Source organism: Aliiglaciecola sp. NS0011-25 (assembly GCF_040370605.1).
Taxonomy (GTDB): domain Bacteria; phylum Pseudomonadota; class Gammaproteobacteria; order Enterobacterales; family Alteromonadaceae; genus Aliiglaciecola; species Aliiglaciecola lipolytica_A.
Genome location: NZ_BAABWR010000024.1, coordinates 1 through 57,671 on the forward strand (window position 1 = coordinate 1; position 57,671 = coordinate 57,671).

A 57,671-nucleotide genomic window follows, 5' to 3' on the forward strand; every position below is an offset into this window, starting at 1 on the left:
TCGGACGCACCAATTTATTCGAATCATCTATTTTATATTGATCCTTTTATATGGCTGCAATTTGCGTATTCGTGCTCAGCACTACCGCTTTCTATGGCCCGGTCCACAGGTAGGTAGTTCGAGTCTACTCGGACGCACCAATTTATTCGAATCATCTTTTTATATTGATCCTTTTATATGGCACCAATTTATTCGAATCATCTACTTTATATTGATCCTTTTATATGGCTCCAATTTGCGTATTCGTGCTCAGCGCTATCACTTTTTTGACTCGGTGTATAAGTTGCTCACAATTTAAAACTGCAATATTAAAATTCTCATCGAAATAAAAAATCACATATTTTCAGTGTATTAGAATCTGTGAGTAAAATTACACTAATTAATTTACGTTTTAGCGTTGACCTTATATGTCTTATCACTTAACCTAAATGATAATGATTATCAATAAGGTTTGTGGGTATGTATTGTTTTACTTTTTCGTGTTTAGAAATGGCAGTGACAAAACCTTCTGAAGACGCAGAGTTTGAAATTATAAATCGATATGTTCATGCAGGATTGGAAAGGGCGAAAACAATGTCTGATAGCAAGGAGACTAAAGCTGCGCATTTACGCATTGTTGATACTTTATTAAATGTGGTTTGTGACAGTTTGCTAAGCATAGCATGGCGTAAATATTGTTTTCGTATGATCCAACGTCTCAAACCTTTGTTATTCGAGATATTAGAAAAGCAGCAATATCAGCGGAAAATGGCGGATATTTCTACGCTTTATCATTATTTTATTGAGTATACGCACAACACTGACCCAAGCATTTCGAAAGCCAGTGGTTATCAAATCTTTTCTTTTAATCCATCACGAAAATAAGCAAAATCCAGAGGGGTTTTAGTATGTCAAATTTCCAATTTGTTTGTCCGAGTCACCAAATATGGGTGGAAGATCATCCTAAAGAAGCGTTTCAAAAGGTGAATGAATTAACCGATTACGCGGAGAGTCTATTTCACCGAGGACAATATCAGAACGTGATTCCATTTTTAGGCACAGCCCTAGAAACAACGGAAATTATTTTTGATAGCCGATTAGAGTCTCCACAATTGACTACAAAAATGACCGCTATTGCCATTATGTTAGCTTCTTCATATTCCGCTTTAGGGGAAACCGATAAGGCTTGTGTATTTTTACGTAAAATTCGACAAAAGCTCAATCGAGCAATTGCTTGTGCAGAAGGTTACGGGGCAAAAGTGGCCTTTTTCAAACATTGTGAAACGGCATTATTAGAGGCCAACTCGAACTTAGTCGAGAATCATAGTTATTTTTCAAGTATGTCAGCTTCTCAATTACATTAATTTAATAACCTTTTAGGTTTCAACGTGTTGAAGATAAATAATGTGCTTTCAATGAATTTTGCAGGCACTTTTATTCACTAAAACGCAATTCTTCGATTCTACATAACACTTTGCTTTGTTTAAATTTTATCTAGATTTTCAACGCTAAAGGATATCCTTTTGTCATTGATAGTGACTGCTGCATTATGCTCTGTGGGATTGCTATTCTTAGTCATGCGGGTTCTAATACTCGGCTATCGATATTGTACTAAAATTGAATATTCAGTTTAGGTTGAAGTTATATCTAGGACACTTTTTTGAAAACATTTACATGCCAATGTGGTAATACTTTGCATTTCGCGAACGTTCAGTGCGTATCGTGCGGGTTAATGCTAGGTTTTATTCCACAAGACAACAGACTTAGCGCTTTTACAACTAACCAGTATGGTAATTTGCAGGCCTCCAGTAATGGTTTGTTATTTAAAAAGTGTAAAAATTATTCAGAGCACAATGTTTGCAACTGGATGGTTCCCCTTGAAGATTCGCATGATTATTGTGTTTCATGCCGACTTAATGAAGTGATTCCAGATCTGGATGATGTAGAAAATAGAGTGCTATGGGCAAAAATGGAGCTCGCAAAAAGGCGTTTGTTATATACCTTGCTGAAACTTAATTTACCCCTCGTTGATCGTACAAAAGACCCAATAAATGGATTGGGGTTTGCGTTTTTGCGTGATAAAACTCAAGATTCATTTGGCAATGAATTAACCGTGAAGAGTTTTGTTACTACAGGTCATGCCAATGGTTTGATTACGATTAATCTTAATGAAGCCGATGATAGTGCGCGTGTAGATATGCGTGAAAAAATGAACGAACGCTATCGCACTTTGCTTGGTCACTTCCGACATGAATCAGGCCACTATTATTGGGATAGATTGATATCAGGCAGCGATAAAATAGATGAATTTCGAAGATTATTTGGTGATGAACGTCTAGATTATGTGAAGTCGATGGAAACCTATTATGCAAAGGGGCCTAACGAAAACTGGCAAAATGTTTGGATAAGTGCTTATGCAAGTATGCATCCTTGGGAAGATTGGGCTGAAACATGGGCGCACTATTTACATATGTTAGATACGTTGGAAACCGCTAACGATTATGACTTCTCAATTTCTGGCAACAAAATTGCCAGTCCAATTCCAAACATGGATAGCGTGATTGATCAAATTTATACTTCTACCTCATTCACCCATCTTTTCAACGATTGGTGCCAATTGACCAAGGTATTAAACGCCTTGAATAGAAGCATGGGTCTTGATGATGCTTATCCTTTTGTGATTTCCATTTCAGCATTGGATAAATTACGCTTCATCCATGAAGTCGTATTAGATTCTGAGATGACCAGTTTGAGCAAGGGTGCTGCGTAATCAATCGTGGTCTGTCTCTTAGTTGGTTAAAAGCCTAGTTAAACGCAGTTAACCTTCGCTTGAAAGATTAATTGAGCCTTTTGATGGTTATTTTTCCCAGTCGAAGCGAGGAAGATTTTCGAACGCTCTTTTTAAACCTTCATTCCACTGCTTTTGTACGGATCTGTACATGTTACTATTTGTCGTCAATACGTTGTGATAAGGCTCTTCTATCTGGTCTGTTCGATGAATCGCTAATTCAATTGGTGGTCCAACGGATATGTTACTGCGAATCGTTGAATCTAGTGAAACGATAGCGCATCTAGCGGCATCTTCTAATGATGTTGAGGGCGTAATAATACGATCTAATATTGGCTTCCCATATTTATTCTCGCCAATTTGTAAAAAGGGGGTTTCGTCAGATGCCGAAATATAATTGCCTTGGGGATATATCAAAAATATTTCACTCTTTTTACCTTTGATTTGACCACCGAGTAAAAAGCTTGATTCATTACTGGTTTTTGACTTTTCCATGGCATCAGCATGTCGTTTTTGTTCTTGTTGACTTAAATCTCCAATGTACTGAGCTACTTCATGGAGGTAGTTCCCTTGACTGATATCAAAATCAGCGTTGGGATCTGATAAGTCACGTTTTATGGCATTTATTACCGCTTGAGAGGTGGCTAAGCTACCTGAAGTTAATAGTACGATTGTTCGATTGTCAGGAAATACGAAGCTGGACATCTTACTGTAAGTGGCAACATAATCGACGCCAGCATTGGTACGGGAGTCCGAGGCGAATACTAAACCTTTATTCAGGGCAATAGCTAAACAGTAAGTCAATTGGCTTCTCTTTGATTTATTTAACGTTAAAACATCTTGTTATTGAGAAAAAACTTGCTCATATAATGCAGCGCAGTTATTTTGAACTGTGGCGAATTTAAAAACAATAAAATTTTAAATTTACACCTGAGAAAAGCTTAATTATGTGAGTAAACTAAGATTAAACAACAATAATAAGTAAGTCTGGAGGATCTATGGCGATTAGATGGGGAAACTATGCAATAGGTCAATTTTATGACGAGCTGATTCAGGGGCGATCTAAACCGAGAGAGTATGCGAAAGATTTGTGTGACTACCTCAAGGGGTTGTCTGATAACGAACTAAAAGAATATAAAGCCGCATCCGATTCTGCCATTCAGGTTATGGGCATAACGTTTAGAATCTATAACGATGAAGAGGGTTCCATAGACCGCGCATGGCCTTTCGACATTATACCTCGCCTAATTGAACTCAAAGAATGGCAGCAAATTGAACTAGGCCTTAAACAGCGTGTAAAAGCACTAAATATGTTTATTGATGACTTATACAATGATCAAAACATTATCAAAGACGGTGTTTTTCCGGCGAACTTATTAAAAAAATCTAAAAACTTTTTGAAAGATTGTATTGGTGTGAAGCCACCGCAGGGCATTTGGGCGCATATTTGTGGCTCAGACCTGGTGCGAGATCACAACGGAACCGTATATGTGTTAGAAGACAACCTTCGTGTTCCCTCTGGTGTTTCCTATATGTTGGAAAATCGACAAGTTATGAAGCGCGTTTTTCCAGAAATGTTCGAAAAATACAATATTCTTCCCATTGATAATTACCCTTCAGATTTATATGACATGTTGGCCAGTCTGTCACCACGAGATGTGAAAGAGCCAGAAATAGTGGTGTTAACTCCCGGTATATATAATTCAGCCTATTTTGAACATGCTTATTTGGCGCAACAAATGGGTGCTGAATTGGTAACAGGTGATGATTTAGTTGTGAAAGAAGATGATTGCGTCTATATGCGAACCATCAATGGATTAAATCGTGTGGACGTAATATATCGCCGAATTGACGACTGGTATATTGACCCAGAAGTATTCCATCCTGACTCAACGTTAGGTATTCCTGGGATCATGCGAGCTTGGAAAAAAGGCAATGTTGGTTTGGCCAACGCACCGGGTTCAGGGGTCGCTGATGATAAAGTTGTCTACAGTTATGTACCTGAAATTATTAAATATTATCTTAATGAAGACGCTCTGCTACCGAATGTGCCAACCTATCGCTGCGTTAATCCAGAAGAACGTGAATATGTGTTAGAAAATATTGAAAAAATGGTTGTAAAACCGGCCAATGAATCTGGTGGATATGGCATGTTGATTGGTCCACATGCATCTAAACGAGAACATCAAAAATTCCGACAATTAATCAAAAAAGATCCGCGTAATTATGTAGCTCAGCCAATGCTGTTGTTATCCACTGCGCCTACTTTGATAGATAACAAAGCAGAAGGACGTCATTTAGATTTAAGACCCTTTATATTAAGTGGGCAAGATATCAAAGTAACCATGGGGGGCTTGACCAGAGTCGCCATGATTAAAGGCTCTACTGTGGTGAACTCATCACAAGGTGGTGGTAGTAAAGATACATGGATTGTTGATATGGAGGGCAATTAATATGTTGTCACGTGTCGCGAGTAATTTATGCTGGATGGGGCGTTATCTGGAGCGAGCAGAAAACACCGCACGATTAATTAATGTTAATTTTAACCTACTTTTAGATCTTCCCAAAAGCATTGTTTTAGGCTGGGAACCGCTTGTTGATATTGTCTCGAACCGAGAAGAGTTTTACGCAAAGTACCAAGAAGCGAACGAACGAAACGTTTTGAACTTTATGGTAGGTGATAGCAAAAATTTGGGCTCAATTGTAAACTCGTTAAGTGCCGCCAGAGAGAATGCAAGAACGATTCGTGAAATTATTCCTAGAGAGGCTTGGGAGCAGATTAACGAACTTTACTTGTTCGCCTATGCTAATCGTCAAAAAGCCATAGCTCGACGCTCTCGATATGAGTATTTAACGGAAATAATTGAATCCAATCAAAAGATCACGGGGATTCTTGTTAGTACGATGACACGAGATGAGGCATATCAATTTTTACGTATTGGACGTAATTTGGAGCGAGCTGATATGACCACTCGAATTATTGATGTTCGTTCTGCGTCTTTAGTTCAGGATATGGAAACTGAGCAATCAGCACTGGAGAATTTACAGTGGATGAGTGTATTAAAGTCGCTTACTGCTTATCAAATGTATCGTCGAGAGGTTCGACTCAAAATTCGACGACCTGATGTGCTGAAATTCCTGATGTTGGAAAATCGTTTCCCCAGAGCCTTGATTCATACCTTAAATCAAGTCGAATATTGTTTGCGAGAATTACCTAATTACGAGCAATGTGTGGAGATGATATCCAAGGTTGAAAAGCAATTATTGGAAGCTAATCCGCAATTGTTAATTCAGGATAAATTACATGAATTTATTGATGAAATGCAATTAGGCTTGATTAATGTGTATAACAAAATTGATGAAACTTATTTTTAAGCATTGAAGTTAAAGCACTACTGCATTAGTGATGTTGCAAGGTTATATTTAAAAACGGCTCAACATTGATAAAATGTTGAGCCGTTTGTATCGGTAATTTTAATTGGCGGCCTCTTGTATGGCATCACCCGCACTTTCTATATCTTTGCCTGCACCTTCAACAGTTGCACAACCTGTTAGCATCACTAGCATTAACGTCAAGGTAAGAATAATTTTAATTTTTGATTGTAAAGTCATAATGTTGCCTCACTGTGTTTTGATAACAAGTCTATAAATGGGATTTAAAGCACTACGTTATACTGAACTAAGCGAGTTTAATGCCAATTTGTAAGTTTTTGAATTTAATGTTATTTACTCAATTTTATTTAGGTTGGGAGAGTTGCTTTTAGCCAAATATTCTTATTCTATGGAATAATTTACACAGGCTTATTATGAAAAATGAGATCGAAATTCAGTCTAAAACGATGATCTGCCAGTAGTTGATTGGGGTAAATTCTTAAAATCGTAATTGGTTGTAGCAGTGATAAATTTTACCCCACCGCCAAGACAGTTCTAAGCTACACAGTTTGGCATGAATATCAGATGGTCGATCATCACTATTCACTGGTAAATCTGCCGATAAATAAGTCACTCTCCAAATCCCGATTTTTGCATCTCGCTGAAATTGAATTTTACCAAGCAACTGATTCTGTTTATAAATAAAGCAAGTGCGTTTTGAGTATCGAATATTATGAGTCATCATAACTGTGATTATATACAGTTGTTTGTGTTGGGCTAGACTTTTTGATTGGTACTATTGCATTTGATCAATAAATTTTGCCAGACTTTCTCGTGTTTATGCTGTGCATTGAGATAATTTTCTGATTCTAATTTTCTTTGTATTAAAAATTTTTTGAAAGGCTCCAATAATACTGGGTTATTACGTAAAGTCTTGAAGTTAGGTTCTAACATGTGGTGAACCTCCGCTAAACGACCTATAACGGGGAGGATATCTGCGATGAAGTTTTGCTCGTAGATTAGCTTCAGATTTGCTATCTGTTCAGCAGAGGAAGCGGATTGACAAGATATCTTAGCAAACTCACTTTGTAATCTATCAGCCAGATTGTTAAGCCAAAAGCTCAGTTGATTTTGTGTATACCAAATTTGTGCAGGCAGTGGTTGTTGTCGTAGCGTATTTAATGCTGCTTCTAATCCATCAATGTCTGTCATCGTAGGGGAGTATAAGTTAACGATTAAACTTAGCGAAGCTTGATATGATCGCAGTTGCTCGTTACTTATTTGTGTAAATAGCGTTGAATTGGTACTCAACGAGCGTCTGATTTCAGCACTGCTAAGGACCATTTGCGCCCACACTTTTGGTAGTGTTTGATATTTGTCCTCAAGCCACTGGGTTAACTGCTGCTGTTGTTGTTCGTCATCAGTTTGCTGAAGACATTCATTAAGCCCTTGAATTAATTTAACTTCGTAAGCGAAGCGTTGGGATGGCAATTGAACCTTACCTAGTGCTGTGTTTCGTTGTGCAATTAAGGTGGATACAGGACAATGCTTCAAAGCATAAAAGTCTCGTAAATTCATTGTCGTCTCAGGAATATCTAATTTCATCTGTTGCGATGATGGATAATGAAGACTAGGGTTTTCAGTGTTTAATAGAATTGAAATGTTCAGCTCTTCGCCAACTTGGTTTTGATATTCAGTAAAACTCGATTGAATCGATGACTGGCCGCATGCATTTACCAAAATGAGGCTACAAAATAGCGGCAGCAAGGGTATTGATGACAAATAAACCACCTTTTGCTGTTTGTTTGTATATTTAAGCCCAGCAAATTTGATGGGCCTCTAAAAAATTAAAACCTCAACCTAATTTAATAATTGAGGTCAATACAACTGCTCATCATCTGAATTGATATTGATTTGAAGTTTGCGATTAAGCTCATCAATATGGAGCTTAACGTGAAACTCGTGACAGCAGTTGGGGCACTCTTCAAAGAAGTCCTGATCACCATTGCTGTAATCTACACTTATATGCAAGTGATGACCGCACTCTGGACAAGCAATAGTTTGTTCAGTTTCAAACACTTCAGTAGTCATTCATTCTCCTATGCGACACTAGGGTTCGCGATACTTCGACCTCCGTCAACTGCCAATATCTGGCCTGTAATATAAGGAGCCGAAATTAGAAATGCGATTGCTTCAGAAATGTCTTTTTCACAACCTAAACGGCATAATGGGATCTGAGACAGTATCGCATTTTTTTCGTTTTCTGGGAGGGCCGTGTCCGGCCACAAAATTGCCCCAGGGGCTACACCGTTAATACGAACATCAGGTGCTAATTCTTGTGCAAGTGATTGGGTTAGCGTCACCAAAGCCGCTTTCGCCATGCAGTATATAGTATGGCCTGACAATGGACGTTGTGCATGAATATCCACCATATTGATCACAACACCTTGATTTTGTGCAAGTTGTTTTTGTAATTTTTGAATTAGGAATAGCGGGGCTTGAGCGTTACTGCCCATTAGAGCTTGCCAATCTTGTGCTACAAAGTCTCCTAGGGGAGTAGGGTAGAAGGCGGATGCGTTGTTAATCAACACATCAATGCGACCAAAAGCGTCGACAGCTGACTGGGCAATTTTGTTTAACGCTTCCAGTTCACACAAATTACCTTGTACCCATTTTACTGAATCTGCTCGTTTGCCATTCAATTGCTTAGACAATGCTTCAACTTGTTCCACAGAATGATGGCAGTGCAGCACAATTCGATAGCCTAAATTATGCAGAAATTTAGCCGTGTAAGCCCCAAGACGTTTGGCACTGCCAGTGATAAATACTACTTTGTTTTCCATGATACCTAGTTTAATCGTTTATGAAGATAACAAAGACTAGCTGGGATAGATTTTTGACACAAGTCCGGTTTTAGTTCTGAGTTTAAGCAAGTACTTCATCCTTGCATATTCCTAAGCAGTGATTTTGCGGTTTGCAAATAATTTCCCCCAAACAACAATGCATGGTTGAGAATATGATACAACTGGTAAACCTGCTTTCTGTAAGCATAATGCTCCGTAAGCGGCCAAATCGAGTTATAGCCTTGATAAAAGGTAACTGGAAATTTATTAAATAATTCTGTCATCGCAATATCTGTCTCCCTATCGCCAAAATAGAACGCTGGGTCAAATACCACCGGTGAATCATGCTGGAAGCCTGTGTTACCAATCCACAGGTCGCCGTGCAGCATAGAGGCTGGAGGATTATGTCCGTGTAACAATTTTTCGACAGATTCAACCACATCATCGATGGCTGCAATGTGATGACCGTTTTCTGCTAAAAGTTGAAGCATATAACCGATACGTTGTTCGGCAAAAAATTGCGCCCACTTTTTCGACCAACGATTCGGTTGAGGAGTTAAACCTATAAAGTTATCTTCCTGCCAACCATACATTTTTTGTGTTTGAGTTTGATGCATGGTGGCTAATTTTGAACCTAAATCGAACCAGTTTTTTTCATTGCCTGCGACTAACCGAAGATACTCTAAAACCAGATAACTTTTATTTTCACAAACACCAAAACAGATGACTTTCGGCACCTTAATAATATTGGCTTGTGCAAGGTGCTCTAGCCCTTCAGCTTCGGCACTGAAATTCGATATTTTGTCCTCATCATTGAGCTTAACAAAAAAACGTTTGTGTCCATCTGTAATGCGGTAAGCGCTATGAGAGTCTCCTTCAGTGATCTCTCGGATATCGTCACAAATAAATTCTTGATTTAATATTTGACTAATTTGATCGCTAACAAAATGCCACATAAGTTTGACTTAATTTAGCTATAAAACCTGAGTATGGATCACTTGCAAATAATTGAAGGTATTTTTCATTATTAAAAAGTACACGTTATAACTTTTTGTAATGTTAAAACCTTGTAGGCGCACCGAATATTTCCCCCAGATTATGAAAAGTTTTAAACATCGAAGATACAACTAACTTATTTGCTCGCCAGATAGGGAGATTTCCAGAGGGTTCACCATATCCGATGTATTCAATTTGCATAGTATTTTTTGATGTTGCGGTTATTCGCCAATTACCGCGCACATTTTGTATCCGAACAAGTGTGTTGTTGGGCGGATAATATTCAGAGTAGTCTTGTACTTGAATCCTTATTGTGTGAGTTGCTGAATCAATTTCGGTAAATGACTTGGTTATCATTTCACGGTCTTTGGCTGGCCAAGGTGCGTTGAAAGTCGTTTTGACGATTTTCTCTACAGGCGAGGGGGAGGCAAGAAGTTCGACTTTTTCGCAATTATCAATCCAGCTAGCGGCGATTGCGGTATTATCCAGAAGTGTTAAAAAATCTTCGGGCACGCCCTTGACTGTAATCGTTGCTTTGAGCCAAACGTAACCGCTGACATCTTCAACAGTGTGAATCTTGATATGCTCTGTTTGTTTTGCTAACAACCAATTTTCCCTTGATGGCTTGGCAAAGGTTTGAACATGCAGCAACAATGATAAACACAGTAATGCGTATTTTATACATGCATTATATGTCCGTACTGATTGCATCGGCAGTAACATTTTAGGTATCATGTGTTCCTTCTCCCTGATCGTAGCAGGGTTGATTTTTTATTAACTTATTCATTTTTCGGTTTAAGTTGTTTAAACACCCTCCGCTGGGTGTTTTTTATTGTTTATACACTTAGAACCGAAAAATAACTTTATAATTCACACGTGGCGCTTGGTAGGTGTCACCACTGTGTAAAGGATTATTCAATGCTAACAATTACTCTTCCTGATGGCAGTCAACGCCAGTTCGAAAATTCCGTTTCTGTATTAGATGTAGCCAATGATATTGGACCAGGGCTAGCGAAAGCTACTATTGCTGGAAAAATAAATGGCGAGCTGGTGGACGCCGTCGACATGATCACTGAAGATGCCAGTCTACAGATTATTACTGCCAGAGACGAAGAGGGATTAGAAATCATCCGTCACTCTTGTGCACATTTGATTGGTCACGCCATCAAACAGCTCTATCCTGACGTCAAAATGGCCATAGGTCCAACAATCGATAACGGTTTTTATTACGATATCGACATGGAACATTCATTAAATGATGACGATCTAGTCAAGCTGGAAAAGCGTATGTTAGAGCTGGCGAAAACCAGTTATGACGTGGTTAAGAAGAAAGTAAGTTGGCAGCAAGCAAGAGATACCTTTGAAGCTCGTGGTGAGACTTATAAAATAGAAATCTTGGATGAAAACATCAGCAAAGATGACAGTCCAGGACTATACCATCACGAAGAATATGTCGATATGTGTCGCGGTCCTCATGTACCTAACATGCGTTTTTGTCAACATTTCAAGTTAATGAAAGTGGCTGGAGCTTATTGGCGTGGCAATAGTGACAATAAAATGTTGCAGCGCATTTATGGCACAGCTTGGGCTGATAAAAAACAACTGAAAGCTTACCTCAATCGTTTAGAAGAAGCTGAAAAGCGTGATCACCGTAAAATTGGTAAAGCATTAGATTTGTTCCATTGGCAAGAAGAAGCGCCTGGAATGGTGTTCTGGCACAACGATGGTTGGAGTATTTACACTGAGCTAGAAAAATATATTCGCATAAAACAACGTGAATATGGTTTTGGTGAAGTAAAAGGCCCACTGATGATGGACCGCGTTTTGTGGGAAAAATCTGGTCATTGGGAAAAATACTCTGAGCATATGTTTACCACAGAGTCTGAGAAGCGTGAATATGCTATCAAGCCGATGAACTGCCCCGGACACGTACAAATATTTAATCAAGGTTTGAAATCATACCGTGACCTACCTTTGCGTATGGCTGAATTTGGTTGTTGTCACCGTAACGAACCATCTGGTGCTTTACACGGCCTGATGCGCGTACGTGGATTCACCCAAGATGACGCACATATTTTCTGTACCGAAGATCAGATACAGGCCGAAGTGGCAAGTTGTATTGATATGATTTACGAAGTTTACAAAGTTTTTGGCTTTGAGAAAATTGTAGTGAAATTATCCACACGTCCTGAAAAACGCGTGGGCTCAGACGAAGTTTGGGATAAAGCCGAACAAAAGCTTGCCGATGCATTGACCTCAAAGAATATCGATTTTCAGTATTTACCAGGTGAAGGTGCTTTTTACGGCCCCAAAATTGAATTTACCTTACATGATTGCTTAGACCGTGCTTGGCAATGTGGTACCGTGCAACTTGATTTCTCAATGCCTGGTCGTTTAGGTGCTACTTATGTTGCCGAAGATGGGGAACGTAAAGTGCCTGTCATGATTCACCGTGCAACATTAGGTTCACTTGAACGTTTTATCGGTATTTTGACTGAAGAGTATGCTGGCTTGTATCCGACTTGGTTAGCTCCAACTCAGGTTGTGGTGATGAATATCACCGATAAACAGGGTGAATATGCTGCAAATGTAGCGAAAAAATTACAACAAAATGGAATTAGATCGAAGTCGGACTTGAGAAATGAGAAGATAGGCTTTAAAATCCGCGAGCACACTCTTAGACGTGTTCCATTTTTATTAGTCGTAGGCGACAAAGAAATGGAAGCAAACGAAGTAGCGGTGCGCTCTCGCAAGGGTGATGACCTCGGTAAATTCTCAATAGAAGGGTTTATGGAGTTGATTAATCAACAGGTCACATCTAAGCAATTAGATTAATTTCGTGGAGGAACGACATATTAAAGGCGCTAATAATAAGGCTCAAGGCGATAAAGCCAACATCAATGAAGAAATCACAGCGACAGAAGTTCGCTTAATTGGTAAAGAAGGTGAACAGCTAGGGATAGTATCTCTAGGAGAAGCTCAAACTCTCGCCGACCAAGCTAGTTTGGATCTAGTAGAGATAAGTCCGAACGCTGAGCCGCCTGTATGTAAGGTAATGGATTACGGAAAGTTCCTTTTCGAGAAGAGTAAAGCTCAAAAAGAGCAGAAGAAAAAACAAAAGCAAATTCAGGTCAAGGAGATTAAATTTCGCCCTGGCACTGATGAAGGCGACTACCAGGTAAAACTGCGCAACCTGCGTCGCTTTCTAGAAGGAGGTGATAAGGCCAAGGTAACGATTCGTTTTCGCGGACGTGAAATGGCCCACCAAGAGATCGGCATTGAACAACTAAAACGCGTGCGCGCGGATTTAGAAGACATTGCTAATTGCGAATCTTTCCCTCATAGAGTGGAAGGTCGTCAAATGATCATGGTGCTCGCCCCAATTAAGAAGTAGTAAAGGTTTACAAGTAACTAAGGACCGTAAAATCGGATCTGCACCTTAAGTTCACCTTGCTGCTATGTTGAAACAACGACCCCAGAGTAGTCATGCAATGCATGTCCTCAAGTGTGGTCTTAACAATGCGGAGTTTTAGCAATGCCTAAAATGAAATCCAATAGTGGAGCAGCCAAGCGTTTTAAAAAAACCGCTTCAGGTCGTTTCAAAAGTAAGCAGTCTCACTTGCGTCACATTTTGACCAAGAAGAGCTCTAAGCGTAAACGTCACTTGCGTGGCAAGAAATTAGCCCATTCAGCTGACACTGCGTTGATTCAACGCATGTTACCTTACGTTTAAAGCACAGGAGACTAAAAAATGGCAAGAGTAAAACGTGGTGTAGTTGCCCGTGCCCGTCATAAGAAGGTACTAAAGCAAGCCAAAGGTTATTACGGAGCTCGTAGTCGAGTTTATCGCGTTGCTGTCCAGGCAGTAACAAAAGCAGGTCAATATGCATACCGTGACCGTCGTCAGCGTAAGCGTCAATTCCGTCAATTATGGATTGCACGTATTAATGCTGCGGCACGTCAAAATGGCATGTCTTACAGCCGTTTCATTAACGGTCTGAAGAAAGCGTCTGTCGAAATCGATCGTAAGATCCTTGCTGACATCGCTGTGCATGATAAAGGCGCATTTACTGCATTGGTTGATGCAGCAAAAGGCGCATTGGCTTAATTTTTAACAATTAAGTTTAAGTTCTTTCGGGAAAAGGCGAACCAGGATGGTTCGCCTTTTTTCGTTTTGGCTGAATATAAATTGTACTGATTATTCGGGTTAATAATTAGATATGCACTTTATCGCTTAAAAAATCTCAAAGCAGGCTATTCAAACCTTGCCTTTTACTAGTACTTTATAAGATAATAAATGAAAATAATTCTCATTTGTGGTCAGTAAGTCATGTTGCAAAATACAGTGTGGGAACTTCCTACTAAAAAAACCGCCGAAATCGTTGGATTACAAAGTGGTCTTTCGGTTGCTATGAGTAATAGGCTTAAAGAAATGGGCTTTTGTGACGGTGAGATAATCGTATGTTTAAAGCAATGTCCATTTAACGGTCCAAAAGTTGTGGAATTGGGTGGTGCAATCTTGTCAATTGATAAAGAAATAGCGCAAAATATTAAAATTAAAATATAGCTCAATTTCGTCTAACTCGTTAGCTCGTTATTTTCTACTTTACTAAATTCTCACTAAACAGGTACCCGTAGTGTCTTCAACTGTTTCAGATAATATTAATAATGCTCAACAGAAAGTTGTTTTAATTGGACGACCAAATAGCGGTAAAAGCTTACTGTTCAACCAATTAACGGGATTGCAGCAAAAAGTGGCTAACTTTCCTGGCGTCACAGTAGAGCTGAAATCAGGTAAGATGAAAGATCTAACGATTGTAGATTTCCCTGGAACTTATTCACTGCATAGTTTCTCTCAAGACGAGCAAGTGGCAGTAGACGCTATTTATAAAGCTCTCGATAGCGATGAAACCGGTTTAATTGTGTGTGTTTTGGATGCCTCTAGACTTGAGCGCAGCTTGGTATTTGGACTGCAAATTCAAGCTTTAGCAAAAAAGCACAACAAAGGTTTTGTGTTTGTCATCAACATGATCGACGACGCATTGCGTTTTGGACATGAAATCGATGTGCAAGGTCTATCAACAGAGCTAGGCTCACCGGTTTTTGCATTATCTGCGAAAACGCTGATTGGACTGTCAGAGTTTCAGCAAGCGTTACCAGAACTAGTTGAAAAACAACAAAGCACGATACCAAAAATAGTAAATGATAATCATGATGACGTTATCAAGCAAAGCCGTCAGCTAGCTTATAAGTTCGGAATGAATGCAAATGTAGTGCTGAAACAACAGAACCGGATAGATCAATTTTTATTACATAATTGGTTAGGCGGTGTTGCTTTCATGGCTATTATGTTTTTGTTATTCCAAAGTATCTTTACTTGGGCAACACCACTTATGGACGCGGTTGAAAGTGGTATAGGAATCCTTGCCAGTTTTGTCAGTAAGATGCTGCCTGAAGGTATTTTTAATGACTTCTTAAATGACGCTATATTTGGTGGGGTAGGCTCTTTCTTAGTTTTTGTTCCACAAATTATGGTGTTAACCTTTATTATTGGGTTGTTAGAAGACAGTGGATATTTAGCCCGTGCGGCATTGATTTGTCATAAACCCTTAAGCTTCTTTGGTTTATCAGGTCGAAGTTTTATTCCTTACTTATCGGGACATGCCTGTGCCATCCCTGCAATAATGGCCGCTCGAACAATTGAGTCACCACGTAAGCGTCTAATTACGATGATGACCATTCCTTTAATGTCCTGTTCAGCTCGTTTGCCCGTGTATGCTTTATTAATCGCAGTATTTATCCCGCAAGTCCAATATCTTGGCGGATTGGTAAATACTCAAGGGATGGTGTTCTTTGGTCTTTACATGACTGGCATAGTGACGGCATTAATCGTAAGTTTTGTGATGGATAAAATGCATTTCGCCGACAGTGATAAAAGCGAAATGCCTTTTATCTTGGAGTTACCAAGTTATCGTTTGCCGCACTGGAAACCACTGATGTATCGCGTGCTAAATAGCGCTAAGTATTTTATTCGACGCGCAGCACCCGTGATTTTCATGGTTTCGGTGGGGATTTGGATTTTGGGGTATTTCCCTATTCATGAGGGCGGTTTAGAAAATTCATACTTAGGCCATATAGGTCATTTTATTGAGCCTTTATTTGAACCTCTTGGTATCGATTGGCGATATGGCGTGGCTATTTTGATGTCATTTCTTGCCCGTGAAGTATTTGTTGGTACCTTAGGAACATTGTTTGGTATTGAAGGGGCAGATGAGAATATTGCTGGCTTAGCTGCCAACATCCAAAACGATGGGCTAACCTTTGCCGCAGGCATGGGGCTGTTAATGTTTTACGTTATTGCACTGCAATGTGTTGCCACTGTTGCAACGATTAAAGCCGAAACTGGCAGTCAAAAGATCGCTTGGGGTTTAGTTGTGGGTTATGGCGCCCTCGCATATTTGATGGCGTTTATCGTATATAACATTTTCTAAAACTGTAAATTTACATTACCTCACAAAGTGACGCTTATTTAGTGAATCTTTGTGGGGTTTAGAAGGTAAAAGAGTCTGACTACTAGTCACTTATTAGCAACATTTTCCCATTCAAAACTCTTTCATTGCCCCAACGGGCTTCTCTGATGCATATTTACTTAGCATTTTTCAAAATTAATAAAAATTTGTTGATCAATCACAGCCAGACTCTAGCTATAAGGGGCTGATTTCGTGTAGAATTGCCGGTTCTTTTTTTGAAGTACCATTAGCAGGTTTGTGAAGATAGGCCTTTAATTTATTAAGTAAAATTCCAATTCGAGGAAGCTATGGATCTCGACGCCATAATTGAACAGGCACAAATTAAAATTAACGATGCACAAGATGCGGCAACATTAGACGCGGTGCGAGTAGAGTTTATGGGTAAAAAAGGTCATATGACCGATTTGCTTAAAGGACTTGGTAAGTTATCAGCTGAAGAGCGTCCAATTGCCGGACAAAAAATAAACTTAGCTAAGCAAAAGATTCAAGGGCTTATTTCAGTTCGCGGCGAATACTTGCGAGATGCTGAGCTGAACGCTAAATTAGCCGGTGAAACAATTGATGTCACTCTACCAGGCAGAACTGAAAATCTCGGCGGGCTGCACCCAGTAAGCAGAACTATACGCCGAATTGAAAGTTTCTTTGGAGAACTAGGTTTCACCGTGAAATCAGGGCCCGAAGTGGAAGACGGTTTCCATAATTTTGATGCTTTGAATATACCCGCTAATCATCCAGCTCGTGCTGATCATGATACCTTCTATTTTAATCCTGATGTAATGCTGCGTACGCAAACATCAGGTGTGCAAATTCGTACCATGGAAGTAGAAAAGCCACCGCTACGTATTATCTCTCCAGGTCGTGTATATCGTAATGATTACGATCAAACTCATACGCCTATGTTTCATCAGGTGGAAGGGTTAATGGTGGATAAAAATGTCAGTTTTGCGGAACTTAAAGGTGTACTTCATGACTTTTTAAATAATTTCTTTGAAGCCGATTTACAGGTGCGTTTCCGTCCTTCTTATTTTCCTTTTACAGAGCCTTCAGCGGAAGTTGATGTGATGGGACAAAACGGCAAATGGTTAGAAGTACTGGGTTGCGGCATGGTCCATCCAAATGTACTTAGAGCGGTTAACATAGACCCAGAAGAATACACTGGATTTGCTTTTGGCATGGGAGTCGAACGTCTTACCATGTTGCGTTACGGTGTGAACGATCTTCGTGCCTTTTTTGAGAACGATCTTCGTTTCCTCAAGCAGTTTAATTAAGGGGACTCGATAAAATGAAATTCAGTGAAAAGTGGTTGAGAGAGTGGGTTAATCCAGCAATATCAACACAACAATTATCAGAACAACTTAGTATGGCCGGTTTAGAAGTTGATGCAGTTGATCCGGTTGCAGGCGAGTTTTCAGGTGTATTAGTGGGCGAAGTTGTTGAGTGTGGACAACACCCTAATGCAGACAAGTTACGAGTGACAAAAATTAACATCGGAGAAGACGAGTTAATTGATATCGTTTGTGGTGCACCGAATTGTCGACAGGGCATCAAAGTTGCTGTAGCAACTGTTGGCGCTGTACTACCAGGTAACTTTAAAATTAAAAAGGCGAAATTACGAGGTGAGCCTTCGTTTGGTATGCTTTGTAGTTTTTCTGAGTTAGGTATTAGCGATGATCATGACGGTATTGTAGAGCTTCCTAGTGATGCGCCAATTGGTCAGGATATTCGTGACTATCTACAATTGGACGATGTCACTATTGAAGTCGATTTAACACCTAACCGAGCGGATTGCCTTGGTATCAGAGGGGTAGCGCGGGAAGTAGGTGTGTTGAATCAGGTTGAAGTGAACGCACCAAAAATAGAAAGCGTTGATAGTAAAATTGAGGATACTCGAGAAATCCAACTTGTCGCACCTGAAGCGTGCCCAAGATATTTAGGCCGGGTATTAAAAAACATAAACCTTGCAGCAAAGTCACCTTTGTGGATGCAAGAGAAACTTAGACGTAGCGGTATTCGTAGTATTGATCCCGTGGTAGACGTAACAAATTACGTTTTACTTGAACTGGGTCACCCAATGCACGCGTTTGATTTGGATAAATTGGATGGTGATATTGTTGTCCGTTTTGCCAGTGAAAATGAAAAATTAACGCTTCTGGATGGCAACGAAACTAAGCTAAAAACCAATACACTGGTGATTGCTGATCAACGTAAAGCATTAGCAATGGCTGGGATTTTCGGTGGTTTAGAATCCGGTGTCACAAATGAGTCTAAGAATATATTTTTAGAAAGTGCATTTTTTGCGCCTGACGCGATTATGGGCAAAGCCCGTCAATACGGTTTGCATACTGATGCATCACACCGCTACGAGCGTGGCGTAGATCCACAGCTACAAAGAGTGGCAATGGAGCGAGCGACCCAACTTCTTTTGGATATTGTTGGTGGTGAAGCTGGACCAATAACTGAGTCTGTTAGCCAAGAGCATCTTCCAACAGAAAAGACTATTCAACTGCGAGCATCGCGTCTGACGCGTATTCTTGGAATCCATGTAGAAGACGCGAAGGTGACCGATATCCTAACTCGTTTAGGTTTAGACGTTAGCTTCTCCGATAATAAGTGGACGGTTGTTGTACCTGCTTATCGATTTGATATCAGCATCGAAGAAGATCTGATTGAAGAGATTGCCAGAGTCTATGGATACAATAGTATTCCAACAATAGCGCCTACTGCTAAGTTAAAAATGTCGGTCCATAAGGAACAAAACCTTACTTTAGACAGACTAAAACAAACGTTGGTAGAGCGAGATTACCAAGAAGCGATAACCTATTCATTCGTGGATCCTAAAGTGCAAAGTGCTTTATTCCCTGACGCCTTAGGTATGCAGTTGCCTCATCCTATTTCTGCTGATATGTCTGCAATGCGTGTTAGTTTGTGGACAGGACTATTGCAGTCTGTGTCTTACAATCAAAAACGTCAACAAAGTCGTGTCAGATTATTTGAAACAGGTTTGAGATTCGTACCTGATGAGAATGAGAAAACCGGTGTAAGACAAGAAGTTGTTGTTGGTGGTGTGATATGTGGTAATCGCAACAATGAACATTGGAATATGGAAGACCGTGCTGTTGACTTCTACGATGTTAAAGCGGATGTAGAAGCTTTGTTGCAAACTACAGCTAATCTTTCTGAGTTTAGTTTTAAAGCGGCTCAGCATTCAGCTCTTCACCCAGGCCAATGTGCACAAATTTATCGTGATCAAGAGTTGGTCGGATATGTCGGTGCTGTGCATCCTAAATTTACCAAAATATTGGGGTTAAACGGCAAAACGTTCGTTTTCGAGCTTGATTTCAATGCAATTGGAGGCAAAAAACTGCCATTAGCTGAAGAAATTTCAAAATTTCCTGCTAATAGGCGTGACATTGCTATCGTTGTAGAGGAAGATAAAGTTGTAGGTGAAATAATTTCTTACATCGAAAAATTTGGCGGAAATCAACTAGTTGGCCTAAACTTATTCGATGTGTACAGAGGCAAGGGAATAGAGGCCGGTTATAAAAGCTTGGCAATCTCTCTTACTCTACAGGACCAAACAAGAACGCTTGAAGAAAATGATATTCAAGCGGTAGTTGAAGACATTCTGTCCCAGTTAGCAGAAAAGTTCGGGGCATCATTGAGGGATTGACTTTATGGCGTTAACCAAAGCTGAAATGGCTGAGCATTTGTTCGAAAAATTGGGAATTAATAAGCGGGATGCTAAAGATCTTGTTGAATCATTTTTTGAGGAAGTAAGAGAAGCACTTGAAGACGGAGAGCAAGTAAAATTGTCCGGCTTCGGTAACTTTGATTTACGTGAAAAAAATGAACGTCCTGGTAGAAACCCTAAAACCGGGGAAGATATTCCCATTAAAGCACGCAGAGTAGTGACCTTCAGACCGGGTCAAAAACTCAAAAGTCGTGTGGAAAATACGGAACCTTCAAACTCTTAAATCGAGTATTTCACACCCTTATTTTTATAAGGGTGTGAGACAGTTTCATTACCGGATAAACCTCCTAAAAAGCTGGTTAAAATCTGGACTTTACTGAATCCGCTCACTTAATCTAAATAGTAATTTAAATGGCCAAAAAACTCTTACTGGTTGCAACGTTAATTGTTGCGGCAGTTATCGCCTTAACGCAGTTAAATCAACCTGAAACTGTTTTAAGCGCTGATTTACCTAATCATCCATCCCAGAATCAGTCGGATGATATTAAACAATACTCATACAAAGATATTTTAAACAATGATGAGTTTAAACTGGGGATGCAACAAGCTGTTGAAAATAATGACATTGAGCTTGCTAAAACGCTACAGGAAAAAGCCATTGAAATCGCAGTAGCCGCTAATTTGCCTGCCACTGAAGTATCCTTAATCTCTGGTGATAATGGATTGCGATTTATGCAGTTTTTAGCCAGTAGACAAATTTTTGTGAAAAAATTCCAACAACATTATCTTTCATTTCAAGATATCCAACAGTTGAAACTCGATTACCCAGAAGCGCAAGACTTGTTTGAGCGTTCAGATAATCTGATTGAAACTCGAGATAGTCAAATTCATGCATTAGCTGAACAGTTAGCAGGCGAGAGAGGGGATGTTGAATTGTATTTACAATTGGCTAAAGAACAGTGGATTGCCCGGCAATAAGCGCAGAAAACCATTGCTTAATTAGCGTGATGGAAGAATGCTAGTTAACTTTAAGATGCCAAGCGTTTTCTGATTGCCATTTTGAAATCCAATCCGGTATCTTTTCAGCTACCATGGGTTTAGCTATACCGTAACCTTGAGCTAGTTCGCAACCCAGTTTTACAAGGGCCTTTCCATGCTCAATGCTTTCTACACCTTCGGCGATCACTTTTCGTTGGAAAGCATTCGCTAAACCTACCACGCCTTGAACAATCGCTAAGTCATCAGTATCCTCCAACATATCTCGTACAAAACTTTGATCTATTTTGATTAAATATGCTGGTAATCGTTTGAGATAGGTAAGTGAAGAGTATCCAGTGCCAAAGTCGTCAATCGCAAATCGGACGCCTAGTTCTTGGCATGTATTCATTGTTGTGGACACGAGGCTAGTATCGTGTAAAGCGCTGGTTTCAAGTATCTCCAGTTCTAATCGATTTGGATTGACTTCTGGGTGAGCGCTCAACAATGCAGCTAAACGAGTTGTGAAATTATTTTGTTGTAATTGATAAGCACTAATGTTTACACTTATCGGAATATCTAAGCCTATTTTTTGCCATTGGTGTATTTGCGACAAAGCGCTGTCGATAACCCATTCCCCCAATTTTAAACTAATTACATGACCTTCTATTAAAGGTAAGAATGCTAAAGGCGGTATCAAACCATTCACTCGGTGTTGCCAACGTATTAATGCTTCAGCTCCAATAACCTCACCGGTTCGCATGTTTACCTTTGGTTGATAATGCAGTACAAATTCGTCTTTTTGCAAAGCGATATTTACATTTTCAATACTTTCACGTTGTGTATTGAGTGCAATATCTTCTGCGGTATCAAACAAATGAAATCGATTTTTACCTGCTTGTTTGGCGATATACATAGCTTGGTCAGCATGACGAATGAGTTGATCGGAATCTACGTTATCGTGGGGATAAAGAGTGACGCCAATACTGGCTGAAACTTGCATCAACGCATCGCCAACATTTACTGGATCTGATGCCGCTTTCAATAATCTTTTTAATACTTGTTTAGTATCTTCAAATTTTTGTAAATCAACCATCACTGCAATAAATTCATCTCCTCCGATTCGAGCCAGAGTATCTCCCTCGCGCAAGGCTTCTTTCATTCGCTGGGAAACGGCGATAAGCAGTTCATCTCCAACATTGTGTCCATAGGTGTCATTGATGGCTTTGAAACCATCTAAGTCCATAAATGCTACGGCTAACGATTGGTTGCGTCGTTCGCACTGCATGGTCGCTTGGCTCAATCTATCTGCAAGTAATACGCGATTTGGAAGTTTCGTCAAAGCATCATAGTGGGCAATACGTTCTAGTTGACCTTGATATGCTTTCATTGGCGTAATATCGGTGGATAAAGATACGTAATGCTTAACATTGCCTGTGGTGTTTTTTACCGCATTAATGGTCACTAATTCTGGATATATGTCACCATTTTTACGTTGATTCCAAATTTCGCCACGCCAATGACCTTGAGTTTCAATGGTTTCCCAGATTTCATCGTAAAACTCCGTAGAGTGGCGATTAGATCGCAAAATACTGGGCTCCTTTCCTTGCACATCCTGAAGTGTATATCCGGTTATGTGCGTAAATGCTTCGTTAATTTCAATAATTTTAACATTGGCATCGGTGATCATTATGCCTTCTTGGGCATGGGTAAATACGCTGGCTGCTCGTTCCAGCTTTTCTTCGGCTTGTTTTTTCTCAATGGCGATACTTGCCAAACTCGCGGTTTGCTCAATGAGTAAAAGATCTGCGTCAGTCGGTTGGTGTGGAGCATGATGATAAATGGCAAATGTACCTAGCACTGTTCCAGTAGTTGAACGTATGGGCTCTGACCAACATGCGCCTAATCCAGCTTCTTTTGCGAGTTCTTTATAGGGAGCCCAATATGGATGGCAATTAATATCATCTACTACCACTCGTTTGTTGGTAAACGCTGCGGTTCCACAAGAACCCACTCCAATACCTATCTCTATGCCGTTAATAGCGTCATTGTAAAATTGAGGTAGGCCACCTGCAGTGCCAATAATTAAATGTTTTTGTGATTCATCTAGTAACAATACGCTACACAGCATATCGGGGTTTTCTTGTTCAACGACTTTTACAATAGCGTGGAGAATTTCGCTTAAAGGCTTGCCTCGAGAAATTAGCTCTAACACATGACGACTTGACTTGACCCGCAGCTCAGCCTGTTTTCGTTGACTAATATCGTGAATGATACCGACTAAAAAATGTTTCCCCTGAGAGTCGGTAAATCGGTTTTTTTTAGTAAGTACGGTTTTTTCTTCGGCCCCCAATATTGTTAACGTTTCTTCGCATAGAATTTCATCCCCAGTTAGTAATACTTTTTTGTCGACGGCTAAAAAGTGTTGGCGTTCTTTTACTGTTACTTTTTCTGCAAGGGTTTTACCCAAAGCTTCTTTTCTTGTTACCCCGAATATTTTACAAAATGCATCATTCACAAGTAACAATCTGCACTCTTCATCTTTAACGAAAATGGGATCTCCAGTGATATTGAAAGCAGCATTAAAATACTTTTCAATCTCACTGGGTTTTTCAAAAAATTTACTTAAAGGAGGTGCATTTTTACTATTTTTCGATGTCATGTTACAAACTCCTAGTCAGACAATTTTAACAAGAGATGCCTGTTTAGTTCTGCTGACCTGTATAACGATTTAACAATAGTTTTGGCTTCGATTGCTCAATTTGAATTTGATTTGAGTCTTTCTCAATAATTTCGAAGTGATATTGTCCGTGAGCATATTTATAAAGTTAAAAATAAGTCGACAGGGTTTACGAATAATTGATTCTCTTTACAATTATAACTGCCATCGAAATTTTAGTAATTATACATTGGTTCTATAAAAATTAGCATAAGCGATAGGAAATAGATATTCTCGAACTCTACTTGATAGAAAAATCACGTTCGCGAGGTCGAGATTCAGGCGATTGAGGATACCTCTCTCAAGAGCAAGGGCATTAGTTCCATTAAGGTTTTTTAATTTACTTTATCTTTAAATCTTGGGGTAAATCGTCCTTAATAAATAGCCAAGCTAAAGCGGAAATTAGAAGACAAACACCGCAAATCACAAATAGTGAGTCTTTGTTGTCCACTTGATTTATATATTTTCCTATTCCTAAACTGGAAACTAATTGAGGGAGAACCACTGATAGATTAAATAAACCCATGAACAAGCCCATTTTTGCAGCATGTACTTTTTGCGACATTATTGCGAAAGGCAGGCTGATAGTTGCGGCCCATCCGATCCCTAAAAACGCCATCATTATATAAATGCTTAATTTGCTTTCGCCAACTTGAGACAGCACAAAATATGCTAAAGACATCGATGCAATGCAGTAAGTATGTATTTTCACTCGGCCTAATTTTTTAGCCAATGGCTCTAACAATAACGCCGGTAAAATTGCTGAAACCACACTTAAAATAAGAAAGCCTGCGCTGATAACCTGACCTGTTTGGTTATCTGTTAATTCCGGTAGGTTCTGTTTAATAAAGCCAATAATATAGATAAACATCGACTGTACCCCCAGCCATGTGAACGCATGAGCGGCCAACACTTTTTTAAATCCCTGTTCACTGGTGCCATCGGGATTCTGGACTTCTTTACTGATGAGGGTTTTTAAAATTAATGCCAAGGTTATCACTAAGCAGATTGCTTCTATCCAATAGTGATGAATATCTATATTAGCGATTTTTACTGTAAACGCGTACACCGAGTAAAAAATAAACCCCCATAGCGGCTCAATCACTTTACAGCCATTCCAAAAGCCTAATTTTGGGTGAGGAGTGGCTGATTCAGTTTGCTGTAAAGAACGGGATTCGGTAACAAACAGCGGTGGCAAAATAGACATCACTAATACTAAGCCAACGCCCACATAAATTAGCGCGTAATTATTCCAAAATGTACCTATCACATAGGCCAAAACACCGAATGAACCGGATACGGTTTGCATCCATGTATAGCCTTTAGTGCGCTCATGTCCTTTAGGAGTTACGTCCGCGATTATAGAGCGAGTAGGGTTGAAGCTTATGTTGATTGATAAATCTAGTGTCAACGCTATAAGAACGGCAATACCTAAAATGGCTTCAATATTGAGTGCAGCAGAAATAATACCGATATTGGGTAAAGCTAATAAACTTAAAGAGGCAAGTACACCACCAATGATGATAAATGGCCGTCTTCGGCCTCCCCAGAACCATATGTTATCGCTAATTGCGCCAACGACTACTTGCCCTAGGATCCCTGCAATTGGCCCTGCTGCCCAGACAAATCCAACATCGTGTAAATCTAAACCATACTGGGTTGTTAATATCCAACTTAACGCGGCTATTTGCACTGATAGTGCAAACCCCATAGCACTTGCTGGTAAACTAAGGAGGGTGTAAAAACCATTACTAAGATTTTTTTGTGCCGCTAGCATACTATTCTCTTATTTTTATTATTTGAGATAAAACTCTGCTGTTAACATTATTGTAACCTAAGCGTTTGCTTTTGATAGAAACATACGTATGCAAAACTCAAAATAGCGGCATAATACAAGAAAAGTGATTTTCACTTTAGTTATGTCATTCATTCTTATATAGTTTTGTTCATCCAATTGAATTATTAATGAGAGCCCAATGGGACCAATAATGCTGGATGTCAGTGGGTATGAAATATCACCCGAAGAAAAAGACATCTTAGATCATCCGCTGGTAGGCGGAATCATACTATTTTCACGAAATTACCATGATCAGAAACAACTTAAAGAGTTGGTTAGTGAGCTACGAAAAAATGCGCGTAACGACCTGTTAATTGCTGTTGATCATGAAGGGGGCAGGGTACAACGCTTTCGTGAAGGTTTCAGTGCGATACCGGCAATGGGGAGCTTTTGTGCGGCTGACGCCAAGATCTCTGAGTTGATGCTGACACAAGCAAATACCTTTGGTTGGCTAATGGCTGCTGAGTTACTTGCATTTGATATCGATATTAGTTTTGCACCAGTTTTAGATATTCATGGCGTATCTGATGTCATCGGAAATCGCAGTTTTCATCAAGATCCAACACATATTGTCTCACTTGCCAGCGCCTTTATTCATGGCATGCACAGTGCTGGTATGAAGTGCACTGGAAAACATTTTCCAGGCCATGGCAATGTTAAGGAAGATTCACATATTGCAATGCCGGTAGATAAACGCAGTAAAGAACAGATATTTCAGCTTGATATGACTGTTTTTGATAAGTTACATCAACAAGGTTTGCTAGATGCGGTGATGCCAGCCCACGTTATCTATCCTGCGGTAGATGCTTTACCTGCTGGCTTTTCTCCTATTTGGGTTGGGCAAATTTTACGTCAACAACTTGGCTTTAACGGCGTAGTGTTCACTGATGATTTATCGATGCAAGGTGCGGTGCAATTGGGCTCAATCGTAGAGCGTGCGCAAGCCGGTTTAAATGCAGGCTGTGATATGACATTGGTGTGTAACAGTCCCAATGACGCAGCCCAAGTCATCGATGGTTTACCCAGTGATTACCAATCAACAGGGCGAGTGAAAAGTATGCGCAAGGGGCCTTTTCCAGGTTTTTCTGAGTTACAAAAAACGGCGAAATACCAAATGGCATTAAAAACCTTAGGTCAATTTAATGAAAGTTAATTATCCGGTTATTGGTGCTGCATTTGTTGTATCTATTGCAGTCTATGCGGGTTTATATTTTTCATTACAACAAAGCCACATTATTGCCATTACTGCATCTATAACCTTATTCATTGCTACTTTGTGGGTATCAGAGGCACTGCCAATTCCGGCAACATCACTTATTCCTTTTTTTGCTTTCCCTATGGCGGGGGTGATTACCCATAAAGACGCTGCATCTGCTCTGGGCAGCCATGTCATTTTATTATTGATGGGAGCATTCATGTTGTCTAAATCGTTAGAGCGATCTAACGTTCATAGCCGACTTGCACTGTATATGTTGAGGATGACGGGCAGTCAAAGTCCGCGACGTTTAGTTCTTGGTTTTATGCTAACGGCAGCTATTCTAAGTATGTGGATTTCAAACACGGCCACAACCTTAATGTTGTTACCCATTGTATTAGCCATCGTTCCCCATATTAAACAACAAAAGATTGTTGTCGCCTTGTTGTTGGGAATTGCCTATTCCGCAAGTTTGGGAGGGGTAGGCACGCCGATTGGTACACCCCCTAATATTATTTTCATGAGTGTCTATTCAGAAGTACAAGGACATGAAATTGATTTCCTTCAATGGATGAAGACTGGGGTGCCTGTTGTAATAATCGCTATACCCTTGATGGCTTTATGGTTAACTCGAGGCCTTAAGACCATGGATGATTGCCATTTACCTAAAGTAGGAAGCTGGCAGGTAGCCGAAAAACGCGTGTTAATTGTATTTTCGATTGTTGCTCTGGCTTGGGTCTTAAGACCTTATTGGACAGATTGGTTTAATATGCCTTATGTTGGCGATAGCAGTATTGCCCTTTTTGGCGTTGTATTAATGTTCCTCGTTCCTAATGGCAACTTGGATAAACAAGGTAAAAAAGAAACACTTTTGGATTGGCCCACAGCGAATGATATTCCATGGGGAATGTTACTGTTGTTTGCTGGCGGGATTTGTATTGCTAAAGCATTTTCCGCATCAGGATTGAGTGAGGTTATGGGCGGCTGGTTGAATGGTTTGTCACAATTGCCAGTTCCATTGTTGGTTCTGTCGGTGTGTCTTTTTGTGACATTTTTAACCGAGATAACCTCGAATACAGCTACGGCAACACTATTGATGCCTATTTTAGCTACCGCAGGAGTAGCTGCAGGCATAGATCCAGCATTATTGATGATGCCAGCTGCAATGAGTGCAAGTTGCGCATTTATGCTTCCGGTGGCCACAGCTCCCAATGCTATTGTTTATGGTACCGGAAAGTTCAGTATTAAAACCATGGCCAGAGAAGGAGTGATGCTAAATATTATTGCTGCTTTGGTCATCACGGGTGTAACTGTTTTTACTTTCTAAGTTAACCTGACTAAACCTTTATTTCGTCTATTACATAGTGGTGGTTGACGGCCCTGGCCAGGACAAATAAATAGTCAGATAAGCGATTCAGATATTGCAAGCACGCTTCAGGTACGGGGTAATTTGAAAGTAACCCAACCATGCGTCTTTCTGCTCTTCTGGTCACCGTTCGACATATTTGAGCTTGTGCAGCGACTGGATGACCACCTGGCAAAATAAAGTGGGTTTGAGGGGGGAGTTCAGCTTGCAAACTGTCAATATTGGTTTCTATTGCCTGCACATCTTTATCTGTTAAAGTTGCATTGGCTGAAATAGCGAAACCGATTTGAAACAGGTTTTTCTGAATATCCGTTAACAGCTCAGTTTGCGCAGTGATGACAGGGCACATAGTGTTGCTTATCAACATCCCTATATGCGCATTCAGCTCATCTAAAGTGCCGTAACATTCTAATACCTCATCACTCTTATCTAAACGAACCACTTTGTCTGCATAAATTTGGGTTTTACCGGTGTCACCTGTTTTAGTATATATTTTCAAGTTTATTGCTCTGTAGTTTTTTGCTTATCAAAAGAAGCGGGTAAATCATAACGTCTTATTTGAATAATCATTCCGAACATTGGATGGTCAAAATAGTGCACTTGATTACTAATCACACGACGTAATTGGTTAAACGGATAACTTTGTAAACGATCCGGTTTTGGTGACGATTCTTGTACCTGTTTTGCGGCCGCTTGTTCTCTAAGGTAAGCAGGAGAATCAAAGACGGGAGCACGAAAATCTATATTGCTATCGATATGCAGATACGGAGTACGCTGAATATAGCGTAAAAACACTTTTACCGTGCCATCTAGTTCCCAGATATCGTTCACATTAGTTGGCGTATTTATATCTTCAACTGAAGGCTCGTCGAGGATGTCAATAGTCGGCTCGTTAAATTCAAAATTTTCATTATTTAACGCTAGTTTTATTTGTTCAATTAAGTCTGCTTGCTGACTCGTTTGTGCAAGATCAATGGAGGTTAAATCAGCAGTGCTTAGATTGCTGTCTTGCTCTGTTAGTGATGATGTCAGCATATTGATTGAAGATGCGTCTAAATTTTCATCCGGAAGTCGATTTCCCGTTGAAGGATCATATTCTTTGCCGTAATTTTTGCCAGCAAATAGGTGAAGTGCAAGTCCATTATCTTGGCCAAAAAGCGTTTGTTGCCGCCATCCCATATGCAACAAAGTGGTTAATCCTCTCTGTCGGTTTATGTCTCTTGCCAGCTCATTTAATTGAAAACTGTCCGCAGACAATAATTGGGTATGGCGTAAACTGGGATCTTCAATATTACTGATTAGGGTAGGTACTTTTTCAATAAAAGGTTTAAGCGGTTTTTCATCAGGCAATCGACACAATAGTTTTTCTGGTAAATGTATCGGCTCTAACTGGAAATCTAATTGCCAAACATCCAAATAAGCTAAAGAGCCAGTGACATTTGAGCCGTCTAACCCTGGGTTTGCAACCTCTTGGTTTGCATAAACCACAGTATCATTTGCAGTCTCGTCGCTGGAAAGTGTGAACTGAGTTTTATCAAATGCTTCGAATTGTCCAAAACTATCATCCATTATGATTTTTGAACTAATTTCTTGCTGTTGCTGCGAATCAGAGAAGCATAAGGGAAGACCAGTAAAAATTCCTTCTAAATCAGGATATAAATAGTCATACAAGTTTTCAAACCCGTGATTAGATGTTCCTTTTAGCAACTTGCCTGGAAATTTTTCAACAATGGATGCTGGGTCTATATTGCGTTTATAGATGATGACTTCAACGTCGAACCACCATTCTTTTTCTTGGCTATTGGCGACAAAACTCATCGACATAAAAAGCCAAGTTAAGATTACTAGACGCCCAGAAGATTTGCCTAGATTAAAACGCTTTTGTACAGAGAACAGATTTAGTTTACCTTTCATGCGGCTTTTACCTGACGGCTAAAATCATTCAGTAGGTTTTCGATAACGTCTATTCGGCTTTTGGCCGAATCATTGTTAATTATCACTTTCAATTTATCCGGACCTTCTAATTTAAACTTATTGGGTTTGGTTTGGATCATTCGGATAATGTATCCAGGTTCGATTTTGGTGGAGTCTGAAAATTCAATTACTGCGCCTTTTATTGTCGCATCAATTTTGTTAATACCAACAGATTTAGCTTGTAATTTTAATTCTGCGACTCGGACTAAATTTTTAGCCGCGTCAGGTAATAAGCCAAACCGATCAATTAATTCAATTTGAAATTCTTTTATTTCAGTTAGATTTGTACATCCTGCCAGCTTTTTGTACAAGGATAAACGGGTATTTACGTCACCGATATAATCCTCAGGTAACAATGCGGGGATGCGTAAATCTATTTCAGTGTGAGCTGATAGAGCATCATCTAAGGATGGTTCTTTGCCAGCCTTCAGCGCTTCTACCGCTTGTTCTAACATATCCATATATAACGAGAATCCAACAGTGGCGATTTGTCCAGACTGATCGTCGCCTAATAACTCGCCTGCGCCGCGAATTTCTAGATCGTGGGTGGCTAACGCAAATCCAGCCCCCAGATCTTCTAAATTCGCAATGGCGTCTAAGCGCTTTTGAGCGTCCTTTGTCATACGTTTAGGTGGTGGAGTAAGCAAATATGCATAGGCTTGGTGATGGGAGCGTCCCACACGTCCACGTAATTGGTGCAATTGGGCTAATCCTAGATGATCGGCCCTATCCATTATAATCGTATTTGCTGATGGCACATCTATACCGGTTTCAATAATGGTGGTGCACACCAACACATTGAAGCGTTGATGATAAAATTCACTCATTACTCGCTCAAGTTCACGTTCTCGCATCTGGCCATGACCAATTGCAATACGAGCTTCTGGTACTATTTCTGCAATTTCAGCTGCTGTTTTTTCAATCGTATCCACTTCGTTATGAAGGAAGTAGACCTGACCACCGCGTAAAATTTCGCGCATTATTGCTTCTCGTAATAATTCTTTACTACGCTGATGTACAAAGGTTTTGATAGCCAAACGTTTAGCAGGGGGAGTGGCAATAATGGATAAATCGCGCATACCACTCAATGCCATATTTAATGTTCTGGGTATTGGTGTCGCTGTGAGAGTTAAAATATCCACGTCAGATCTTAAGGCTTTAAATTTCTCTTTCTGACGTACTCCAAACCTGTGCTCTTCATCGATGATAACTAACCCTAAATCACTAAACTTCAAATCATCTTGCAATAACTTATGAGTGCCTACAACAATATCTACTTTGCCATTACCGATGCCTTCAATCACTTGTTTTTGGTCTTTACCGGTTACAAAACGCGAAAGCACCTCTATTCTGAAAGGACAGTTAGCAAATCGATCTTTAAAATTCTCAAAATGCTGTTGCGCTAACAAGGTTGTGGGTACAAGAATGGCGACTTGTTTGCCTTGATTCGCAGCTAAAAAAGCGGCTCGCATCGCTACTTCAGTTTTACCAAAGCCGACATCACCACAAACAAGCCGATCCATTGCGTTAGGACTGCCCATATCTTGAATAACAGCATTAATGGCTTGCAATTGGTCATCTGTTTCTTCAAAAGGGAAACTGTCAGCAAAAGATTGGTATTCTGGCCAGTCAATTTTATAGGCGAAGCCTGGTTTAGCGGCCCTTCGTGCATACACATCCAATAACTGCGCTGCCACATCTCGTACTTTTTCTGCTGCTTTTTTGCGTGCTTTACTCCACGCATCGGAACCTAAGTTATGCAATGGTGCATGGTCTAAATCACCACCACTATAGCGACTGATTAGATGCAATGAAGCCACAGGCACATAAAGTTTGGCTTCTTTAGCGTATTGAATGGTCAAATATTCTGTGGTCAATCCGCCAGCATCAAGGGTTTGTAAGCCTAAGAAGCGTCCTACACCGTGTTCTAAATGAACCACAGGTTGGCCTTGCGTCAATTCAGCAAGGTTACGAATAATCGCACTTTCATCGGTAGCTTGACGTTTTTCACGTAAGCGGCGTTGACTAACTTTATGCCCTAACAATTGAGTTTCGGTGATAAAGGCTAGTTCGCCGTCAGCTTCCAATAACTGAAAACTGTGTTCTGCCAAACCTATCGCGATGCCAATAGGTTCATGACTGGCCAAAAAAGCATGAATATTTTCAAACGCTTTTACGGGAATTTGTGCTTTATGTAAAAGATCTAAAAGGCTTTCTCTTCGCCCTTGAGATTCTGCACAAAAAAGCACTTTTTGTCCTTTTTCTTGCCAGTTTTTAACGGATTCTTTTATGCTCGTCCAGGGCACTTTATTTTGATGCTTAATGGCTATCTCGCCAATATCATCGGTGGCTAAATTAATCCTTCCTGCTTTTTCTTCTAACTTTTGTCTTGAAAGATTTATTCGTGGCCATTGTTTGAAGCCTGCAAAAAGCTCTTCGTAGCGTTGGAATATCTGTTGCGGCGGCAATAAGGGGCGCGCCGGATTGTAACGGTGCTGTTCATAGCGTTCGTTAAGGTCGGCCCAGTAGAAATCGCAAGCAGATGACAAATCACCGTAAGTCATGATTAAGGTGTTTGGGTGCAGGTAATCGAATAACGTGGCTGTATCATCAAAAAATAACGGTAAATAGTATTCAATACCACCAGGCATAATGCCTTTGCCTACTTGATAGTAGATTGAATCTTTGCTGTTATTTGCTTCAAAGGTATCTAAATAATTTTCACGAAAGCGTTTTAACGCATCTTTATCTGTCGGGAACTCTCTAGCAGGCAATAAATTAATGCCCTCTACCTTATCGCCAGAGCGTTGATTGTCCGGATCGAAGTGACGAATCGAATCTACCTCATCATCGAACATGTCTATTCTAAAGGGTTCATTGCTGCCCATGGGAAACAAGTCAATAATGCTGCCGCGAATACTAAATTCACCATGCCCCATTACTTGATTAACGTGTTGATAACCTGATTTATTTAGATTGAGTCTAAACTCGTCAATATCTAAGGTCTGACCGGTTTTTAATATCAATAGATAACGCCCGAGAAAATCCACAGGCGGCATTCTGAGCAACAAGGTGTTCACCGGCACAATAAAAATGCAGCGTTTATTTTGAGTCAGTTCAAACAATGTTTCTAAACGCTGAGAAATAATATCTTGGTGTGGAGAAAAATTATCGTACGGTAAGGTTTCCCAATAGGGTAGTAATTTAACGTCTAATTCATCATCGCCAGCACCGGCAAGAAAAAAATGTAGCTCTTTTTCTAGTTTTAAAGCCGTAGGAGTGTCTGCTGTCACCAATAGGGTAGAACCGGGGTTTCGTTTCGCTCCGTTAGCAATTGCTAGGGATAAACTACTGCCATGCATATTGCCCCATTGGATAATATTGCCGGCTTTTTGAGGTAACTCAGGGGTAAAAATACTTGTTATCATTAATTTGAATCATTGTTTTGTTGTTTCGAGCGGGCGCGAAGCTGTAATGTCTGCATATGTAAACTAGCTCTAACCAGTAATTCTTGGTCTTCTTCGCGGATACGACTAAAAAGTAGATAAATATGGTAATCATCACCAACAGGCTCTGCTTTGATTACTTCTGAATAACAGTAAACAGCGGCGGATTCTTCGGTTAAAAATATTTTAAGTTCAACTAAAGTCCCTTCTGCTAAAGGCGCATTGCGTTTTAATATAATACCTCCGCCACCAAATTCTACTGACACATAGCGGTGTTGCGGATCATCTTGTTGCTGCAGAATATAGGACATCATCAAATCTAATTTTTTGTTTTGATGATTTAGAAAGTCAGTTAAATCTTTCGCGTGTTCGCTGAGGTTGCGCAGCGGTCTAAGCGCTTGGGTGTCAATATTTGACATCTCTGCTGCAATTTTAAACGCATAGGGCATTTGACTCACTAATTCATCTAAACTTGGAAGTTGAAATCCGTCATTTACTGGGGTCATATTCACACTGAGCTGATGCTTTATGGTAAAAAACTCATGAAATTGAGCCATTTTTTGTTCCAAACTAATTGGATCCATGGTTTCCCCGTTTGATTAGGTTTCAACGCCATTATGGCAATTATTAAATTCTTTCAATTAAACCACAAAGACTCAGTAAGTCTTTGATTGTAGTTTAACAAAGTGATGCTATTTTGTTTCTTGTTTAGCTGATCTCAAACACGTATTATGCCAGTTTATCGTCCACAATGAATAGCCAAAGGGTAATTATTGTGTTCAATAGATATTGGTTTAATTAATTCCCCAAAAGGCTTAATACTCATATATGTCTTATCCAGTTTCCACTTTTATCGGCCTTAGATACGCAAGAGCCAGTAAAAGTAGTCATTTTATTGCCTTCATTAACTTATTTTCAGTGGTAGGAATCGCACTAGGGTTAATTGCGCTAATCACCGTGTCTTCGGTAATGAACGGTTTTGAATTGCAGTTGAAAAATCGCATGTTAGGAATTACCCCTCACATAGTGGCAGATACCCGTGCGTCAACTCCTACTGAAATACAACAGTTGGCTGAAATTGAAGGTGTTGAGTCCATAACATCTATTATTGAAAGTGAAGGTATAGTGCAATCACGCCGAGGGATACAAGGAGTGCTGCTGCATGGAGTAGACGCTGAATTTATGCAACAGCATTCTATTGTCGCTGAAAATATGATTTTTGGGCAGTTTAGTCAATTAAAGACGGGCCAATACAATATTATCATGGGCAGAGCTTTAGCCAGCAAATTGAGTATTCGCCCTGGTGATCAGATACGTTTGATATCGGCAGGAGCAAGTTCATATTCTCCAATGGGAAGAATGCCTAGTCAGCGGTTGTTTAGTGTCGTTGGACTGTTTGATTTGGCCTCACAATTGGACGATAAAGTGGTGTATATCGATATTCAAGATAATGCCAAACTATTGCGCAAATCAGTGGATAAATTGCAACAAACTCGTTTATTTCTAGATGATGCTTTTCAATATCAAAAAGTTGAGCAACAAATTGATCTGCCAACGGTTGATTGGAGGGTTCGACAAGGGCCCTTATTTGACGCCGTAAAAATGGAAAAAAACATGATGTCATTGATGTTGTTGCTAATTATTGCAGTGGCTGCATTTAACATAGTTTCAGCACTTGTGATGGTGGTCACAGAGAAAAGGGGGGATATCGCTATTTTGCGTACCCAAGGAATGCGCGGAACTAGCATCATTACTATCTTTTTGATCAATGGGTTGTACAACGGAGTTAAAGGTACGGTCATCGGTTTGATTTGTGGGATCCTGTTGGTGACACAATTAAATACTATTTTAAATGTTTTAGGGATGCCGATAGCTGTGGGGGATGGGCAAGGTTTGCCAGTTGATATTCGATGGCAGCAAATCGTTTCTCTGGTATTGCTATCCATTGGTTTATGTTTTGTTGCTACCCTTTATCCGGCATATAAAGCGTTAAGGGTGCAACCCGCTGAGGCACTGAAATACGAGTAAGGTATAAATTGAAATGGATTTCTCAACACTTTATCGAATGCTTTCGCTATAATTGGCAAAACATAGAAAAATCATATTCAAAAACACATAGGTTTTAACAGAAGTGCTTTTTGAGTATTTGTAAATTAAGGTTAATTAATGCAAAAAACGTATATTACTGCACAGAAATTGTTGGAAGACTCTTTTCGTTTGGCTGCAAAGGTGTATCAAGACGGATTTCGTCCGCAATTTATTGTAGGTATTTGGCGTGGGGGAGCTCCCATAGGTATCGCCGTTCAAGAATATTTTGATTATAAAAAAGTTGAAACAGACCATATTGCGGTGCGCACATCGTCATATTATGGAATCGATAAACAATCTAAAGAAATCAAGGTACATGGTCTGCATTACTTGATTGAAAATGCTAATGCCAGCGATGGCTTACTGATTGTGGATGACGTTTTTGATTCTGGGCGCAGTGTAAATGCGCTAATAGAACAAATTAAAAAGCTTTCTAGGCTGAATATGCCAGAAGATATTCGTGTTGCTTGTCCGTATTACAAACCGGAAAATAACAAAACTCAAATGGTACCTGATTACTTTATTCACGAAAGTGATGAATGGTTGGTTTTCCCGCATGAAATCTCAGGACTGACTCCTGATGAGATCATTGAAGGCAAAACTGATTTGAAGAATGTTCACGACATATTGTTCGACAAATAAGTCTGAAATTATATTTAAAAGGGCGGATAAATGTATCCGCCCTTTTTTAATCCTACTGAATTATTTACCTAGTAAGTAATGTTTATCATAAAAAGTATACACCCAGGTTGGTTTATAAATAACCAATATGGTCATTGTCCAACCATTGAGCATACCTTCAGACATTAGTAATAAAGGAATTAACAGTAAGTAAGAGTCATAAAGTGTGTCTGCGTCATAAATGCCATCCACATAATAATAGCCAGATAGTAGCAACATTTTTACAGCGATCATCGCCGCACCAGCAATAAATGAACAGACAAACACATAGACAAAAAAGTGCCTAGGTAATTTGTGAAACGAAAAGTTATAAATCAAATAACTGGTGACAATGGGAATACTGATCCCCAATACACCATTGATTCCAAACATCTGCCAACTATCGTATCCGGCTACGGTAGACACTAGCAGGGTACAAAACCCTGCTAATAAAGCCCAACGCAAGCCTAACAGCAAGGTCATTGCTGTGAGCCACAAAAAATGTACATCCAATCCTGGCTCTACGCCTACACGGAAAAGCCATAAACCGAATACTGAAACGGACGAGCCCAGCACTAAATGTTGGAGCTTTTTATTATGCTTAAATTGCACAAAAGATACTCGTGTTAGAACAAACACTATACCGAGTAAATAGATCAGCCATGCTGAGATTTGAAGGAAAGTTAATTCAAACATTTAAAACTCGTAAGTTGCCCAAATAGGTGCATGATCAGAAGGCTTTTCAATTCCTCTAAGTTCATAGTCGATTCCCGCTTCTTTTAGGTTTTCGTGTAACTTAGATGTGGATAAAATTAAATCTATGCGTAAACCACGATTATCATTGAATCCCTTAGAACGATAGTCAAACCAGCTATATTGCTCGCCGCCGTCAGGGTTTAATGTTCTGAAGCCATCCTCGAAACCCCAGTCAAACAGTGTATTTAACCATTCACGCTCCTCAGGTAAGAAGCTACATTTTTTCGTTCTTAACCAACGTTTACGGTTTTCTTCACCAATTCCTATATCCAAATCTGTATGCGAAATATTCACATCGCCCATGACAATGACATTTTCATCAGGTGAGTGATTATCATTTAAGTAACCCATTAAATCTTGGTAAAATTTACGTTTTGCTGGGTATTTGGTCTCGTGGGTTTGATTTTCACCTTGCGGGAAGTATCCATTCAGTACGCGCACACTTTCGCCGTTGGGTAATGGGTATGTCACCATAATCATTCGTCGTTGCGCTTCTTCATCATCTGTAGGGAATCCGTACTGCACGTCGCTAGGCTGTTCTTTACACAACATTGCCACACCGTAATGACCTTTTTGTCCGTGAAAATAAACGTGATACCCCATAGCGGCAACATCCTCTAAAGGAAATTGATCGTTATGCACCTTTATTTCCTGTAGTCCAATAACATCTGGTTGATGTTTTTCGATAAGCGCTTGCAATTGATGCAGCCTCGCTCGAATACCGTTTATATTAAATGATATAAATTTCATGTTTTTCTCATCGACTAAATTTTGCCGGTGATTCTAACAAACAAAGCTACTTAGTTGAAAATAAAGATAATCAGTAGTTTCGATAAAGCTGATATTTGTGTTTGCTGGAACTGGATTAAACGCGCTACCATGATCCTAATAAACATGAAAAAGTAAGGAAGAGGGTGTTGAGTGCTGCATTTAATTCAGTCAAATAAAATGGAAGTGTTACAGGCTGATTTGTTAGACAAGTTATCACCAAAGCCTTCTCAAAATTCACCTCAAGCACAAGGCAATTTGTCGGCGTTACTCGTCCCAGAAACTATTATTGTGCAAAGCCCAGGAATGGCGCAATGGATTAAAATTGCCATTGCCGAAACCTTAGGGGTAGCAGCCAACATCGAATTTCCACTGCCATCAAGCTATATTTGGCAGCAATATAAATACTTTTTTAATGATTTACCTGAAACTTCTGCATTCACTAAGCCTAATATGGTTTGGAAGTTAATGAGTATTCTCGAGGGCTTTTTAGACACGCCTGAATTTACTGAGATAAAGCTATATCTCAACGGGGACCGCGAGTTAAAGTTCTATCAGCTATGTCAAAAAATTGCAGATGTGTTCGATCAATATCAAGTCTATCGTCCTGAGTGGATTAATCTTTGGGAAACGGGTGAAAATAGCGTTGATGGTAGACTCATCACGTCACATCTTTGGCAACCAATATTATGGCGAGCGCTGGTGGCGCAAACTCGTAAGCTGGGCGAATCTGTCTATCATCGAGCGAACTTGCATGCCCAGTTACTGCAAAAAATAGCAGAAAGTGAGCCAGCTAAGGAGCAAAAACCGCTATACGTGTTTGGCATTTCTACTTTGCCACAGCAGCAATTAGACGTATTTGAAGCATTGGCTGCGCATCGCGATGTATTTTTATTCTGGTGTAATCCGAGTCAACACTTCTGGGGTGACATTGTGGATGAAAATACCTTGAGCCGGCATAAATTGAAAGAAGGCGATACCCAATCTGAGCGCAGTGCATTGTTCGACGTTGGCAATCCTTTATTGGCGAGTTGGGGGAAACCAGGGCGTGATTACTTGGAAATGCTGTTGGCTAGCAGTGCAGAATCGAGTGATATATTTGTCGAGGTGCAACCTGATACGCTATTAAGTTGGTTACAACATGAAATGTATGAGTTAACAATGCGCGATACTCAACCGCCGTTGTCAGCCGATGAACTGTTAACCAATGGTGTGGAATTTCCAAAAATAGAGATATCAGAAGATGACAAATCGGTGCAAATTCATAGTTGTCACTCGAAAGTCAGAGAATTGGAAGTGTTACATGATCATTTGCTGAGCCATTTCTCGCAAGATGCACAACTAAAGCCGTCAGATATAGTGGTGATGATGCCCGATGTCGCAGCCTATGCACCCTATATCGATGGGGTGTTTGGTAGTGCGGAGTCGGATCTCTTTATTCCTTATGGAATTTCAGACCGTAATGCAGCGCAAGAATCACATATTATTGAAAGCTTTATTAATCTACTCAATTTACATCAGAGTCGAATAAGCCTATCTGAAATATTAGTATTTTTAGAAATCCCCGCAATTCAAAAATGCTTTGATATTTCTGCCAGCGAATACAAAGATATTCGAGATTGGTTAATTGAAGTTGGTTTTCGTTGGGGATTAAGCGGCGATGATAAAACTCGTTGGGCAGTACCTGAAGAATCTCAAAATACGCTAATTTTTGCGCTCGAACGATTGTTATCTGGCTACGCCATGAGCGGTGAATTTTTGTTCACAGGTAGAGTGTCTGAAGATCTTCCAATTGCCCCCTATAAAGATATCGAAGGGCAAAGAGCTATTGCGTTAGGTAAGTTGTACCAATTTGCTTTGCTTCTGCAAAAGGTGCTGAAATTTTGCTTACAAAGCGACACCTTAGATAACAAGGTACAACAAAGTTTGTCGTTCATAGAATTAATTTATTCAGTTGATGAAAACGAACAAGTCTATTTAAACCAATTGCGTCAAGCATTGGAAAGTATGCAAGATCATATAAACCAGTTTAATCAAAACGTTTGTCAGGATGTATTTGTTGCGGAATTGACACAGCGCTTGCAAGACAAAGGAGTAGGGCAGCGGTTTTTAGCCGGTAAAGTTAATTTTTGTACTTTAATGCCGATGCGCAGTATTCCCTTCAAAATAGTTTGTTTGTTGGGGATGAATGACCAGGACTACCCGCGGCAGACTGTGCCAATTGGCTTCGATTTAATGCGTGAAACCCAGAATCGCAGAGGCGATCGATCCCGCAGAATGGATGATCGTTATCTATTTTTAGAAGCCATTTTATCAGCACGTAAAGAGTTATATGTCAGCTTTCTTGGTAATAGTAGTCGTGATAATTCAGAGCGTAATCCGTCTATTTTAGTAACCGAATTATTGGATTACTGCCAACAGGTATTTTGTGTAGCCGACACATTAAGCCTGCCGGTTGAACAGACCCAGCAACAACTAAGCAAGCATTTAATGCAACCCCATGGACTGCAGCCATTTTCAAAACAGTATTTTGATAAATCCAACAATTTACAGAGTTATCAACCAATTTGGTTAAAAGTACTGAATGCACAAATGTCTGAAAATCTAGATGCCCATTTTTTTACTGAAACCTTGCCAAGTCAACTGGAAGATAATGAACTCATTGTAGAATTGAACGATTTAATCGCCTTTTTCCAGAATCCGCCCAAATTTTTCTTTCGCCAACGTTGGCGCACCAGTTTGTCACTTTACTTTAATGAGTTAGTCGATGAAGAACCTTTTGATATAGATTCATTAACTCGGTTTCAATTAAACGACACTATTTTAGATAGTATGTTAAAACTTCAAATGGACGAAGAAGCCTTCCAACAACAGTTCTATCAGGATTATTTGGCACAAGGCAAGTTGCCCACCGGTGCTGCTGGCCCATTAAGTTTCAATCAAATTTGGCGCTCATCTGAGAGTCTACGTAATCAATTGATAGAGAATATTAAAGCCAAAAAAGCAAGCTTGGTAGAGGTTGACCAAGCCCTAGAAAACGGCTCTATACAAGGTTGGCTAAAACAGATCTACGGTACAGATTTAGTGTTATATCGAGCCGGTAAAATACGTGGTAAAGATATGATTGAATTATGGTTGAAATGGCTATGTTATTGCGCATCATCGGAGCGAAAAAGTGGTGTCGCTCGATATCTTAATATTGAGAAACCATTAGAATTGACTGTTGTACCTCAAGCCCAAGCAATAGAATATTTAAATATTCTATTCGATGTATTTGCCTCTGGTCTTAATAAACCCCCTTTGTTTTTCGCCAATAGCGCAAAAAAATGGCTGGAAACTCAAGATATAGATAAAACCTTAGCTGAGTTTAATGGCACTATTTTTAGCTCAGGAGAAGGTCAAGAGACCAATATTCATCGGGTGTGCCCTGATTTGTCAGCTAACTTTGCCGAATTTAAACAATTGAGCGAAATGATTTTTGCGCCAATATTCGATTATAAGGTATCTAAATGAAGCAACTTGATACCTACAGCTACCCACTTTTAGGCGCTTCGCTAATCGAAGCTAGCGCCGGCACAGGTAAGACTTATACCATTGTTAATTTGTATTTACGCTTGTTGCTTGGGCATCAAAGTGAGGGCTTGAATTTAACTAAATCCGACCAGCGTCAAGGGTTGGGAGTAGAACAGATTTTAGTTGTGACCTTTACAAATGCAGCCACGGCAGAGCTAAAACAACGAATTCAACGACGTTTGCACAGTGCTTATTTGGACTTTTATCAAGGCCACAGTAGCGATGGTTTTATTCAAAAGTTAATCGATGATACGGCTGATATGGCTCTGGCTTGCGAAACCTTGTTGTTGGCCTCACGACAAATGGACGAAGCAGCAATTTTTACTATTCACGGCTTTAGTCAACGGATGTTGTCTGAACACGCATTTGCCAGTGGCAGTGTTTTTGACGAACAGCTAGAGTTAGACCAATCTACTTGGATACAACAAGCAGTTGAAGATTTTTGGCGCAGTGAAATCGTGCCTTTATCGGAAACTATGGTTCAGTATGTGCGTAGTATTTGGTCAGGCCCCGAACCTTTAATAAAGTCGTTGAGGGGGATTTTAGAGCGGGAATTCATTCCCAGTAAACAGCTTACGTTGAGCCATGCGAATCAATTATTAGAACAACTAATCGACAGTACAAACAGCCTAAAAAGCTGGTGGCTGCAGCATAATGTGTCGGCCCAATTGCAACAAGCTAAGCTCAAGGGCAATACTAAACTGGGTAAGCCAGATATCTACCGGGTAATGGATGATTTCTGTCAAAGTGATTCAGTTATCTGCCCGTTTGATAAAGGTTGGATCGACTTTTTTCCTGAAAAAGTGGAAAAAGCACGTTCTAAAACCAGTCCAGATTTAAGCGATTTAAATTTTAAGCGTTTTGAATTAACAGAGATGTTACGACATTCATTTGTGACAGCACTGCGTAATGCAGTTCAAAACACGGCACTTTTGCAAGTACGGAAAAATCTAGAAGCGTTTAAAGCGCGCACCAGCAAATTGTCACCCAATGATTTGCTAACTCGTTTAAATGATGGCTTGATGGGAGAAAATGGCAAAACCTTAGCCGATCTGATCCGCAAACAATATCCAGCCGCAATGATTGATGAGTTTCAAGATACCGATCATTGCCAATTGAATGTGTTTAGCCAAGTTTATCCACTGCAAGAAAATCCTGATTTATCCTATTCGTTAATCATGATTGGTGATCCTAAACAGGCTATTTATGGGTTTCGTGGTGCTGACATATACACCTATATTCAAGCTAAGCAGCAAATCGGCAGTGAAAAGCAGTTTACGTTAGCGACAAACTGGCGCTCACAGCAATCTTTGGTCGAAGCGGTAAACCAATTGTTTGCAAAAAGCGATAAGGGCTTTTTGTTTGAGCAAGCGATTCCATTTTTTCCCGTAGAGGCTGCATCTAAGTCCACTTTTTTGGAAGCGAATGAAAATCGGTATGCCAGTTTAAATTTCTATCATCTACATGGTGCTAAAGATGTTATTGGGAATAAAGATGCAAAGACTGATTTGGCCGGCCATACGGCAAATATTATTGTTGACCTATTGCAGCACGGTCAATTAAATGTACAAACAGAATTAGAGCAACTAAAACGCGACGTTGTAGCCAAAGATTGCTGTGTACTCGTTAGAGATCGTAATGAAGCAAACTTAATCAAGCAGGCATTGGCATCTCGAGGTGTAGACAGTGTGTTTTTGGTTCGCCATAGCGTGTACGCCACAGAAACAGCCATGGACTTGTATCGTGTACTAGATGCATTGGTCAACCCTTCTGACGAAAGGCGGATTAAAGCAGCATTGACCAGTGAACTAATGTGCTTCAATAGCGTAGAGTTGGATCAGTTATTTACCAGTGAATCAGCTTGGCAGCAAATAGTCGAGCTGTTTGTTACTTGGCAGCAACACTGGCAACGCTTTGGTATTATGATGGCGCTCAATCGAGTTATGCAGCATTTTCACGTGTTTACTGGATTAATGACGCATTTTAGCGATGGCATGCGACGTTTAACTGATCTAAGGCATTTAGTTGAAATGTTGCAGCAACAAAGTGTTATCACTCCAGGTGATAATCAATTGTTGTATTGGTTGGGGCAACAAATACAGCAGCCAGATCATAATAATGAAGCCCATCAACTACGTTTAGAAACCGACGGCAATTTAGTTCAAATTATTACCATTCATGCATCCAAGGGGCTAGAGTTTCCCTATGTCTTTGTGCCTTTCGGGTGTTCTTATAAAGCCGCATCGGAAGCGCTATTTCATGATCAAGATTTTCACTTGACCATGGATTTTGAAAACACTCCTGAAAATTTAGAAAAAGCAGATTTTGAACGTTTAGCCGAAGATACAAGGTTGTTATATGTGGCACTTACTCGCGCTGTTTACAACTGTTTTGTTGGGATTTGGAATCCTGCTTTGGGAAAAAGCCAATCTGTTTCTGGATTATTTCACACTGCTTTAGGGAAATTGCTTTCGCTAGAAAATATTGAACCAACCAATAGTTTTATCGGCCAGCGAATTCAGAGCTTGGCAGAGTATGGGGATATCGGATACACCGCAGTGCATATTGAACCGGAGATATTACCGTACCGACCTGATAAATTAACTTTAGATACCTCCTTGGCAGTCAATATCATTGAAACGCCAATCGATGCTAACTGGCGGATAACGAGCTATTCAGCGATTGCTCGCAATCAATTTCATGTTGAGCATGAGCAACCTGGTACCGACGAAAGCGAAACCATAAATCAACTCGATTCAACTTTTTCAGCCCAAGAGGTGGAAGTGGAACTCGATTCTGCGCAAGATAATTTAAGTCGATTTGAGTTTACTCGAGGCGCGCAAGCCGGTTCTTTCCTACACGGCGTGTTAGAAAATATTGATTTTCAACAGCCTAGCCAGCTTTCTCAAGTGATTGAACAGCAACGCAGTTGGTTTGGTATTGATGAGCAGTGGAATGCAACAGTGGAAATCTGGCTAAAAGACGTGCTAAACACCAGTATTGTGCTCACTCATAGCAAAAATACTAACACGACTTTTACCTTGGCATCGTTAACCAAGGACCAAGTTTGTCCTGAAATGGAGTTCCATCTACCTTTAAATTCGGTGCAAGCAGCACCTTTTAATCAATTGATTAATAAGGTTTTTAAAACCAGTAAAAGGCAATATCAATTTACCCAATTGCACGGCATGCTAAAAGGCTATATCGACTTAACGTTTTGCTTAGATGGCCGTTTTTACGTTGCCGATTATAAATCTAATTACTTAGGTCCTGATTATGCTGACTATGCCGAAGATAAAATGCAAAAAGCCATGGTGGAGCACGATTATCATTTGCAGTCTTTGCTCTATGTTTTAGCCTTACATCGATTCTTGAAAAGTAAGTTAGCTGATTATGATTATGATCAGCATGTCGGTGGCGCATATTATTTGTTCTTACGGGGAATGTCAGAGCATTACCCAGGCAGCGGAATTTACTTCTATAAACCAGAGAAAGTCATAATTGAATCCCTTGATAAGTTGTTTCAAGGAGAGGAAATAGACTCTTTTGCTGCGCCACAAAGTACTAGTCAGGAGCAAATGGATTTATGGTAAATGGTCTTCTCGATACGCACTTTTATACTAATTGTGAGCGTCAAATTAGCGCTATGGGCCTTTCTAACCTCGATAGTGCTTTTGCGCATTTTATTTTTCAGCAGGAAAGCCATCTTAGCCAAAACATAGCGCTGCTTTCAGGTCTAGTGAGTCAACGTTTGAGTCAGCAACACAGTTGTTTAAATTTACATGAGCTTACTTTCAAGCAAATTAAATTACTCGGATTTTCGAGTATTAATGAGGTAATTGAGGCTATTCATGCAAGTTATTGTATTTCTTCGAACCCTGTTGAAGATCCTCGAAAACCATTAATATTCGCGCAAAATGCCATTTATTTGCAGCGATACTATCAATATGAGATGGGTTTAACCCAAATCATTCAACAAAAGTTAGCAGTAGAAACGACAGTGTCTAGCGACGTCGCAAGACCTATTGTTGATGAATTATTTAGTGCTCCTGAGGGGCAAAATCAAACCGAAATCGATTGGCAGAAAGTAGCGGTTGGGATTGCAGCGACACGTAATTTTAGCCTTATAACCGGAGGGCCCGGCACAGGTAAAACAACCACAGTTGCCAAGTTATTAGCCTTGTTGTTTGCCCTTCAACGCGCCAACGGAAAAGAGCTCAAAGTACAACTCGTTGCGCCAACGGGCAAGGCAGCAGCACGGCTGACTGAATCTATAGTGTCAGCGCGAGAATCATTGCCGGATAACTACAAAACGGGATTAAATCTACAAACCAGTACAATTCATCGACTATTAGGAAGTCAACCGGGACAAATTGAATTTAGGCACAATGCGGAAAATTTATTGCATGTGGATGCATTGATTGTTGATGAAGCGTCGATGGTAGATTTACCATTGATGTATAGGCTGCTTAGTGCGATTCCCATCAACACAAAAGTCGTGTTGTTAGGAGATCACAATCAACTCTCTTCGGTTGAGACTGGCAGTGTTTTATCCGATATTTGTCACTCCGCGTTATTGGGTAAAGCATACCCTGAATATTCATTGCATACCGCGCAACAGATTATTCGCATATGTGACCAAAATATTCCCCAACGACCTGAAAGTCGTGGAACTAGTCCCATCGCGGACTGCTTAGTTAAATTGCGAAAAAGTCACAGATTCTCGTCAGAAAGTGGAATCGGTTTGTTGTCGGAACAAGTTATTGAAGGTGATGCCCATGCTGTTTTATCGATACTCACTGATACCGAACAAGCCACCTTAACTTGGCATCAAGATGGCAATGTACAAGTATTCGCGAGGCAATACGCTAGTCAATTAAAAGCCTATTTTTTGTCAGTAAATCAAGGGGATTTAAAACAAGGTTTCAGCTATTTATTAAATCAACAAATTTTATGCGCCCATAAATCCGGTGAGTGGGGAGTGGATAACATCAATTATCAAGTTACTCGGGAATTAGATCGTCAGGGTTTTATTTCAATGGATGAAAAAGACTACATAGGCCGACCAATAATGTTAACCCGTAACGATCATAATTTAGGATTATTTAACGGTGATGTGGGGATAGTAATGCCGGATCCTGAAAAACGAGAATTAAAAAAAGCGTGGTTCAAGACCGCAGAAGGTGGTTACAAAGGTGTATTGTTAAGTCGGTTGCCTGAACATCAACCTGTGTATGCCATGACCATTCACAAGAGCCAAGGTTCTGAATTTAATCAGGTATATCTGTGCTTGCCCGACGTAAACTTAAATCCGTCAGCCAAAGGATTAAGCCGAGAATTGTTTTATACTGGCCTTACCCGTGCACGGGAAAAGTTTGTGTTATACAGTCACAAAGAGAGCCTGCAAGCTTGTATAAACAATGTCTGTTTAAGAAGTAGTGGCTTGGCGCAACGCTTGTCAAGTTAGGTTTTTAGTGCTATTTCGGGCTAAGAGTTAGCACGATGAAGTTGTCCTAAATATCGCTAGGAGGAACTATCCATAAGGGGTTAGGTGTGCGCAATTGTGCTTTAATTTGCGATTGATACTTATCCCTTAGTTCAAGCATATCTTGTTGTTGGTTTTGAAATTCAGCAATACTTTTTATCTCATCAAAAATAGGATCGATAAAAGTCATTATATAGCCCAATGATCTCATCCGTTCTAACCATTTATAACTCTGTTGATGGTTGCCGGTAAGAGTGGCAAACAAAATACGTTGTTTTATTTCATTTAAGTTACTTACTTGTTGAGTGGGTTTGTTAGTTAAGTATTCTTTTAGCATACTTAACAGTTGCTCATTATTTTCTCCCAGTGCTTGACGAGTTTGCGCAAGTGCAATTATAAAGTCTGCACTTGCCGCACTTTCGATGGGCCTGTCGAGCAACTTATAGGCCTCAATATAAGCGTTCACAATTTGGTTGGTTTTCTCATAGTCACGTAAATAATATAAAAACCATGCAATATCTGTCATGTCTGTGACTTTTGCTAACTGCTCGGCCGCCAATGCTAGATTATCTGTGTAAATGCCGTGCCAGACTTGGCTAGTAGGACTAGCGTTATACCAAAGCGCATGCTGGTATAAGCCGACTAAATTATATAGCCTAGCTAGGTTTCTGTTGATACTCGTGCTTTGTTGGTTAAGGGTATAGGCATTTTGCAACATGCTATGAGCCTGCGAATAATTCCCACTTTTAAAAGCAAGATCGGCTAAAACACTGTAACCAAAAGGTTGGGTAGGGTGCAATCGCACTAAGTCGTCGCCAATGATTTTGCTGTTCACTCTATCGTCAACGGATAAATAAATACGCGCAAGATTACTTAAAATATTGTTAGAAAGTGGATCCAGTAGTCTCGCTTTTTTGTACTGCTCTATTGCTTCATCGAGCTTGCCTTGTTCCCACAAAATACCGCCTAAAAGAAAGTATGCATTAGCATAATTATGATTCGCCTCGATGGCTTGTGTCGCATATTGTTGGGCTTGTTTGATGGACGCGGCAGTATTCTTATCTTTTGCTAGGTATGCTGCACTTGCTAGCACTTCTGCAGAATTAGGCGCTAACTCAAGTGCTCTGGCAACTAATGGGGATGCTTTGTCTCGGGATGCTTGTTTATCTAAGCCGGCATAAGCTTCCATCAGCAAATAAGTGTCTGATAAACCTGAATAGGCATGTGCAAAATTTGGATCTAAATCAATGACCTTAATAAATTTTTGAACTGCTAGGGCTAGACTTTCTGGCGAGCGTAATTTCTGATTTTCGCGGGCTTGCAAATAAAGCTCGTAGGCTTCTAAAGACAAGGTTTTATCAGAATCTTTTAACGGCACTACGGTTAACTTACCCTTGAGTTGTTGGATTATTTTACTGGCTATTTCGTCTTGTACTGCAAATAAATTTTGCGCTGACAAAGGACGATCATAGGTTTCAGACCAGATATGTTCATCAGTTTGTGCATTGATCAGTTGAGCTGTGATGCGAATAGTATTGCCAGATTTACGTATACTTCCTTCTAAAATATGTGCGACTTTCAGTTCTTTAGCAATCTCACTTACGGTCGAATCTGTATCCACAAAGGCAAAAGATGAGGTGCGCGATACAACTCGTAAGCCTTTGATACGACTTAATAGGTTAAGTAATTCCTCAGAAATTCCATGCCCAAAATAACCCTGATCATTGCTTGCTGAAAAATCATCAAATGGCAAAACGGCAATCGACTGAGTCGCAGAGCTGGTAACGACTTCAACATTTGCGTTGCTTGTTTGCTGAGTGATTTCTCGGTTTTCATCGACTAATGTGTTTTTTCCTAAATGCATCCACATCAGCGTGATCAGTCCAGCGCTAATTACCCCAGTTAATGTAAAAATAGTAATCGTATTTTTAGAATTAGCCGCTTTACTTAATGCGGGGTTTTTTGCGGTACGAACCAAACCTTTAGGCGTAAATTGAAAAATCCAAGCGAGTAAAACCGCGATAGGAAAGCCAATTATCACTAGGATTGTTGCGATCGTGTCAAACCAAGTTGGTAAGTGTAATGCGCTTTCCAACACCACGGCTAATTGCATGACTAACCAGCCAATGACAGCGTAACCCGCTATGACATTGAATACATTGCGTCGTCTTAACTCAGCAATAAAGCTACTCATTCAGTTTCCTCTTAACGATGATGCCTTGCGGATCTTAAAAAAAACAGTTTTTTCAAAGTATAAACCAAGCTGTTTAAAAAATATGCAACTATAGATATTACGTGTAAAGTAATGATGTTCAAAGTGATTTATTGAAGTATTGGATAAGTATTCGACTAAATATTTCCGTTTATTTAAAAAACAAATAGATAAAGAAGGAATAGAAGGAAAACAACCATGACACTCAATACCGTCTTAAAAAATTTACACCCGATAATGCGACAAAAAATACAAAATTTGATTACGCATCTGACACAAAAAAATGTTCCGATTACACTCGTTGAAGGATATCGAACGCCAGTTCAGCAAAAAGAGCTGCACGATCAAGGAGCCCCCGAAAAACCTTGGATGTCCCTGTTCCAATATGGTGTTGCCTGCAAATTTGCATTATCTGTTACAAATGATAGCGCGCAGGGCGAGAACGCTGACAATAGCAATTACTGGGGGCAATTTACTGAATTTGCCAAAGCTGAAGGTCTTGAAACCAGTGATTCTGATAAATCCCAACTGCAACTTCCTAATATGAATGTGAAAACATTAATTAAGGGACAGTATCCCGAAGGGGGAGATGAAAGTTGGGCAAATAACCTAGAGCTTCATATCACTTATTGGACTGACTATCCTAAGCCACCTGTACCAAGGATGGGAGACGAACCTATTTCGCATTTAAGTGAACGGGATGAGAAATCAACCCAATAAAGAGCTGCAATCCACAGTAGACTGAAGTCGGCAGAGTTTGCGCGTTTTTCGTGTTTTATCGCTAACTTATGCCGCTCACCAGCCGTTAGTGGAGTGCGCACACAAAAGCTGTTGCTAGCCTTTATTTATCCATTGTTTCGATTTTTATATAGTGCTCAATTATTGGCTACATAGACATTAATCTTTCATTTGACCACGAAGCAGATTGGCACTATTGGTGACACTGGCAATAGTGCCTAGTACGCCAGCCATGGAAGCTGCAATGATGTAAATAGATTCGCCTGAGGTCAGTGCGATACCTCCAATAATTAAAATAATAATGACTCCCAACGGCAGTCGATAGCTTTTCCACAAACCTTCTTCACCGTGTTTAACCAATTGGTTTAGAGTCGCGTTAGTTTCTGCATGCAAGATGAAATGGCTAAAGCTACGATTAATAACATCGATATTGCCTTTGCGCACAGTAATCAGACCGTTAAGGGCAAGATGTTCAATCATTTGGGTATTTGCAGGGTTTAGTTTTTGACGTTTAGCCAAATTAAGCAGAGCGAGTTTCTCAGCGCTGGAGCAAGATTCCCATTTGAAGCGGTATAATGCCTCTGCATTAAGCAATATGTAATTGATGGTACTCCAGCGGCTTTCAATGTTGAGTTGTTCATCTCGTTTCCATATGTGCGCCCAAGATTCTAGTTGTTCTGATTGTTCAACTTCTTGTTGTAAAAATTGTAACTCTGGAAATGCATTCACTTCTTCCTTCAACATTTGCCAATCAATGCCTTGTTTAAAGCTTTCAGGAATTACCACAATGAAGTCCATTAAACATTCTGCCCAAGAAAGGTATTCGGCATGATCCAATACGCTGCTTTGTTCTAGCATTAAGGGGTCTTTCATTTTGACCCGTTGTAAGCTGTGAAAACCAGTGTAAATGGTAAAACTATCTAATTGACCGGATAACGTCAGTGATTTAATCTCCATGATTAAGTCGAGCAACAATTGTCTAAATTCACCTTTTTCTAAGCAGGTTTCAATGTCCCAAATTTCAACCGCGATCTTCTTAGGATCTTGATTGATAATATTCAGTTTTAAATTCGGTAAAAAGCTACTTTGTTCACTGAATTTTTGTAAACAGGGACTGAGCGAAAATAATTTTTCAAATCCTGCTAAAAGATGGTTTGCTTGCATGTCGTTTGCAGCAACCGCCGACTTAAGATTCATGCTGCGTAACAGAAGTGACAAGCCAATGCCGTTTAATTTTATCGTGTCACATTCAATTTTTAAGTTGTGACTGCGTTGTTCAAAATGCAATGTCTGCACTGAACTTGTCATTCTATTGATATGCTGCAAAAAACGCTCAGGGCAATACAGACGATTCCACAATAATTGGGTGTTGAATCTAAACCATGCCCAAATAATCACAGCAAATAGCGCAGTGTAAAATACAATTGAGCTGATCAGCCCGCCCGGCATTTTATGGGAATAGCTTCGAAAATCAGAGTCGGGTTGATAGCTGGCTGCAAGTTCTCTATCGAGAATATAAATATTTATCCATTGCCATAAATAGGTGGCGCCAAAAACAGAACTCAAACTAGGGTAATCGTCTGGGTGGATTTGCGCAGAGTGATTCTGACAATCCCCATCTTTACGGGTCAAACGTGCTCGCCACTTTGGATCTAAGGGCAGTAAATTAGTGGGCGTAATTCGAGTTGAAGTAATAGAGTTGGGGTAGCGACTTAAGCCAATTGAATTGACTTCCTGTCTTTCGTAATTAAGCCAATTACAAGCCAGTTGTTGATAGTGAAAATCTAACGTTTTTTCTGGGGTGCTAGCCGTTTTTTGTAGATATAAAAAGTGAATCCCTACCGCGATAAGAACCGCAATAATGAGTCGTTTAGAGCCACGTTTCGCTGAATCCAAAGTGCAATCGTTCAATTCTTTGTATGGAAAACAAAAATGATTGTAACAACCGCGATATACCAAGATAGTCGCAATCAGTAAACCAACTATGGGTAACCAAAGTGACCAATTCAAGCCATCCCCATGGCTGAACAGCGTGTCGATATTATGCCCTAAGAAGTAAAGACAATAACTTGTGCTAAAGAGCACCGAGCTAACCAACATGACTAACCTAACATTGAGTTTGGCAGGTAATTTGAGCTTTTCTTTTAAGGTACTTGTCCAAACAAAATGGCGTACCGAATATATTCCTATCACCATCAAACCAATGATGACTGCAAATGTGGTCATCACATAAAGAAATTGGTTCGTCATGAAAGTCTGCAAACTATCATTTGGATAAAATACGACTATTGCCCATTTATCTATCACCGTACTGGAAAGAGCAAATCGACCACTTTGTCCGTGATAGGTACCTTCAATGAGTTCCCTGCCTAATTCAGGATAATGGTCTAAGCCAGCTTTGAGCCATTTACTCAGTGCAGAGCGGTTATCACCAGAGAAATACAAATTTTCCACTAATGAGCGACTAGAATCATTATGAAATATAACGTCACCAGTGCTGCGATCTACCACCATGTAATTAAAATCGTATGGGGGAGATTGTCCCAGTGACATTGAAGGTAATAATACATCTGCGGCCAAAATGTAATCATAGGTTTTGTCACTATCAGCAGATGAAATCGGCATTGAGATCGTGCTACCACGAGTGCCATTAGTGACATTTAATAAACGCTGAATATATACATTCTTAAACGGGCTAGAAGATGCATTTTTTTCAAGGGGATTATCATCAAGATCGGATTTTCTTTTGGTCTCATTAGTTATCGTCGCGGAGGGGATTCTGTCAATATCCCAACCTTTTTGATCTCTGACTTTTTTATAATAGTTTCGGTGCGACAAATTAAAGGTTGCCGGTAGTGCGTTACTCTCTTGAAAGTTCAGAGAAGGAAGCACTGAGTTACCTTCTTTGTTGATCGCGAATGCCGATAATATGGTATGCGATTGATCTTGAATAAAATCAGGAGTAACCGAGGTGTTTAACGATTTCTCTGCAGTTAAGTCAAGTAGTTGATTATTAGAATAGAAATCCAATATGACATGATCGGCTTTGTTAGATCTATACGCATTCAACATCACATTTATCGCGTGATCATCGAATGTTACTTTTAGAAAATTGGGGTTTTCGGGGGCAACCGAGCAGTTATACGTTATCGGATAAGTCTTATTGGGGGTACTTGCACTACCTGGTAACCAATATGCTGGGCGGCCTTCAACACAGGGTGTTGCATTAAGACTTAAAATTGCTTTTTTCATGGATAAGTTGAAGGCTTCTAGATCTTCACTTTTGTAATTATCATAAGGTTGTGAATTTTCGGAAAATAACGAAAGTGTCGCTAACATCTCGCCATAAAACGTTTTGTATTGTTCTAAGCGGCTGAACACATGATTAATATCTTTACGCAGTTTTTGATCTAAATAATTAGCGTATTCTGAGGCTATTTGATCTTTTTCTAATTGTAATAAAGACTTCTGCATGTAACCTAAAGTTAAGGCTAAAATTACGATAAAAAAAGCATAACTCGATACAACGGTTAATGAGCGGTATGAGCGAGTAATAGATTGGTTTTTGGGCAGTAAATATAAACGTAGAAGACACCACATGAACAATAAACTGACCAGCGTGACAACCAGCAAAGAAAGGTTCCAATCATTGTTTTCTCGGTTGCTAAGTTTACTCTGTGGTAGCAGTCCAACTAAATATAGTTTGTCCAGTTCTACCATTTTATTCTGTGCACCGTCTTCTGAGGTTTCTGACAGTTTTTTTAATGGAATTTCCAGCGCGAATGGAAATACAAATACGCGGAAATCACCATAGGATATTTTCATGTCCACATGATTGCTGTAGCTTGGAAGGGGCGGGTTAGTGTCGCTTGCTGCCGATTTTTGAGATTCACTAAAATTAAATTGGAACTGTTTGTTTTTTTGTTGGATTTGTTGATTGATACTACGTAATTCTACGATGGAGATTGTGCTTTCATCACCAACGGTAGCAATGACTTTTCCTTCTTTATCTGCGAATAAATATTTGCTAAATCCTTTTTTCGGATTTGGAAGAATATCTTCAAAAGACAATTCCGCTTCGAACTTTTCATCATTAGCGTCTAGATCTGCACTGACGAGCAGAGTTTGCCCCGCAATTGAATATTTAAACCCATCTGCTTTCAAAAGGTTTTGTTCCGAATTGGCTTTTCGGGTATAACTCGGGAGTAGGGACCGTATGGAAGAAACACCTTCTTTATACCGGTGCATACTATCCAGTTTATTTAAATTTTCTTTAAATTCATTGGAAGCTTCGTAAAGCACTCTATAATAATCATGATTAGCAGTACGATCTTTTTGATTTAACAGAGCGTAATAACCCAGTGCTGCAAAGATCAGCAGAATCAAAACACCGTACACCCAGGTTTTTTTATTGGGGGCGGCAATAGTAGATTTCACAGTTTCCAGTGGCATAATATTTTTCCCTAATAGGATAATTAAGCTATCAAACTGTGTATTTTGCAAGCTAAATGGCTAAATTTTGTTCATTTGGCTTGCTGTGAATGAATTTTGGCGATGTAAAAAGGAAAACCTGATGCCTGAACTATCTACGGATGAATTTATCACTATTAGTAAATTACAGCCTGAAGCGCGTTTCGATTATGCGTTATCTAAAATTATAGAAAACAAAGAGTTGTGGGGGCTGTTCGGGGAAAATGGTTGGCTATTGCTGCAAGCTGAAGAAGATGCGTGCATGCCAATTTGGCCCAGTGAATCCTTCGCTAAAGCGTGGGAGAAAAATGATTTTCCTGACTGTAAGCCAAAACAAATACTTTTAGATGATTGGTTACAGCAGTGGTTACCAGGAATGGAAAAAAACGGAACTTTGATACTGGTATTTCCGCTGAGTGAGGATGAAGAGGGCATCATGCTTGAAGCAAAAGAACTGACTGAGTGTTTTGCCGAACTAATGGAATAATCCTATTTGCTAATGGCCACATATATATTTCTGTCCAACTAGCATCAATTGCGGACATCACCCACAAAAAATAGTTAGGTGGTGTCCAGTCGATTTTACAGATATCAACAGATTAAATGCCCCTATGAAAGATACTTCTCTACGTCATTTGTTTCCATTTTTTCAACATCCAGCGAATGCGGATTTAGTCTATTTTGATAATGCGGCAACTACTCAGAAACCGCAAAACGTGCTGACCAGTATTCAAGATTATTATCTGTTTAAAAATGCCAATGTACATAGGTCGTCATTTTCCTTAGCCAATCAAACCACGGCTGAGTTTGAGGATGCCAGAGGCTATGTTCAGCAGTTCATCGGCGCACAAAAAAAACAGCAAATAGTATTTACCAAAGGCGCAACTGAAAGTATCAACTTGGTTGCTAAGTCTTTGTCAGAAAGTGACTTTCCCTCTGGTGGACGGATTCTTCTGTCGGCCACAGAACATCACGCCAATATTGTTCCTTGGCAAATCTTAGCAAAAAAGAAAAACTTGCAAATCGACATTATTCCAATTGATGAGCTGGGTGTTTGGGAGCTCGAAAAGGGCCTGGCACTGCTTACCAATAATACGTGTATTGTGGCGCTGGCTTTAGTTTCGAATGCGCTAGGTAGCATTCAGCCTGTTGAGCCCTTTTTACGCAAAGCTAAAGCTGTAAACGCCATTTCTTTAGTCGATGCTGCACAAGCCATCGCCCATCTACCCATTGACGTGAACAACTTAGATTGTGATTTTTTAGTATTTAGTGGTCATAAGGCGTTTGCTCCAACCGGCACGGGCGTACTTTATGGCAAACAGAGTGCACTGGAGAGTCTTCCGGTATTCTTAACTGGCGGAGAGATGGTTAAAAATGTTGAATTCAATACGGCGACTTACCAAGCTAGCCCGTTAAAATTTGAGGCTGGCACACCGCATATTGAAGGCATACTCGCGTTAAAAGAAGCATTACATTTTATTGATGTTAACCGTGCGCAAATCATTCAACACGAAGCCGCTTTAATCAAGTATTTGCTCGACAAAATTCAAAATCTATCCGGGGTGACTATTTATGGCGACCCTGTAAACCGAATTGCTACATTGTCTTTTACTGTGCAAGGTCATGATAGTCAGGACATTGGTATTGTTCTGGCTGAAAAAGGCATTGCGGTTAGAGTAGGGCATCATTGTGCAATGCCATTGATGAAGGCATTGAACATCTTAGGAACCATAAGAGTTTCGTTAAGTTGTTACAATACCTTTGCTGAAATCGACTTTTTTGTGGCCCAGTTAAGCAGCGCTATTCAGCAATTAGGCTTCACAGGTTCAGCAAAATCTGCTGCCTTTGATAAAACCACTGATACTGCCAATCGCCAAGTTGATAATCTGGTGTTGAACATTCCAACACATAATTTGGTGTTGGCGGATAGTATTAAGTCGGCACGGGGATGGGATCAGGTTTTTCGGCAAATTATGTTGGCGGGGAAGTCCCTCAAACGCTTAGCTGAGGATAAAAAAACAGCTGATTCTGAAGTGTTTGGCTGTGAGTCTCAGGTATGGTTGTTGTGTAAAACCACATCGCCAAATCGCTTAGCATTTGAAGTGGATGCCAGCAGTAAAATAGTCCGTGGCTTGTTAGCGATTATTTTAGAACCCATTCAAAACCAAACGGCTGAATTTGTTTCAGCATTTGATTACAAATTATATTTGTCTGATATACAGTTAGACAAACATCTTAGTGAAACCCGCGGTAACGGTCTTGCTGCGGTAATTGAGAAAATCCAACATTATGCCAATCAAAATAGGTAAATGTTCGATTTAGTTGTGCTTAGCAATTCTAAAGCCTGATGATAGGAAACATATGTCTCAAGAAAATGAAGTCAAATTACTTGCTCGAAATCTAACTGAATCAGATTTTGACGTACTCAAAGTCATAATGAACAAGGTATACCCAAATTTGGGCGGCTCCATCACCAAAAAACGCTATTTGGCGATGTTAAAAATCTTCAGAGACGGGCAAATCTGTATTGAAGATGATGGCAAAGTGGTTGCCGCCGCTTTTTCAGTTATCGTTGATTATGATAAATTTGGTGACGAGCACACCTATGACGAAATTACCGGTAATTCCTATTTAACAACCCATGATCCCAATGGTGATGTGTTGTACGGTATTGAAGTTTTTGTCGATCCTGAATACCGCAACTTGCGACTCGGCAGAAGGCTTTACGAGGCTCGCAAGGAGCTGTGTCAAAGTTTGAATCTGCGCGCCATTATATTAGGTGGACGGATTCCCAATTATAAAAATCATAGTCATGAACTTTCGCCACAAAAATACATAGAAGCAGTAAAGCGCAGAGATCTCTACGATCCGATTTTGACCTTTCAATTGTCGAATGACTTTGAAGTTAAGCGCGTACTACGTGGATACATGCCTGAAGACAAAGAGTCTGAAGGATATGCAACGTTATTAGAGTGGTTCAATATTTATTATGAACCGAAAAAGCGCAAACTGTTTGGTCATCAAAAAGACTCTGTTCGTATTGGCTGTGTGCAATGGCAGATGCGTGAAATGGAAAGTGTCGGGGAGTTGCTGCAACAATTTGAGTACTTTGTGGATGCGTTGTCTGATTACCGTTGCGATGTTGCTCTGTTCCCTGAGTTTTTCAATGCTCCGCTTATGGGGCTTGGCGACCAGAGTTCTTCGATCGAA

At 40.0% G+C, this 57,671-nt stretch carries 44 protein-coding genes (1 of these 44 running past the window's edge); 27 read left to right on the forward strand and 17 right to left on the reverse strand.

Translation table 11 applies throughout. The features are described from left to right. From ABWV72_RS17920 to ABWV72_RS17935, 4 genes are all read left to right on the forward strand, one after another. Positions 1–298: hypothetical protein (locus ABWV72_RS17920; RefSeq protein ID WP_353372178.1), on the forward strand; the 298-nt coding region annotated here is incomplete at its 5' end. 275 nt (positions 299–573) lie between these two features. Then, the gene (locus ABWV72_RS17925; RefSeq protein ID WP_353372180.1) at positions 574–864 is read left to right on the forward strand and encodes a hypothetical protein; all 291 of its coding nucleotides are present in this window, start codon (positions 574–576) and stop codon (positions 862–864) included. Between the two features lie 23 nt (positions 865–887). Next, a complete protein-coding gene (locus ABWV72_RS17930; protein WP_216047312.1) occupies positions 888–1,343 on the forward strand; it encodes a hypothetical protein in 456 nt (151 codons plus the stop codon). A 296-nt stretch (positions 1,344–1,639) separates the two neighbouring features. Next, the gene (locus tag ABWV72_RS17935) at positions 1,640–2,749 is read left to right on the forward strand and encodes a zinc-binding metallopeptidase family protein (protein ID WP_353372182.1); all 1,110 of its coding nucleotides are present in this window, start codon (positions 1,640–1,642) and stop codon (positions 2,747–2,749) included. Between the two features lie 87 nt (positions 2,750–2,836). Here the strand turns inward: ABWV72_RS17935 and ABWV72_RS17940 are convergent, their stop codons facing one another. Continuing rightward, entirely contained in the window at positions 2,837–3,571 is a 735-nt protein-coding gene (locus tag ABWV72_RS17940) for a proteasome-type protease (protein WP_216047310.1), read from the reverse strand. 194 nt (positions 3,572–3,765) lie between these two features. Between ABWV72_RS17940 and ABWV72_RS17945 the strand changes: the two genes are divergently transcribed. Together ABWV72_RS17945 and ABWV72_RS17950 are read left to right on the forward strand one after the other, a co-directional pair. Beyond that, the gene (locus ABWV72_RS17945) at positions 3,766–5,220 is read left to right on the forward strand and encodes a circularly permuted type 2 ATP-grasp protein (protein ID WP_216047309.1); all 1,455 of its coding nucleotides are present in this window, start codon (positions 3,766–3,768) and stop codon (positions 5,218–5,220) included. 1 nt (position 5,221) lies between these two features. Beyond that, the gene (locus ABWV72_RS17950; RefSeq protein ID WP_342807942.1) at positions 5,222–6,142 is read left to right on the forward strand and encodes an alpha-E domain-containing protein; all 921 of its coding nucleotides are present in this window, start codon (positions 5,222–5,224) and stop codon (positions 6,140–6,142) included. 99 nt (positions 6,143–6,241) lie between these two features. Here ABWV72_RS17950 and ABWV72_RS17955 read toward each other — a convergent pair whose 3' ends face one another. The 6 genes from ABWV72_RS17955 to ABWV72_RS17980 all read right to left on the reverse strand — a co-directional run bounded on the left by ABWV72_RS17955 (position 6,242) and on the right by ABWV72_RS17980 (position 10,713). Further along, positions 6,242–6,379 carry an entericidin A/B family lipoprotein gene (locus ABWV72_RS17955; protein ID WP_216047307.1) on the reverse strand — a complete coding sequence of 46 codons (138 nt, stop codon included), beginning with the start codon at positions 6,377–6,379 and terminating at the stop codon, positions 6,242–6,244. Positions 6,380–6,916: 537 nt separating this feature from the next. Next, a complete protein-coding gene (locus ABWV72_RS17960) occupies positions 6,917–7,921 on the reverse strand; it encodes a DUF3080 family protein (protein ID WP_353372185.1) in 1,005 nt (334 codons plus the stop codon). Between the two features lie 96 nt (positions 7,922–8,017). After that, the gene (locus tag ABWV72_RS17965) at positions 8,018–8,230 is read right to left on the reverse strand and encodes a CPXCG motif-containing cysteine-rich protein (RefSeq protein ID WP_216047305.1); all 213 of its coding nucleotides are present in this window, start codon (positions 8,228–8,230) and stop codon (positions 8,018–8,020) included. Between the two features lie 8 nt (positions 8,231–8,238). Then, positions 8,239–8,982 (reverse strand): pteridine reductase, encoded by a 744-nt coding sequence (locus ABWV72_RS17970; RefSeq protein WP_353372188.1) that lies wholly within the window; start codon positions 8,980–8,982, stop codon positions 8,239–8,241. Positions 8,983–9,077: 95 nt separating this feature from the next. Further along, the gene (locus ABWV72_RS17975; RefSeq protein ID WP_216047303.1) at positions 9,078–9,938 is read right to left on the reverse strand and encodes a fructosamine kinase family protein; all 861 of its coding nucleotides are present in this window, start codon (positions 9,936–9,938) and stop codon (positions 9,078–9,080) included. 103 nt (positions 9,939–10,041) lie between these two features. After that, a complete protein-coding gene (locus ABWV72_RS17980) occupies positions 10,042–10,713 on the reverse strand; it encodes an START domain-containing protein (RefSeq protein ID WP_353372190.1) in 672 nt (223 codons plus the stop codon). A gap of 183 nt (positions 10,714–10,896) precedes the next feature. Between ABWV72_RS17980 and thrS the strand changes: the two genes are divergently transcribed. From thrS to ABWV72_RS18030, 10 genes are all read left to right on the forward strand, one after another. Then, positions 10,897–12,813: a threonine--tRNA ligase gene (thrS, locus tag ABWV72_RS17985; protein ID WP_353372192.1), complete on the forward strand. Its 1,917-nt coding sequence runs from the start codon at positions 10,897–10,899 to the stop codon at positions 12,811–12,813. 4 nt (positions 12,814–12,817) lie between these two features. After that, the gene (gene infC / locus ABWV72_RS17990; RefSeq protein ID WP_216047300.1) at positions 12,818–13,372 is read left to right on the forward strand and encodes a translation initiation factor IF-3; all 555 of its coding nucleotides are present in this window, start codon (positions 12,818–12,820) and stop codon (positions 13,370–13,372) included. 141 nt (positions 13,373–13,513) lie between these two features. After that, positions 13,514–13,711, forward strand: a complete 198-nt coding sequence (gene rpmI / locus ABWV72_RS17995) for a 50S ribosomal protein L35 (RefSeq protein WP_216047299.1) — start codon at positions 13,514–13,516, stop codon at positions 13,709–13,711. 18 nt (positions 13,712–13,729) lie between these two features. Further along, complete coding sequence (gene rplT, locus ABWV72_RS18000; protein WP_216047298.1) at positions 13,730–14,086, forward strand: 50S ribosomal protein L20; 357 nt, start codon at positions 13,730–13,732, stop codon at positions 14,084–14,086. A gap of 222 nt (positions 14,087–14,308) precedes the next feature. Beyond that, positions 14,309–14,545: a FeoA family protein gene (locus ABWV72_RS18005; protein ID WP_216047297.1), complete on the forward strand. Its 237-nt coding sequence runs from the start codon at positions 14,309–14,311 to the stop codon at positions 14,543–14,545. A gap of 70 nt (positions 14,546–14,615) precedes the next feature. After that, a complete protein-coding gene (feoB, locus tag ABWV72_RS18010) occupies positions 14,616–16,469 on the forward strand; it encodes a ferrous iron transporter B (RefSeq protein WP_353372195.1) in 1,854 nt (617 codons plus the stop codon). A gap of 326 nt (positions 16,470–16,795) precedes the next feature. Further along, a complete protein-coding gene (gene pheS / locus ABWV72_RS18015; protein ID WP_216047295.1) occupies positions 16,796–17,776 on the forward strand; it encodes a phenylalanine--tRNA ligase subunit alpha in 981 nt (326 codons plus the stop codon). A 14-nt stretch (positions 17,777–17,790) separates the two neighbouring features. Then, positions 17,791–20,178 (forward strand): phenylalanine--tRNA ligase subunit beta, encoded by a 2,388-nt coding sequence (gene pheT, locus ABWV72_RS18020; RefSeq protein ID WP_353372198.1) that lies wholly within the window; start codon positions 17,791–17,793, stop codon positions 20,176–20,178. Positions 20,179–20,182: 4 nt separating this feature from the next. Next, positions 20,183–20,482, forward strand: a complete 300-nt coding sequence (locus ABWV72_RS18025) for an integration host factor subunit alpha (protein WP_216047293.1) — start codon at positions 20,183–20,185, stop codon at positions 20,480–20,482. A 128-nt stretch (positions 20,483–20,610) separates the two neighbouring features. Beyond that, positions 20,611–21,177 (forward strand): hypothetical protein, encoded by a 567-nt coding sequence (locus ABWV72_RS18030; RefSeq protein ID WP_353372200.1) that lies wholly within the window; start codon positions 20,611–20,613, stop codon positions 21,175–21,177. 40 nt (positions 21,178–21,217) lie between these two features. On the opposite strand, the gene ABWV72_RS18035 is transcribed toward ABWV72_RS18030, so the two are convergent. Continuing rightward, positions 21,218–23,836 carry an EAL domain-containing protein gene (locus tag ABWV72_RS18035; RefSeq protein WP_353372202.1) on the reverse strand — a complete coding sequence of 873 codons (2,619 nt, stop codon included), beginning with the start codon at positions 23,834–23,836 and terminating at the stop codon, positions 21,218–21,220. 397 nt (positions 23,837–24,233) lie between these two features. Beyond that, complete coding sequence (locus ABWV72_RS18040; RefSeq protein WP_353372204.1) at positions 24,234–25,670, reverse strand: MFS transporter; 1,437 nt, start codon at positions 25,668–25,670, stop codon at positions 24,234–24,236. A 211-nt stretch (positions 25,671–25,881) separates the two neighbouring features. On the opposite strand from ABWV72_RS18040, the gene nagZ reads away from it, so the two are divergent. Next, complete coding sequence (gene nagZ, locus ABWV72_RS18045; protein WP_216047289.1) at positions 25,882–26,883, forward strand: beta-N-acetylhexosaminidase; 1,002 nt, start codon at positions 25,882–25,884, stop codon at positions 26,881–26,883. Then, a complete protein-coding gene (locus tag ABWV72_RS18050; protein ID WP_216047288.1) occupies positions 26,873–28,252 on the forward strand; it encodes an SLC13 family permease in 1,380 nt (459 codons plus the stop codon). Before nagZ ends, ABWV72_RS18050 begins: the two co-directional genes overlap by 11 nt. Positions 28,253–28,262: 10 nt before the next feature. Here ABWV72_RS18050 and ABWV72_RS18055 read toward each other — a convergent pair whose 3' ends face one another. The 4 genes from ABWV72_RS18055 to ABWV72_RS18070 are packed head-to-tail and all read right to left on the reverse strand — an operon-like array spanning position 28,263 to position 34,295. Then, entirely contained in the window at positions 28,263–28,790 is a 528-nt protein-coding gene (locus tag ABWV72_RS18055) for a cob(I)yrinic acid a,c-diamide adenosyltransferase (protein WP_216047287.1), read from the reverse strand. A 2-nt stretch (positions 28,791–28,792) separates the two neighbouring features. Continuing rightward, positions 28,793–30,205 carry a CsiV family protein gene (locus ABWV72_RS18060; protein WP_353372207.1) on the reverse strand — a complete coding sequence of 471 codons (1,413 nt, stop codon included), beginning with the start codon at positions 30,203–30,205 and terminating at the stop codon, positions 28,793–28,795. Continuing rightward, complete coding sequence (mfd, locus tag ABWV72_RS18065) at positions 30,202–33,693, reverse strand: transcription-repair coupling factor (RefSeq protein WP_353372209.1); 3,492 nt, start codon at positions 33,691–33,693, stop codon at positions 30,202–30,204. Before mfd ends, ABWV72_RS18060 begins: the two co-directional genes overlap by 4 nt. Next, positions 33,693–34,295 (reverse strand): PilZ domain-containing protein, encoded by a 603-nt coding sequence (locus tag ABWV72_RS18070; RefSeq protein WP_303501111.1) that lies wholly within the window; start codon positions 34,293–34,295, stop codon positions 33,693–33,695. The genes mfd and ABWV72_RS18070 overlap by 1 nt, the downstream gene beginning before the upstream one ends. A 244-nt stretch (positions 34,296–34,539) precedes the next feature. Here ABWV72_RS18070 and ABWV72_RS18075 point away from each other — a divergent pair, with 244 nt between their 5' ends. Both ABWV72_RS18075 and ABWV72_RS18080 read left to right on the forward strand, forming a co-directional pair. Next, on the forward strand, positions 34,540–35,739 hold the full coding sequence (locus ABWV72_RS18075; protein ID WP_342807962.1) for a lipoprotein-releasing ABC transporter permease subunit: 1,200 nt from the start codon (positions 34,540–34,542) through the stop codon (positions 35,737–35,739). Between the two features lie 138 nt (positions 35,740–35,877). Next, complete coding sequence (locus tag ABWV72_RS18080) at positions 35,878–36,441, forward strand: phosphoribosyltransferase (RefSeq protein ID WP_216047282.1); 564 nt, start codon at positions 35,878–35,880, stop codon at positions 36,439–36,441. A 60-nt stretch (positions 36,442–36,501) separates the two neighbouring features. Here the strand turns inward: ABWV72_RS18080 and ABWV72_RS18085 are convergent, their stop codons facing one another. Next, positions 36,502–37,155, reverse strand: coding sequence for an energy-coupling factor ABC transporter permease (locus ABWV72_RS18085; RefSeq protein ID WP_216047281.1), 654 nt, complete (start codon positions 37,153–37,155; stop codon positions 36,502–36,504). Then, positions 37,156–37,965: an exodeoxyribonuclease III gene (gene xthA, locus ABWV72_RS18090; RefSeq protein ID WP_216047280.1), complete on the reverse strand. Its 810-nt coding sequence runs from the start codon at positions 37,963–37,965 to the stop codon at positions 37,156–37,158. 171 nt (positions 37,966–38,136) lie between these two features. Here xthA and recC point away from each other — a divergent pair, with 171 nt between their 5' ends. Genes recC through recD form a run of 3 tightly spaced genes read left to right on the forward strand, consistent with a single transcriptional unit; the run spans position 38,137 to position 47,023 of the window. After that, positions 38,137–41,496, forward strand: coding sequence for an exodeoxyribonuclease V subunit gamma (recC, locus tag ABWV72_RS18095; RefSeq protein ID WP_353372213.1), 3,360 nt, complete (start codon positions 38,137–38,139; stop codon positions 41,494–41,496). After that, positions 41,493–45,149: an exodeoxyribonuclease V subunit beta gene (gene recB / locus ABWV72_RS18100; protein WP_353372215.1), complete on the forward strand. Its 3,657-nt coding sequence runs from the start codon at positions 41,493–41,495 to the stop codon at positions 45,147–45,149. The genes recC and recB overlap by 4 nt, the downstream gene beginning before the upstream one ends. Then, entirely contained in the window at positions 45,143–47,023 is a 1,881-nt protein-coding gene (recD, locus tag ABWV72_RS18105; protein WP_353372217.1) for an exodeoxyribonuclease V subunit alpha, read from the forward strand. The genes recB and recD overlap by 7 nt, the downstream gene beginning before the upstream one ends. 46 nt (positions 47,024–47,069) lie before the next feature. On the opposite strand, the gene ABWV72_RS18110 is transcribed toward recD, so the two are convergent. Further along, on the reverse strand, positions 47,070–49,235 hold the full coding sequence (locus tag ABWV72_RS18110; RefSeq protein WP_353372219.1) for a tetratricopeptide repeat protein: 2,166 nt from the start codon (positions 49,233–49,235) through the stop codon (positions 47,070–47,072). Between the two features lie 216 nt (positions 49,236–49,451). On the opposite strand from ABWV72_RS18110, the gene ABWV72_RS18115 reads away from it, so the two are divergent. After that, positions 49,452–49,973, forward strand: coding sequence for a M15 family metallopeptidase domain-containing protein (locus ABWV72_RS18115; RefSeq protein ID WP_353372221.1), 522 nt, complete (start codon positions 49,452–49,454; stop codon positions 49,971–49,973). Positions 49,974–50,150: 177 nt separating this feature from the next. On the opposite strand, the gene ABWV72_RS18120 is transcribed toward ABWV72_RS18115, so the two are convergent. Beyond that, the gene (locus ABWV72_RS18120) at positions 50,151–54,443 is read right to left on the reverse strand and encodes a hypothetical protein (RefSeq protein ID WP_353372223.1); all 4,293 of its coding nucleotides are present in this window, start codon (positions 54,441–54,443) and stop codon (positions 50,151–50,153) included. Between the two features lie 121 nt (positions 54,444–54,564). On the opposite strand from ABWV72_RS18120, the gene ABWV72_RS18125 reads away from it, so the two are divergent. The 3 genes from ABWV72_RS18125 to ABWV72_RS18135 form a co-directional block, all read left to right on the forward strand. Next, entirely contained in the window at positions 54,565–54,948 is a 384-nt protein-coding gene (locus ABWV72_RS18125) for a DUF2750 domain-containing protein (RefSeq protein ID WP_353372225.1), read from the forward strand. A 124-nt stretch (positions 54,949–55,072) separates the two neighbouring features. Then, complete coding sequence (locus tag ABWV72_RS18130; RefSeq protein ID WP_353372227.1) at positions 55,073–56,770, forward strand: aminotransferase class V-fold PLP-dependent enzyme; 1,698 nt, start codon at positions 55,073–55,075, stop codon at positions 56,768–56,770. A 52-nt stretch (positions 56,771–56,822) separates the two neighbouring features. Beyond that, a protein-coding gene (locus tag ABWV72_RS18135; protein ID WP_216047271.1) for a bifunctional GNAT family N-acetyltransferase/carbon-nitrogen hydrolase family protein crosses the window boundary here: on the forward strand, positions 56,823–57,671 show its 5' portion. Its footprint extends 708 nt past the window's final position; 849 of the gene's 1,557 nt are visible here — the first part of the coding sequence; it begins with the start codon at positions 56,823–56,825; its stop codon lies off the right edge, out of view.

Coding starts and splice junctions, on each gene's coding strand:
- ABWV72_RS17925 (WP_353372180.1), top strand. CDS start 574: ATGTCTGATAGCAAGGAGACTAAAGCTGCGCATTTACGCATTGTTGAT.
- ABWV72_RS17930 (WP_216047312.1), top strand. CDS start 888: ATGTCAAATTTCCAATTTGTTTGTCCGAGTCACCAAATATGGGTGGAA.
- ABWV72_RS17945 (WP_216047309.1), top strand. CDS start 3,766: ATGGCGATTAGATGGGGAAACTATGCAATAGGTCAATTTTATGACGAG.
- ABWV72_RS17950 (WP_342807942.1), top strand. CDS start 5,222: ATGTTGTCACGTGTCGCGAGTAATTTATGCTGGATGGGGCGTTATCTG.
- ABWV72_RS17955 (WP_216047307.1), bottom strand. CDS start 6,379: ATGACTTTACAATCAAAAATTAAAATTATTCTTACCTTGACGTTAATG.
- ABWV72_RS17965 (WP_216047305.1), bottom strand. CDS start 8,230: ATGACTACTGAAGTGTTTGAAACTGAACAAACTATTGCTTGTCCAGAG.
- ABWV72_RS17970 (WP_353372188.1), bottom strand. CDS start 8,982: ATGGAAAACAAAGTAGTATTTATCACTGGCAGTGCCAAACGTCTTGGG.
- ABWV72_RS17975 (WP_216047303.1), bottom strand. CDS start 9,938: ATGTGGCATTTTGTTAGCGATCAAATTAGTCAAATATTAAATCAAGAA.
- ABWV72_RS17980 (WP_353372190.1), bottom strand. CDS start 10,713: ATGATACCTAAAATGTTACTGCCGATGCAATCAGTACGGACATATAAT.
- thrS (WP_353372192.1), top strand. CDS start 10,897: ATGCTAACAATTACTCTTCCTGATGGCAGTCAACGCCAGTTCGAAAAT.
- rpmI (WP_216047299.1), top strand. CDS start 13,514: ATGCCTAAAATGAAATCCAATAGTGGAGCAGCCAAGCGTTTTAAAAAA.
- rplT (WP_216047298.1), top strand. CDS start 13,730: ATGGCAAGAGTAAAACGTGGTGTAGTTGCCCGTGCCCGTCATAAGAAG.
- ABWV72_RS18005 (WP_216047297.1), top strand. CDS start 14,309: ATGTTGCAAAATACAGTGTGGGAACTTCCTACTAAAAAAACCGCCGAA.
- pheS (WP_216047295.1), top strand. CDS start 16,796: ATGGATCTCGACGCCATAATTGAACAGGCACAAATTAAAATTAACGAT.
- pheT (WP_353372198.1), top strand. CDS start 17,791: ATGAAATTCAGTGAAAAGTGGTTGAGAGAGTGGGTTAATCCAGCAATA.
- ABWV72_RS18025 (WP_216047293.1), top strand. CDS start 20,183: ATGGCGTTAACCAAAGCTGAAATGGCTGAGCATTTGTTCGAAAAATTG.
- ABWV72_RS18030 (WP_353372200.1), top strand. CDS start 20,611: ATGGCCAAAAAACTCTTACTGGTTGCAACGTTAATTGTTGCGGCAGTT.
- ABWV72_RS18035 (WP_353372202.1), bottom strand. CDS start 23,836: ATGACATCGAAAAATAGTAAAAATGCACCTCCTTTAAGTAAATTTTTT.
- ABWV72_RS18040 (WP_353372204.1), bottom strand. CDS start 25,670: ATGCTAGCGGCACAAAAAAATCTTAGTAATGGTTTTTACACCCTCCTT.
- nagZ (WP_216047289.1), top strand. CDS start 25,882: ATGCTGGATGTCAGTGGGTATGAAATATCACCCGAAGAAAAAGACATC.
- ABWV72_RS18050 (WP_216047288.1), top strand. CDS start 26,873: ATGAAAGTTAATTATCCGGTTATTGGTGCTGCATTTGTTGTATCTATT.
- ABWV72_RS18060 (WP_353372207.1), bottom strand. CDS start 30,205: ATGAAAGGTAAACTAAATCTGTTCTCTGTACAAAAGCGTTTTAATCTA.
- mfd (WP_353372209.1), bottom strand. CDS start 33,693: ATGATAACAAGTATTTTTACCCCTGAGTTACCTCAAAAAGCCGGCAAT.
- ABWV72_RS18070 (WP_303501111.1), bottom strand. CDS start 34,295: ATGGATCCAATTAGTTTGGAACAAAAAATGGCTCAATTTCATGAGTTT.
- ABWV72_RS18075 (WP_342807962.1), top strand. CDS start 34,540: ATGTCTTATCCAGTTTCCACTTTTATCGGCCTTAGATACGCAAGAGCC.
- ABWV72_RS18080 (WP_216047282.1), top strand. CDS start 35,878: ATGCAAAAAACGTATATTACTGCACAGAAATTGTTGGAAGACTCTTTT.
- ABWV72_RS18085 (WP_216047281.1), bottom strand. CDS start 37,155: ATGTTTGAATTAACTTTCCTTCAAATCTCAGCATGGCTGATCTATTTA.
- xthA (WP_216047280.1), bottom strand. CDS start 37,965: ATGAAATTTATATCATTTAATATAAACGGTATTCGAGCGAGGCTGCAT.
- recB (WP_353372215.1), top strand. CDS start 41,493: ATGAAGCAACTTGATACCTACAGCTACCCACTTTTAGGCGCTTCGCTA.
- recD (WP_353372217.1), top strand. CDS start 45,143: ATGGTAAATGGTCTTCTCGATACGCACTTTTATACTAATTGTGAGCGT.
- ABWV72_RS18110 (WP_353372219.1), bottom strand. CDS start 49,235: ATGAGTAGCTTTATTGCTGAGTTAAGACGACGCAATGTATTCAATGTC.
- ABWV72_RS18115 (WP_353372221.1), top strand. CDS start 49,452: ATGACACTCAATACCGTCTTAAAAAATTTACACCCGATAATGCGACAA.
- ABWV72_RS18120 (WP_353372223.1), bottom strand. CDS start 54,443: ATGCCACTGGAAACTGTGAAATCTACTATTGCCGCCCCCAATAAAAAA.
- ABWV72_RS18125 (WP_353372225.1), top strand. CDS start 54,565: ATGCCTGAACTATCTACGGATGAATTTATCACTATTAGTAAATTACAG.
- ABWV72_RS18130 (WP_353372227.1), top strand. CDS start 55,073: ATGAAAGATACTTCTCTACGTCATTTGTTTCCATTTTTTCAACATCCA.